Annotated in this window: 49 protein-coding genes (2 of these 49 cut by a window edge); 21 read left to right on the top strand and 28 right to left on the bottom strand. The window is 70.2% G+C overall.

What is annotated here, in order from left to right; translation table 11 throughout:
* From AB0395_RS14085 to AB0395_RS14060, 6 genes are all read right to left on the bottom strand, one after another.
* Positions 1-143: the start of an SDR family NAD(P)-dependent oxidoreductase gene (locus AB0395_RS14085; protein ID WP_366280561.1), read on the bottom strand. Its footprint begins 652 nt before the window's first position; 143 of the gene's 795 nt are visible here — the first part of the coding sequence; it begins with the start codon at positions 141-143; the stop codon falls past the left edge of the window.
* Complete coding sequence (locus AB0395_RS14080) at positions 140-1,324, bottom strand: glycine C-acetyltransferase (protein ID WP_366280559.1); 1,185 nt, start codon at positions 1,322-1,324, stop codon at positions 140-142. Before AB0395_RS14080 ends, AB0395_RS14085 begins: the two co-directional genes overlap by 4 nt.
* Positions 1,321-1,875, bottom strand: a complete 555-nt coding sequence (locus AB0395_RS14075) for an isochorismatase family cysteine hydrolase (protein WP_366280558.1) — start codon at positions 1,873-1,875, stop codon at positions 1,321-1,323. Before AB0395_RS14075 ends, AB0395_RS14080 begins: the two co-directional genes overlap by 4 nt.
* A complete protein-coding gene (locus AB0395_RS14070; RefSeq protein WP_366280556.1) occupies positions 1,872-3,200 on the bottom strand; it encodes an MFS transporter in 1,329 nt (442 codons plus the stop codon). Before AB0395_RS14070 ends, AB0395_RS14075 begins: the two co-directional genes overlap by 4 nt.
* A 98-nt stretch (positions 3,201-3,298) precedes the next feature.
* Positions 3,299-5,014 carry a hydantoinase B/oxoprolinase family protein gene (locus tag AB0395_RS14065; RefSeq protein WP_366280554.1) on the bottom strand — a complete coding sequence of 572 codons (1,716 nt, stop codon included), beginning with the start codon at positions 5,012-5,014 and terminating at the stop codon, positions 3,299-3,301.
* The gene (locus tag AB0395_RS14060; RefSeq protein ID WP_366280552.1) at positions 5,011-7,089 is read right to left on the bottom strand and encodes a hydantoinase/oxoprolinase family protein; all 2,079 of its coding nucleotides are present in this window, start codon (positions 7,087-7,089) and stop codon (positions 5,011-5,013) included. Before AB0395_RS14060 ends, AB0395_RS14065 begins: the two co-directional genes overlap by 4 nt.
* A 621-nt stretch (positions 7,090-7,710) precedes the next feature.
* Here AB0395_RS14060 and AB0395_RS14055 point away from each other — a divergent pair.
* Genes AB0395_RS14055 through pcp form a run of 3 tightly spaced genes read left to right on the top strand, consistent with a single transcriptional unit; the run spans position 7,711 to position 9,569 of the window.
* On the top strand, positions 7,711-8,547 hold the full coding sequence (locus AB0395_RS14055) for a hypothetical protein (RefSeq protein WP_366280551.1): 837 nt from the start codon (positions 7,711-7,713) through the stop codon (positions 8,545-8,547).
* 27 nt (positions 8,548-8,574) lie between these two features.
* Positions 8,575-8,952: a DUF393 domain-containing protein gene (locus tag AB0395_RS14050; protein ID WP_366280550.1), complete on the top strand. Its 378-nt coding sequence runs from the start codon at positions 8,575-8,577 to the stop codon at positions 8,950-8,952.
* Entirely contained in the window at positions 8,949-9,569 is a 621-nt protein-coding gene (gene pcp / locus AB0395_RS14045; RefSeq protein WP_366280549.1) for a pyroglutamyl-peptidase I, read from the top strand. Before AB0395_RS14050 ends, pcp begins: the two co-directional genes overlap by 4 nt.
* Before the next feature lie 29 nt (positions 9,570-9,598).
* On the opposite strand, the gene AB0395_RS14040 is transcribed toward pcp, so the two are convergent.
* The 4 genes from AB0395_RS14040 to AB0395_RS14025 form a co-directional block, all read right to left on the bottom strand.
* On the bottom strand, positions 9,599-10,645 hold the full coding sequence (locus AB0395_RS14040) for a hypothetical protein (RefSeq protein WP_366280547.1): 1,047 nt from the start codon (positions 10,643-10,645) through the stop codon (positions 9,599-9,601).
* Positions 10,646-10,807: 162 nt separating this feature from the next.
* Positions 10,808-12,241, bottom strand: coding sequence for a glutamate--cysteine ligase (locus AB0395_RS14035; RefSeq protein ID WP_366280545.1), 1,434 nt, complete (start codon positions 12,239-12,241; stop codon positions 10,808-10,810).
* 151 nt (positions 12,242-12,392) lie between these two features.
* Complete coding sequence (locus tag AB0395_RS14030; protein WP_366280543.1) at positions 12,393-13,331, bottom strand: MBL fold metallo-hydrolase; 939 nt, start codon at positions 13,329-13,331, stop codon at positions 12,393-12,395.
* Between the two features lie 237 nt (positions 13,332-13,568).
* Entirely contained in the window at positions 13,569-14,246 is a 678-nt protein-coding gene (locus tag AB0395_RS14025; RefSeq protein WP_366280542.1) for an MOSC domain-containing protein, read from the bottom strand.
* Between the two features lie 136 nt (positions 14,247-14,382).
* On the opposite strand from AB0395_RS14025, the gene AB0395_RS14020 reads away from it, so the two are divergent.
* From AB0395_RS14020 to AB0395_RS13985, 8 genes are all read left to right on the top strand, one after another.
* Positions 14,383-15,360 (top strand): aldo/keto reductase, encoded by a 978-nt coding sequence (locus AB0395_RS14020; protein WP_366280540.1) that lies wholly within the window; start codon positions 14,383-14,385, stop codon positions 15,358-15,360.
* Between the two features lie 260 nt (positions 15,361-15,620).
* Complete coding sequence (locus AB0395_RS14015) at positions 15,621-16,205, top strand: DUF4142 domain-containing protein (protein ID WP_366280538.1); 585 nt, start codon at positions 15,621-15,623, stop codon at positions 16,203-16,205.
* A gap of 164 nt (positions 16,206-16,369) precedes the next feature.
* Positions 16,370-16,813 (top strand): pyridoxamine 5'-phosphate oxidase family protein, encoded by a 444-nt coding sequence (locus AB0395_RS14010; RefSeq protein ID WP_366280537.1) that lies wholly within the window; start codon positions 16,370-16,372, stop codon positions 16,811-16,813.
* A gap of 97 nt (positions 16,814-16,910) precedes the next feature.
* Entirely contained in the window at positions 16,911-18,296 is a 1,386-nt protein-coding gene (locus AB0395_RS14005; protein ID WP_366280535.1) for a phenylacetate--CoA ligase family protein, read from the top strand.
* Positions 18,297-18,829: 533 nt separating this feature from the next.
* Complete coding sequence (locus AB0395_RS14000) at positions 18,830-19,258, top strand: hypothetical protein (RefSeq protein WP_366280533.1); 429 nt, start codon at positions 18,830-18,832, stop codon at positions 19,256-19,258.
* A 65-nt stretch (positions 19,259-19,323) separates the two neighbouring features.
* On the top strand, positions 19,324-21,006 hold the full coding sequence (polX, locus tag AB0395_RS13995) for a DNA polymerase/3'-5' exonuclease PolX (RefSeq protein ID WP_366280532.1): 1,683 nt from the start codon (positions 19,324-19,326) through the stop codon (positions 21,004-21,006).
* Positions 21,007-21,088: 82 nt separating this feature from the next.
* Positions 21,089-22,288: a sulfite oxidase gene (locus tag AB0395_RS13990; RefSeq protein WP_366280530.1), complete on the top strand. Its 1,200-nt coding sequence runs from the start codon at positions 21,089-21,091 to the stop codon at positions 22,286-22,288.
* A 290-nt stretch (positions 22,289-22,578) separates the two neighbouring features.
* Complete coding sequence (locus tag AB0395_RS13985) at positions 22,579-24,186, top strand: wax ester/triacylglycerol synthase family O-acyltransferase (RefSeq protein ID WP_366280529.1); 1,608 nt, start codon at positions 22,579-22,581, stop codon at positions 24,184-24,186.
* Between the two features lie 37 nt (positions 24,187-24,223).
* Here AB0395_RS13985 and AB0395_RS13980 read toward each other — a convergent pair whose 3' ends face one another.
* A complete protein-coding gene (locus tag AB0395_RS13980; protein ID WP_366280527.1) occupies positions 24,224-24,817 on the bottom strand; it encodes a TetR/AcrR family transcriptional regulator in 594 nt (197 codons plus the stop codon).
* A gap of 229 nt (positions 24,818-25,046) precedes the next feature.
* Here AB0395_RS13980 and AB0395_RS13975 point away from each other — a divergent pair, with 229 nt between their 5' ends.
* Positions 25,047-25,970 (top strand): aldo/keto reductase, encoded by a 924-nt coding sequence (locus tag AB0395_RS13975; RefSeq protein ID WP_366280526.1) that lies wholly within the window; start codon positions 25,047-25,049, stop codon positions 25,968-25,970.
* Between the two features lie 281 nt (positions 25,971-26,251).
* Here the strand turns inward: AB0395_RS13975 and AB0395_RS13970 are convergent, their stop codons facing one another.
* From AB0395_RS13970 to AB0395_RS13915, 12 genes are all read right to left on the bottom strand, one after another.
* Positions 26,252-27,862, bottom strand: a complete 1,611-nt coding sequence (locus tag AB0395_RS13970; RefSeq protein ID WP_366280525.1) for a cation acetate symporter — start codon at positions 27,860-27,862, stop codon at positions 26,252-26,254.
* Positions 27,859-28,200: a DUF485 domain-containing protein gene (locus tag AB0395_RS13965; RefSeq protein ID WP_366280524.1), complete on the bottom strand. Its 342-nt coding sequence runs from the start codon at positions 28,198-28,200 to the stop codon at positions 27,859-27,861. Before AB0395_RS13965 ends, AB0395_RS13970 begins: the two co-directional genes overlap by 4 nt.
* 191 nt (positions 28,201-28,391) lie before the next feature.
* Complete coding sequence (locus tag AB0395_RS13960) at positions 28,392-29,648, bottom strand: YcaO-like family protein (RefSeq protein ID WP_366280522.1); 1,257 nt, start codon at positions 29,646-29,648, stop codon at positions 28,392-28,394.
* Positions 29,636-29,776: a hypothetical protein gene (locus AB0395_RS13955; protein ID WP_366280520.1), complete on the bottom strand. Its 141-nt coding sequence runs from the start codon at positions 29,774-29,776 to the stop codon at positions 29,636-29,638. Before AB0395_RS13955 ends, AB0395_RS13960 begins: the two co-directional genes overlap by 13 nt.
* A gap of 78 nt (positions 29,777-29,854) precedes the next feature.
* Positions 29,855-31,354 (bottom strand): cation acetate symporter, encoded by a 1,500-nt coding sequence (locus AB0395_RS13950; RefSeq protein WP_366280518.1) that lies wholly within the window; start codon positions 31,352-31,354, stop codon positions 29,855-29,857.
* Positions 31,351-31,758 (bottom strand): hypothetical protein, encoded by a 408-nt coding sequence (locus AB0395_RS13945; protein WP_366280516.1) that lies wholly within the window; start codon positions 31,756-31,758, stop codon positions 31,351-31,353. The genes AB0395_RS13950 and AB0395_RS13945 overlap by 4 nt, the downstream gene beginning before the upstream one ends.
* On the bottom strand, positions 31,755-32,516 hold the full coding sequence (locus AB0395_RS13940; RefSeq protein WP_366280514.1) for a LytTR family DNA-binding domain-containing protein: 762 nt from the start codon (positions 32,514-32,516) through the stop codon (positions 31,755-31,757). The genes AB0395_RS13945 and AB0395_RS13940 overlap by 4 nt, the downstream gene beginning before the upstream one ends.
* A 246-nt stretch (positions 32,517-32,762) precedes the next feature.
* The gene (locus AB0395_RS13935; RefSeq protein ID WP_366280512.1) at positions 32,763-33,959 is read right to left on the bottom strand and encodes a histidine kinase; all 1,197 of its coding nucleotides are present in this window, start codon (positions 33,957-33,959) and stop codon (positions 32,763-32,765) included.
* 115 nt (positions 33,960-34,074) lie between these two features.
* Complete coding sequence (locus tag AB0395_RS13930; RefSeq protein WP_366280511.1) at positions 34,075-34,503, bottom strand: HIT family protein; 429 nt, start codon at positions 34,501-34,503, stop codon at positions 34,075-34,077.
* Positions 34,504-34,561: 58 nt separating this feature from the next.
* Complete coding sequence (locus tag AB0395_RS13925; RefSeq protein ID WP_366280509.1) at positions 34,562-35,722, bottom strand: acyl-CoA dehydrogenase family protein; 1,161 nt, start codon at positions 35,720-35,722, stop codon at positions 34,562-34,564.
* Between the two features lie 321 nt (positions 35,723-36,043).
* A complete protein-coding gene (locus AB0395_RS13920) occupies positions 36,044-36,619 on the bottom strand; it encodes a hypothetical protein (protein WP_366280508.1) in 576 nt (191 codons plus the stop codon).
* Between the two features lie 424 nt (positions 36,620-37,043).
* The gene (locus AB0395_RS13915; protein WP_366280506.1) at positions 37,044-37,724 is read right to left on the bottom strand and encodes a hypothetical protein; all 681 of its coding nucleotides are present in this window, start codon (positions 37,722-37,724) and stop codon (positions 37,044-37,046) included.
* Positions 37,725-38,257: 533 nt separating this feature from the next.
* On the opposite strand from AB0395_RS13915, the gene AB0395_RS13910 reads away from it, so the two are divergent.
* Together AB0395_RS13910 and AB0395_RS13905 are read left to right on the top strand one after the other, a co-directional pair.
* The gene (locus tag AB0395_RS13910; protein WP_366280504.1) at positions 38,258-39,457 is read left to right on the top strand and encodes a sensor histidine kinase; all 1,200 of its coding nucleotides are present in this window, start codon (positions 38,258-38,260) and stop codon (positions 39,455-39,457) included.
* Positions 39,454-40,122 carry a response regulator transcription factor gene (locus AB0395_RS13905; protein ID WP_366280503.1) on the top strand — a complete coding sequence of 223 codons (669 nt, stop codon included), beginning with the start codon at positions 39,454-39,456 and terminating at the stop codon, positions 40,120-40,122. Before AB0395_RS13910 ends, AB0395_RS13905 begins: the two co-directional genes overlap by 4 nt.
* Before the next feature lie 93 nt (positions 40,123-40,215).
* On the opposite strand, the gene AB0395_RS13900 is transcribed toward AB0395_RS13905, so the two are convergent.
* The gene (locus AB0395_RS13900) at positions 40,216-40,737 is read right to left on the bottom strand and encodes a helix-turn-helix domain-containing protein (protein ID WP_366280502.1); all 522 of its coding nucleotides are present in this window, start codon (positions 40,735-40,737) and stop codon (positions 40,216-40,218) included.
* A 60-nt stretch (positions 40,738-40,797) separates the two neighbouring features.
* Between AB0395_RS13900 and AB0395_RS13895 the strand changes: the two genes are divergently transcribed.
* Positions 40,798-42,225 (top strand): MFS transporter, encoded by a 1,428-nt coding sequence (locus tag AB0395_RS13895; RefSeq protein ID WP_366280501.1) that lies wholly within the window; start codon positions 40,798-40,800, stop codon positions 42,223-42,225.
* 9 nt (positions 42,226-42,234) lie between these two features.
* Here the strand turns inward: AB0395_RS13895 and AB0395_RS13890 are convergent, their stop codons facing one another.
* Positions 42,235-42,747, bottom strand: a complete 513-nt coding sequence (locus AB0395_RS13890) for a GNAT family N-acetyltransferase (protein WP_366280599.1) — start codon at positions 42,745-42,747, stop codon at positions 42,235-42,237.
* A gap of 112 nt (positions 42,748-42,859) precedes the next feature.
* On the opposite strand from AB0395_RS13890, the gene AB0395_RS13885 reads away from it, so the two are divergent.
* Together AB0395_RS13885 and AB0395_RS13880 are read left to right on the top strand one after the other, a co-directional pair.
* Positions 42,860-44,284 (top strand): NERD domain-containing protein kinase family protein, encoded by a 1,425-nt coding sequence (locus AB0395_RS13885; RefSeq protein WP_366280499.1) that lies wholly within the window; start codon positions 42,860-42,862, stop codon positions 44,282-44,284.
* Positions 44,285-44,406: 122 nt separating this feature from the next.
* A complete protein-coding gene (locus AB0395_RS13880; RefSeq protein ID WP_366280497.1) occupies positions 44,407-45,381 on the top strand; it encodes an LLM class flavin-dependent oxidoreductase in 975 nt (324 codons plus the stop codon).
* 50 nt (positions 45,382-45,431) lie between these two features.
* Here the strand turns inward: AB0395_RS13880 and AB0395_RS13875 are convergent, their stop codons facing one another.
* The 3 genes from AB0395_RS13875 to ctaD all read right to left on the bottom strand — a co-directional run bounded on the left by AB0395_RS13875 (position 45,432) and on the right by ctaD (position 51,286).
* Positions 45,432-46,370, bottom strand: a complete 939-nt coding sequence (locus AB0395_RS13875; RefSeq protein ID WP_366280495.1) for a diacylglycerol kinase family protein — start codon at positions 46,368-46,370, stop codon at positions 45,432-45,434.
* A 152-nt stretch (positions 46,371-46,522) separates the two neighbouring features.
* Positions 46,523-49,297, bottom strand: coding sequence for an immune inhibitor A domain-containing protein (locus AB0395_RS13870; protein ID WP_366280493.1), 2,775 nt, complete (start codon positions 49,295-49,297; stop codon positions 46,523-46,525).
* 327 nt (positions 49,298-49,624) lie between these two features.
* Positions 49,625-51,286, bottom strand: coding sequence for a cytochrome c oxidase subunit I (ctaD, locus tag AB0395_RS13865; RefSeq protein ID WP_366280491.1), 1,662 nt, complete (start codon positions 51,284-51,286; stop codon positions 49,625-49,627).
* Between the two features lie 289 nt (positions 51,287-51,575).
* Between ctaD and AB0395_RS13860 the strand changes: the two genes are divergently transcribed.
* The 4 genes from AB0395_RS13860 to AB0395_RS13845 form a co-directional block, all read left to right on the top strand.
* Entirely contained in the window at positions 51,576-52,937 is a 1,362-nt protein-coding gene (locus AB0395_RS13860) for an FAD-linked oxidase C-terminal domain-containing protein (protein ID WP_366280490.1), read from the top strand.
* A 156-nt stretch (positions 52,938-53,093) separates the two neighbouring features.
* Complete coding sequence (locus AB0395_RS13855) at positions 53,094-54,884, top strand: protein kinase (RefSeq protein ID WP_366280489.1); 1,791 nt, start codon at positions 53,094-53,096, stop codon at positions 54,882-54,884.
* A gap of 320 nt (positions 54,885-55,204) precedes the next feature.
* Entirely contained in the window at positions 55,205-56,737 is a 1,533-nt protein-coding gene (locus AB0395_RS13850; protein WP_366280598.1) for a carboxyl transferase domain-containing protein, read from the top strand.
* Between the two features lie 47 nt (positions 56,738-56,784).
* On the top strand, positions 56,785-57,671 hold the beginning of the coding sequence (locus tag AB0395_RS13845; protein WP_366280596.1) for a biotin carboxylase N-terminal domain-containing protein. Its footprint extends 1,150 nt past the window's final position; the window shows 887 of its 2,037 coding nt (coding positions 1-887); it begins with the start codon at positions 56,785-56,787; its stop codon lies off the right edge, out of view.

Genomic DNA, 57,671 nt, shown 5'->3' with positions numbered 1-57,671 from the left:
GCGACGGTCGCTCCGCGACGGGCCAGGGCGTGCGTGGCCGCAAGACCCATGCCGCTCGCGCCGCCGGTCACGATCGCGACCCGGCCCTCGAGCTCGCGACTGTCTGCGCTGGTGGGCGCCCGGAGCCCCTCGGCGGCGGTCATGAGCCGGCTAGGACGGCACGCGCGCGACCGAAGGCGGCTGCCGCGAGTTCGAGCTGATCGGCCGTGTGCGACGCCGAGACCTGTACCCGGATCCGCTCCTCGCCGGCCGGGACGACCGGATGGGAAAGCGGGAAGACGAGGACGCCTTCGCGACGAAGCGCCGCCGCCACGTCACGGGCCAGCGAGCCGCCGCGCAGCATCACGGGAATGATCGGGTGCTCCCCCGGCAGCACCTCGTAGCCGAGGTCGAACAACGCCCCACGGAGCCAGGCGGTGTTGGCAGCCAGGCGCTCCCGCAGCTCGGGGCGCTCCCGCGCGATGCGGATCGCCGCCAGCGCCGCCACGGCCAGCGGGGGAGCCATCGCGTTGGTGAAGATGTAGGGACGCGAGACCTGGCGCAACGTCTCCACGACCGCACGGGCGCCGGCGACGAAGCCCCCGGCCCCGCCGCCCAGCGCCTTGCCAAGTGTCCCCGTCAGCACATCGACGCGGCCCTCCAGCCCGAAGTGCTCGGCGGTGCCCGCGCCGCTCGTGCCCAGTACACCCGTGGCGTGCGAGTCGTCGACCATGAGCACCGCGTCGTAGCGCTGCGCCAGTTCGGAGAGCTGGGGCAGCGCTACGATGTCGCCGTCCATGCTGAAGACGCCGTCGGTGACGATGAGCCGGTGGCGTGCGTCCGCGCACTCGGCGAGGTGGCGCTCGAGCTCGTCGAGGTCGGCGTGAGCGAAGACGCGCCGCCGGGCCCGCGTCAGGCGGATGCCGTCGATCAGGCTGGCGTGATTGAGCGCGTCGCTGAGGACTACGTCGTCCGGGCCGAGCAGGGCGGCGAAGACACCGAGGTTCGCATCGAAACACGAGCTGTAGAGCACGGCGTCCTCGGCTCCGACCAGCTCGGCGATGCCTGCCTCGAGCTCGCCGTGGATCGCCCGCGTGCCGCAGAGCACGCGTCCCGCCGCCACCCCGAGCCCCATGTCGCGCAGCGCCCGCCACGCCGAATCGAGGACCTCCGGATCACCGGCGAGCCCGAGGTAGTCGTTGGAGGCGAAGTTCACAAGCGTCTCGCCGTCCACGCCGAGCGTCGTCCCCTGGGGGCCCGAGACCACGAGGTCACGGCGCAGCCCAGTGGTCACCCGGCGTTCGTCGAGCTCCGTCCTGAGCCGGTCCAGCAACGTGGTGTTCACGCTTTCTCTCCAGGCCAGCCGGCGCAGGGCACGACCTCGAATCCCCGGCTGGGGAAGACGGTGTCCATGAAGAAGTCGTTGATCGCCGGATCGCCGTCGGCGCAACCGTCACGCAGCACGGTCACGTGGTAGCCACGGTCCGCCGCGTCGTAGCACGTCGCAGCCACCATCGCGCTGGTCGCGACTCCGGCGATCACGAGAGTGTCGACGCCGCGGGCGCGGAGCACAAGGTCGAGATCCGTACCGGCGAACGCGCTGGCGCGGCGTTTCAGCACGACGACGTCCTCGTCGGCGACCGGCAGATCGATCTCGGTTCCGGCCGTTCCTTCATGGAAGGCGTCCCCGGCTTCATAGAACGACCGGTACAGCGCGTTGTCCGGCGGCAAATCGGCTCCGTTGCCCCGGAAGGCGAAGTGCACGAACACAACGAGGGCACCGGCCGCGCGAGCGCGCGGGAGCAGTTCGGTGAGCGACGGCAAGACTTGCCTGGCGAACGGGTAGCTGCCCGTGATGCCCCGTTGAAGGTCGCCGATGATCAGTGCGGTGGTCATGAAAGGCTCCCGTCCAGCCGCTCCATCCGGCGTCCCGCGGTGAGCAGGACGGCCAGTCCGGCGGCCATGATGATTGCGATGGCCAGCAGCGCGTAGGTGAAGCTGCCGGTTGCGGACGCGATGGTCCCGGTGAAGTAGGGACCGATGAATCCGCTGATATTGCTGACAGAGTTGATCAGAGCGATTCCGGAGGCGGCGGCCGCTTCGGTCAGGCCGATCGCCGGTATCCGCCAGAACTGGGGCATCGCGGTGATGATTCCGGAGACGCTCAGGCAGACCGCGACGACGAACAGGAGGCCGCTGCTGGTGAAGGTCGCCAGGAGCAGCCCCACCGCACCGAGGGCCATCGGCACGGCCGTAGCCGTGACCGCCGTCAGGCGCGCGGCGAAGCGGGCCCAGGTGAGCAGGACGACCGCAGCCACCGCGTAGGGGATCGCGGACAGCAGCACACTGCTGACATCGGCGGCGCTACCGACGCTGTGCGTGATGGACCTGATCATCGTGGGCAGGAAGAACTGCAGCGGATAGAGCCCGAACGCGATCGCGAACCACGTCACGGCCATCGCCCAGACCCGGCCGCTGGTCAGCGCCTGGCGCAGCCCGGTGAGTGCCCCGTTGGCGCGCTGTTCGGCGGCCTCTGCGGCAAGGATGTTCTCAATGGCGGCCTTCTCCTCGTCGTCGAGCCAGCGCGCGTTTCCTGGGCGGTCGGGCAGGAAGAGGAAGATCAGAACGCTGACGATGACCGTCAAGACGCCCTCGACGAGGAACAGCGCCCGCCAGCCTGCGATACCGAACAGTCTCTGGCCCCATTCGAGCAGCGCGGCGGCCAGAGGAGAGCCGATGATCGAGGACAGTGGGATCATCAGAATGAAGGTCGACAGTGCCCAGGAACGCTGGCGGCGCGGGAACCAGAACGTCAGGTAGAGCAGGATCCCGGCGGCCAGACCGGCTTCGGCGAACCCGAGCAGGAGCCGCGCGATGAACAGTGTGGTCGGGGAGTTCACGGCCGCGGTCGCCGCCGTGACCAGTCCCCACGTGATCATGATCCGGGCGATCCATTTCCGTGCACCGAACCGACTCAACATCATGTTGCTTAGCACTTCGAACAGGACGTAGCCGATGAAGAACAGTCCGGCGGCGAGACCGATCTGGCTGCTGCTGAGGTGCATGTCACGCGACATGGGGGCAGCGATGTAGCCGACGTTAGCGCGGTCGATGTAGCTCGCCACGTAGGCGAGGCCGACCAGCGGCATGATCCGGGTGCCCACCTTGCGCCAGGTGCGGGGCGTGACGATGCTCTGGGGGGTTGCAGCGTTTGAACTCATGGGGGGGTCCAATCGGTCAGTGAAGATGGGATCACCGCGCGATGCCCGAGCTTGACCGGATGCCGGGCGCGCATGTTTTTCTGGACCGAAAGTAACTTTCAGTGCGCCTGGCCTCGCGACCTGGCGGTGGCGTTCGCGTCGATCACACCGTCTTCGGTGATCACGACGCCATAGTCCCGTTCGGCTCCCTCGTGGGTCACCTTGCCGTCGAGGACGTCTTCGAGGACCCGTTCCGGGGCGCGCTCGAAGGGGATGCCGTGCCCGCCCCCGCCGGCGGTCACATGCCGGTGACGGGTTCCCGCGGTCATCACGAAGTGCGGTTTGGACTCCAGCACGCGTTCACCGGGCCCGCCGCGGTCGAGCACGTTGAGCGAGGGAGTCCCCTGGGCGCCGCCTGCCAGCCCGTAGGGCAGGAACTTCCGCCGGTCGGACCTGATCTGCACCCTGGCCTCGGGCGCCAGAAGCGTCATGTCCCGGAAGGTCGCCAGGCCACCGCGCCAGCGGCCCGCTCCACCGCTGTCGGGGAGGTAGCCGTAACCGTCGATGCGGATGTGACCGGAGCGTTCCAGCTCCTCGACCGGCGTATTGGTCAGGTTCGCACCCAGCGAGCTGATCCCGTCGACGCCATCGCGGTCGGGACGGGCACCCCACGCTCCGGCCAGGGGGTCCCACAGCACCATGGACTCCCCGTCCGGCCCGACCAGGCCGATCGCGATCCCGTCGGGTCCGCCTTCTCCGGCGGCGGGCACCCGGGCAGGGAACACCGGGGCGAGCGCCCCGAGCACCGCGTCGATGATCCGGAAGCCGACGAGCCCGCGGGCGCCGCGCGCGGAAGGCCGCTGCCCGTTGAGGATGGAAGCTTCCGGGATGACGAAACTGAACGGCCGGTAGAAGCCGCTGTTGGCCGGGATGTCCGAGGCGAGGACACCCTGCAGGGCGGCGTAGGCGGCGGAGCGGGTGAACGAGGCCGTCGCGTTGAGCGCGGAGTCGACCTGCGGCGAGGAGCCGGTGAAGTCGATCTCTATCCCGGACTCGGACAGCGTGGCCTTCACCTGGATCGGGATCGGCCCGGAGCCGAGGCCGTCGTCGTCGATGTGGTCGAGGAACTCGTAGGTGCCGGGGGTGGCCTCGGCGAGCGCGGCGCGCAGCAGGGTTTCTGAGTAGTCGAGCAGCTCGTCGATGAGGCCGGCGAGGCGTTCGACACCGTGCCGCGCCGCGAGGGCACGCAGGCCTTCGGCCCCGGTGTGGCAGGCCGCCAGTTGGGATTCGAGGTCGCCGCGCAGCAACTCGGGTTCGCGGACGTTGCGCAGGATCAGCCGCAGGAACGTCTCGTTCATGGTGCCGGCCTCGACCAGGCACGACGGCGGGATCTGCACCCCTTCGGCGAAGATGCTCGTCGACTGCACGGCCATCGAACCGGCCGCCCAGCCGCCGACGTCGGTGTGGTTGACGACCGTGACCGTGAATCCCAGGAGGACTTCTTCGGCGAACACCGGGGCGACCGCGAAGATGTCGGGCAGGTGCATGCCGCCCAGGGACGGGTCATTGAGCAGGTAGACGTCTCCTGGCCGGAACCGGTCGCCGAATTCGTCGAAGATCGCCTCCATCGCGTCCGGAATGGACCCCAGGTGCACCGGCAGGGTGTTGGCCTGGGCGATTATCCTGCCCTGGGCGTCGCACAGAGCGGCGGAGAAGTCCATGCTGGACGCGACGAGCTGCGAGTGCGCCGTGCGCAGGATCGTGATCGCCATCTCGTCGGCAAGCCCGGTGACGGCATTGCGGAAGACCTCGAAGGTCACGGCGTCACGGATCATGAGGCGCTCCAGGTGATGACGATGTTGTTGAACCGGTCGCGGTGTACCCGGGCACCGGGGGGAACGAGGGTGGTGGCGTCCATGTCCTCGATGATCATCGGTCCCTCGACGGGCTCAGTGCCGAGGTCGGAGCGTCCCACGACGGGCGTGGGCATGGTCTCGGCGAACCGGCATTCGCGGGTGGTGGGCTCGCCGCCGGCGACGACGGGAAGGCTCAGCACGTCCTCGATGGACACCGGGTTGGGTAGCCGACCGCGTACCCGGAGGTTGACCAGCTCTACCAGTTCGTCCGTGCCTGCCCGACCGTAGGTGCGCTTGTGCTCGGCGTGAAAGCGCGCCCACGTCTCGGCGAGCAGGTCCTCGGTGAGGTTGCCGTCGGGCACCCGGATCCGCAGTTCGAATCGCTGGCCGCGGTAGCGCATGTCCAGGAGCCGATCCACGACGGCGTCCGCTCCCAGTTCCTCGCGCACCTTGGCGGACAGCCGCGCGAACTCCGCGGCAAGCGCGCTCACCTCGGCGAACTCGGACCGGTGTGGGGTGAGCTCGTGGCGTTCGGTGTCGGCCACGAGCAGGCCCAGGCTGCTGAACAGGCCCGGATACACCGGCACTATCACGGTCGAGATACCCAGTTCGCGGGCCAGCGCGGCGGCGTAGAGAGGACCCGCGCCACCGAAAGCGACCATGGTGGCCTCCCGCGGGTCACGGCCCCGTTCGCTGGTCACCGCCTTGACCGCGGTCGTCATGCTCGACACCGCCACCTGGTACGCGCCGCGCGCGGTACCCAGCACGTCGTCACCAAGCTGCTCGGCCACCGGTGACAGCGCCTTCGCGGCCAGATTCGGGTGAATCGCCACGCGGCCGCCGGCGAGCGCCTGCGGGCTGAGGTATCCGAGCGTCACATTGGCGTCGGTCAGGGTCGGCAGCTCACCGCCCTGGCCATAGCAGGCAGGGCCAGGGCGCGAACCCGCGCTGACCGGCCCCACATGGAGCGCTCCCGCCGCGTCGACGGAGATGATGCTGCCGCCTCCGGAACCGACCTCGGCGATGTCGATCGACGGCGCCCGCACCGGATACCCGGCGCCGGAGCTGAGGCCACGGGCACCGTTCATGCCGCCCCCGACCTCGTAGTCGGCCGAGACGAACGGTTCGCCGTGCTCGATCAGGGACGCCTTCGCCGTGGTCCCTCCCATGTCGAACGCGACCACTGTGGACAAGCCGATCAGCTGAGCGAGCTTCTGCACGGCGGTGACACCGGCCGCGGGACCGGACTCGATGATCTGCACCGGCCGCTGCGCGACGGAGGCCGCATCGAGCAGCCCCCCGCTGGACTGCATGACCAGCAGCGGAGCGCTCACCTTCTCTGCCCGCAACCCTGCCTCCAGACGGGTGAGGTAACCGTGTACGGCGGGACCGACATAGGCGTTGACCGTCGCCGTGCTGGTGCGCTCGTACTCGTGCGGCTGCGGGGAGACATCGACCGACGCCGTGACGTACACACCCGGCAGTTCGGCTCGCAACAGCTCGGCGACTCGCCGCTCCTCATCAGGGCGGACATAGGAGTTGAGCAGGCACACGGCCACCGCTTCGATTCCGTCCGCACGCAGCCGCGTGGCCAGCGTGCGAACCTCGTCTTCACTGGCCGGTGGCTCAAGACCTCCGTCGGCCATGATCCGCTGGTCGAGTTCGTACCGATGCCGCCGACGGGCGAGGGGCTCGGGCTTGGACCACGCCAGGTCGTAGAGCACCGGCCGGCGCAGGCGCCCGATTTCCAACACGTCGCGGAAACCGCGGGTGGTGACCACCGCTGTGCGGACGCCGTTCATCGACAGGATCGCATTGGTGGCCACGGTCGTGCCGTGCAGCATCGCGACCACGGCCTCCGGCTGGGCCCCGGCCGAGGAAAGCACGCCGGTGGTCGCCGCCACCACGCCGGCACCGTAGTCGGGCGGGGTGGAGAGAACTTTCATCGGGACGACCTCTCCGGCCGGACCCAGTGCGATGACATCGGTGAACGTGCCGCCGATGTCGGCGCCGACTCGCCAGCCGGCCGGTCGAGGATCGTGACTGGGGGGCACTGAGATCTCCTTCGTTCGACAAGCGACTGGGATTACAGTAAGTGTGAGTTGAGATATCAGCAACCCTACTTTGCCGTTTTTTATGAGCCGTGTGATAGGGCAACGTGTGTGCGACTCGGGCAGGGCACTGACCGGCACGGGACCGCCGGACGGGCACACGAGCACGCCTGCATCCGCCTTGGTTCCGCTGATCGCTACCTAGTTCCTCGACTGGACATGCATGATCACGCCAACATGCGAACGCCGGACCCGAAGGTCATCCCGCTTGGTCTTGTGCGTGATCGTCTGGGAGTCCCAGGACGTGCGGAGGCAGACACCGACCTTGGCATCCCGCCGGGCAATGGGCCTCTTGTGTTCCCGATCGTTTCGAGGTGTCGCCGACACCGGTGCGGGAGCGCGGCCGTCCAAAGCGCGCAGATGATCGCTGCAGCACGGGGCCTTCCGGGAGGGCCGGATGTCACGTTCCGGTTTTCACACGCGGCTCTTACCACCGAAGAGGCAACATGGAGGGACGCATAACGTAAAACGGTTAACGCTACGCTTGTCAGCCGTGGCGGAGGGGGCGAGCCTGTGCACCGCGTAGTGGTCGATCCGGAGGTACCGGCGGACGTTGCCAGCCTCATGCGCCGGAACGGGCCGCTACTCTCCCGCTTCAGATCCGGCTGGAACCCGGAGCCCGACGGCACGCCGCGGGTCCCTGCCGGGCTCGTGGCCGCCTTCGGCGGCACCGTGCTGCTGGGTCTGGGCGGCACAGCGCTCGCCGGGGTGCCGGTGGTCTTCTCCATCACCGCGGCCGTCATCTGCCTGATCGTCCTCGCCTGCGTCTATCTCGCGACGAAACCCGCTCCGGCCGACTCCGTCGAGCGCGTCCTGTATCGGCACTCGCGGCACTACCACGGGCGTTATCTGATCCTGGAGGACTTCGACTACGCCGCCAGGGAGCTGCTCGGCCGGGCGCAACGGGCGATCGACCACATCCTGCGCTCCCGGGTCAACGTCATAGGCATGCTCGACAGTGTGCGGAACGCGGTGATGCTCCCCGCTGAGGAGTGGGAGATAGCCCGGCTGCTGACCAAGCTGTCCGAGCTGCGGGCCAGGCACCGTCACCTGGCCCGCGGCGGCAGGAGTCCCGAGGTCGCCGCCGCGATGGCGCCGATGGAGCGGGCGCTCGCCGCGAGCGAGGCCGCCGTCGTCGCGCGGGTCAAGGCACTGGAACGCTACGCGGCCCACGTGACGCAGGCCGACCGCGTCCTCGTCTCCCAGGGCCAGATCGAGGTGCTGCGCGCGCACCTGCCGGACTATGAGCAGTTGGTCGCCGAGACGGGCGCCGCCCGCTTCCTCGCCCCGGAGATCGGCCACCTGAGCGAGGACGCCGACCACCTTCGGCGCGCTCTGCGAGACAGCCTCCACTCCGCCCACGAGGCGTTCCGCCATCTCGACGGGCCCGGCTCCAGCTGATCGAATCGCCTGGGTAGTGTCTGTTCCATGACGGGACAACCGGTGCTGTTGTACGACGGCGACTGCGGCTTCTGCACCACCAGCGTCCGGTTCGCCGAACGCAGGATCGGTCTCGGGGCCCGCGCGGTGCCCTGGCAGTTCGCGGACCTGGCGGCGCTCGGCACCACGCGGGAGCGCGCGGATCACGAAGTCCTGTGGATCGAGCGCGACCGGGTGTACGGCGGGGCGCAGGCGGTCGCCAGGCTGCTGATCGCCGCCGGAGCGCCGTGGAACCTGGCCGGGTTCGCGCTGCGAGTACCGCCGCTGCGCTGGGTGGCGCACTGGGTCTACCGGCTGGTCTCCGCCAACCGCCACCGCCTCCCCGGCGGCACCCCGGCCTGCGCCCTGCCCGCGGACCGGCGATGAACGTCCTGCTCACCGGCTTCGAGCCGTTCGACGGCGCCTCGGTCAACCCGTCCTGGGAGGCGGTCAGGCTCGTGCAGGGGGTGCGGGCCGTACAGCTGCCGTGCGTGTTCGGCGAGACGCTGGAACGACTGCGGGCGGCGGTGCTCGAGCACGATCCCGCGGTGATCGTCTGTGTCGGGCAGGCGGGGGGCAGGCCAGATGTGACGGTCGAGCGGGTGGCCGTCAACCTCGACGACGCCCGCATCCCGGACAATGCGGGACGGCAACCGATCGACGAGCCCGTGGTGCGAGGCGGTCCCGCCGCCTACTTCGCCACGCTGCCGGTCAAGGCCTGCGTCGCGGCGGCCAGGGCGGCCTCGGTGCCCGCGAGCGTGTCGCAGAGCGCGGGGACGTTCGTCTGCAACCACCTCTTCTACGGCCTCATGCACCTGATCGCCACCGAGCGCCCCGGAGTCCGCGGCGGTTTCGTGCACGTGCCGTTCACCCCAGAACAGACCCTCGGCACCGCCCGGCCCTCCATGCCCGTCACGATGGCGGCCGCCGCGCTGACCGCGATCGTGACCGCCGCCGTCTCCATGGGGAACGACCTGCGCCTAGTCGGCGGCTCCCTGCACTGACCCCGCCCGCGGGCGCGTGAGCCGCGAGGCTAAAGGGGGACGCCGTAGACCACGCGGCGTCCCGCGAACTCGGTGACGCTCCACACCGTGTTCCTGTCACGGACGCAGGTGAGGTCCTCCGACCCGATCGGGTAGGGGCGCCTGGCCACCGTCTCACCGACCACGAGCAGGGTGCCATTCCTGGTGGAGCCCGCGGCCTGGCTGAGGTACCAGGTGCCGTCGTGGGAGAGCGCTCCCTGGATCCTGGCCTCGGGCAGGCGGTAGGCGTCCACGGCTCGAGCGACACCCGCGGCGTCGGCCCGCAGGGAGCCGTCGGGGTTCAGCGGCCAGCGGACGACCCTGCCCACCTCCTGCGGGGTCTCCACGTACTCGCCGGAGATCAGCGTGTCGGGCTCCGTACTCCGGTCGACGGCCGCGAAAGAGAACCGGGCCGCGCCGCCGGTCGAGGTCCAGGCACCGGTCTGCGGCATCACGTAGCGGTAGCCGAAGGCGTCGTACACCCCGCCCCTCCTGCCGATCGTGGTCTTGCCCTCCCCGTTCACCTCGAAGATCTGCCGGGTGTCGAACACCCGCAGACCGTGCTCGGTGTCGGCGACGTACAGCAGGCCGCCGTACCAGGCGACACCGCCCGCGTGGATGTCGATCGGGGAGATGTCTCCGCCCGGTCCCGCGACCACCAGCAGGACGTGCCGGTAACGGAGCGTCGCCGTGTCGAGGAAGGACAGTCGCACGCCCCGCTCCGGCACGGACTCCGGCTTGAAGTACCAGCTCACCACGAAGACGTTCCCGGCGATGCCCGCGTCGGAGGCGCAGGTCAGCCCCTGGGGGTACCAGTCTGTGACGTCGTTGTCGTCGGCGTCGAAGCAGTACCAGTCAACCGGTTTCGGGCGCATCGTCCCGAACGCCCCCGCCCCGGTCGCCCCCTTCCTGGCCGCCACGCGGTTCGCCTTGGCCAGCACGGTTTCGAGGGGAACCCGTCTGAGCTGTTTTCCCAGTGCCCTGACCCCGGCCGCGAGGTCGCCGTCGTTGCGCCTCAGCTCGAACGGTTCCACCGCTGTGGCCGTCATCGCGCTCATGGGGGGACTCTCCTTCTCCGGTCACCGCCCCGACTGGCGGATCAAGATGTGGAGTTCATGAGTATGCCTGGAGTTAGGTCCCCTTTGTGATCGCGATGTGGTGGCGGGGCTCCGCCGCCCGCGGTCCGGTGGGCGCACCCGTGGTGCGCCGCACCCCGGCTGTCACAGCGGCCAGGTGTGCACGGGCTCGCCGGTCAGCGCCAGCTCGCGGTAGCGGGTGACCATGCGGGCCCGCGCCACCGGATCCTCGGCGAGATCGCCGAGCGCCTCCCGCTGCCAGACCGCCCCGGTACGGCGCAGCCTGACGCGCTCCCGGATGATGTCCAGCGCCCATCCCGCCTCTTCGGGGTGCACACCGACCCGTTCGAGCCCGGCCGCGGCGACGGGTAGCAGTTCGAGGGCGAGCCGCGCCGCCGGAACCTCCTCCCGCCTGCCCGGCCAGGCGAGCGGCGCGTCCAGGCCGTGGATCGCGGCCCGGTAGAAGTTGCGGTAGGCCGCGGCGAAGGGGAACTCCTCCACCGGTTCGACCGCCATGGCCGCGGTGAGCCCGAGCAGGAACGCGCTGTTGGCCGCCATGTCCAGCGGCGTCGGCCCGGCGGGCAGCGAGCGCATCTCCACCCGCAGGTGACCGCCGGCCGCCGGATCGTAGACCGGCCGGTTCCACTGCCACACCGTGCCCTGGTGCAGCCGCAGTTCGGCGAGCCGGGGGGCTTCCCCGGCCGGGGACTTCTCCTTCGAGGTCATCGGCAGCACCGGCTCGTAGTCGCGGACGCACGCCTCGAAGATCTCCTCAGGCCCGGTCACCCAGCCCGAGCCGAAGGCGACCCGCCTGTCCCTGCGGTCGCGCCGCTCCACGTCGCGGTCGTCGGCCGCCTCCTCGAACAGCGCGATCCTGGTTTCCTCCCACAGCCGCTTCCCCAGGAATCCCGGCGAGTTGCCGCTCACCGCGAGGACCGGCCCCGTAGCGAGCTGGGAGGCGTTGTAGACGCGCGCGAAGTCGGCGGGAGCCGTACGGAGGTGGACCTGCCACGAGGTGTTCGCGCTCTCCAGGATCACCCCCTCGACCTCCAGCTCCAGCTGCTCGACCCCTTCGATGCTCACCCGGAACGGCTCGGCGCGCAGCCGCCGCATGCCCCGGCTCAGCGCCCGGTAGCGGCTCTCGTCGCTCAGCGCCTCGTGGGTGAAGTCGAACTCACTGAGGGAGGGCAGGATCCCGATCGCCACGACCTGCCCGCCCTGGGTGGCCGCCGCCGCGTCCACCATGGCCATCGCCTCGCGCAGCTCGCGCACCAGCTCGGTGAAGGGCCGCCCGGCGATCGGCAGCGGGGTCAGGTTGACCTCCAGGTTGAACCTGCCGAGCTCGGGCACGAGCCGGTCGTCTCCGGCCGCCTCGCGCACCTCGTGGTTGCGAGGGAGCGGCCTGCCGTCCGGGGTGATGAGGAACAGCTCCAGCTCGGCCCCGATCGTCGCCGGTCCCGCGCCGAAGCCGGGCCTGGCGAGCAGCTCATGGAGTTGGACGAGCTGCTCCGCCAGCCGTTTCCCGAAGCGGACGAACTCCGCCTCGGAGAATCGGTCCTTGTCGAGTTGCTGGCCCATCGGCACCATCCGATCAGTCGGTCCTCCTGTCCCCTCCCCCTGTCCCAGACGGGCGGTTCTAATCAGCCCGCGACGTAAGTGACGGCCCGCCGGGGATCCCGGCCCTCACGATGATCGTTCCCCAAGGCGGGCGTCCCCGCCTCGGGAGCGGTCAGGCCAGACAGGTCAGGAGCTTGCCCCCGTTGAATTCGATCATTTCGAGGATCGCGGCGGTCAGGTCGATCGGCACTCCCAGGGGGAGTCCGTCCAGCTCGGCGTAGGCCCGGTGCAGGTTGCCGACGATGCGCTCCGGGTCAAGCAGCCCGCCGTACTCGCCGAGATCGGTCTCGCGGGCGGTCTCCAGCGCGGACAGCCCGGCCGCCCGGCCGCGTTCCGCGGTGGCCATCACGAACCTCAGATATCCTCGCACCCGGTCGATGACCTCGGGTCCGCAGACCCCGCCGTGGCCCGGGACGATCGTCTCGGCGCCCAGTTCCGCGAGCCGGTCGAGCACCTCGAGCGAGCCGCGAACCGACCCCATCATCACGAACGGCGTGCCGCCGTTGAACAGCAGGTCTCCGGCGAACAGCAGCGACCGCTCGGGGATCCACACGACGGAGTCGTTGGTCGTGTGCGCGGGGACGCCGAAGTGCCGGACCTCGCAGCGCAGCTCGTCGGAGTACACGGTCACGCCGTCGGTGTAGGTGAGGAACGGCGGGCACGCCTGGAGGTCACCCCACTCGACCTCGGTCCAGGCCATCGTGCGGTAGGCGGGGATCCCCTCGGCGAGGATCGCCTCACGGGTCCGCTCGTGGCCGACGATCGTCGCCTCGGGGAAGACGAAGTTGCCGAAGGTGTGGTCGCCGTGGTGATGGGTGTTGATCAGCGTCGTGATCGGCCTGTCGGTGACCGACCTGATCGCCTCGCGATAGGCCAGGGTGCGGCGCTCGGTCGAGCAGGAGTCGACGCTGACCACCCCGCGCCCGCCGACGAGGAAACCGGTGTTGTTGATCCACCAGCTCCCGTCAGGCTGAATGTAGGCGTAGACGCCGTCCGCGACCTCTTCGATCCGGGCGGGCGGTAGGGGATGATCGTGCAGCGATGAACTCATGGGGGAATTGTCGAGCCTGGACGGGCTCTCGGTCACCTGGACGCGCCACCTCCCGGGACCGCGCGAGCCAGGACCATGCGACCCGAGACCGCGCGAACCAGGAATGAGCACGCGGGCCGGAAACGTACGGGCCGGGGATGAGCGCACGGACCGGGAGGTACCGGCCGGGGATGAGCATGCGGGCCGGGAGGTACCGGCCGGGGATGAGCATGCGGGCCGGAAACCGCGGGCTCGGGGTCAGGACGCCTTGCCGGGCTGCCTCGCCAGACGCCTACGTATCCTCTCGGCGAATGCCGGGTTGAGCGCGTCACCCGCGGTGAGGGCCCGGGGCAACAGCTCCGCCTCGGTCGTCAGGGCGCGGAACAGAATCTCGACCGTCACATCGTGGCCGGGGCGAAACACGACCTCGATGCCGTCGCCCGCCTCGATCTCCCCGGGCTCGACGACCCTGAGGTAGGCGCCGGGCCGCGCGGCCTGGGTGAACCTCCTCACCCACCCCTTCTCGCCGAGCCAGCCCGCGAAGGTGCGGCACGGAATGCGCGCGGAGGTGACCTCGAGCACCAGGTCGGCTCCGACCCGCCAGCGCTCGCCGATCAGGGCGCCGCTGACATCGAGGCCGGAGGTGGTGAGGTTCTCCCCGAAGACACCGTTCGGCAACGCACGCCCAAGCTTTTCCTCCCAGGAGTCGAGGTCCTCACGCGTGAACGCGTAGACCGCCTGGTCATCACCGCCGTGGTCGCGCAGGTCGCCGATCGCGTCCCCGACGACGCCGCTGCCGACCGTGCCCGTCGGGCCACCCGGCGCGGCCACGGCCACCCGCCCCTCCGCGGGGCGCTTGTCGATTCCGGTGAAGGCCGCGTCGGTGTAGTCGGCGGAGCGAGGATGCCCAAGATTGACGGAAAGGAGCTGAGCCATGACAAACAGCCTATAAAAGGTCGACCGGCCGCCGCGGGCAGGCCGGAGAGCGGCCGAACCCGTTCGACCCGGCGGTCCCGTCCCGCTCCGCCCCTGGAAACAAGCGCTGGAAGTCCGTCCTAATAGGGTGCTTCATGTGGAGTACGTACGGCTGGGCAGTACCGGGATGAAGGTGTCGAGGATCTGCCTGGGCATGATGAGCTACGGCGACCCGACGCGGTGGGGCGAGTGGGTGCTCGACGAGGCGGGGGCGGAACCGATCGCGCGCCACGCCGCCGAGGCGGGGGTGACGTTCTTCGACACCGCCGACGGCTACTCGGGCGGCAGGAGCGAGGAGATCACCGGGCGCCTGCTGCGCGCGATCTTCCCGAGCCGGGATGACTACGTGCTGGCCACCAAGGTCTTCCTGCCCACGGGGGAGGGGGTCAACGACCGCGGCCTGTCACGCAAGCACATCACCTCCGCGATCGACGGCTCGCTGCGACGCCTGGGCGTCGACCACGTCGACCTCTACCAGATCCACCGATGGGACCCGGAGACCCCGATCGAGGAGACCATGCTGGCCCTGCACGACGCGGTCCGCGCGGGCAAGGCCCTCTACATCGGCGCCTCCAGCATGAACGCCTGGCAGTTCGCCAAGGCCCAGCACGTGGCCGAGGTCAACGGCTGGACCAGGTTCGTAACCATGCAAAATCATTACAATCTCCTCTACAGGGAGGATGAGCGGGAGATGATCCCGCTCTGCGCCGACCAGGGGGTCGGGCTGATCCCGTGGAGTCCGCTGGCCAGGGGCCTGCTCGCCCGCGCGGGTTCGGACGAGGCCAGCGTCCGCGCCGAGAGCGACAGCCAGCGCATAGAGGCCCTCTACAGCGACGTGGAGAACAACCGGCTGATCCTCGACCGCGTCGCGCAGGTGGCCAGGGAGCGGGAGGTGACCGCCGCCCAGGTCGCCCTGTCCTGGGTGCTGCGACAGCCGGGTGTGTCCGCCCCGATCGTCGGCGCGACCAAGGCCGGGCACGTGGACGACGCCGTCGCGGCCGCCGACCTGGCCTTGACGGACAAGGAACTCGCCTTCCTCGCCGAGCCGTACCGCCCCAGGGTCGTCATCCACTGACGGCGGACGGTCGTCGCGCCATCCGGCACGGCCCGGCGCCGCAGCGACCGCCGTACCGGAGCAAGGACGGGGCCTCCACGCTGCAGGCACTTGGTGACCTCCTGCGTGAGGCCGTGCCCGCGACGTACGGCGACGCCCCACGGCTCGCCTTTCCCAGGATTTACCGTGCACGTTCCGGTCCCTCGATCAAGATCCGCGTATAGCAGGGAGGTGATGTCTCCACCACGGACTACCGGCGGAAGGCCCGAATGATTCACAAGATGATCACCCTGTCAGTCGTCGCCGTCGCGGCGTTGAGCGGGACGGCCGCGGGCGCCGCCCCATCGGACGCCAACGAGCAGGACAGGAGGTTCCTGGTCCAGATGCACCAGGACAACCTCGCCGAGATCGCGACGGGCAGGACCGCCGCGAAGAAGGGGCACAGCCGGAGCGTGCGGGCCATGGGCAGGAGGCTGGCCGCCGACCGCACACGGCTGGACGCGGACCTCCGGCAGGTGGCGCAGCGACTCGCGGTGCCCCTTCCCGAACAGCCGAGCATGGAGCAGCGCATCCAGCGCTCGCGGATCTCGGCCAGGGAAGGAGAGGAATTCGACTGGGCGTGGTCGTCCGCGACGTCCGCCGACCACCGCACCACGCTCGCCAGGACAGCCAGGGAACTGGAGGAGGGCTCCTCTCCCCCGGTGCGGAAACTCGCGGCGGACGCCGAGCCGGTCGTGCGCAGGCAGCTGAACATGCTGCGGCGCCACGTCGGCGACGACGCCGACGGCGACGTGGCGGACGAGACCGGCGGCGGAGACGATGACGGCTCGCGCCGCACCGAGCACGGCGGGGTGTCCGGCTACTGAGCCCCGACGCGTGAGGTCGCCGCGGACGGCGGTTCAAAACCGGGAGAACAACGGGTTCTCCGACGACGTCACGCGTGGATCATCGGTAGCCGGGGGCCGCGGGGTCTCCTGCCGGAGACCCCGCGGTGCTGCGCGGCGGACGGCGGCTGGGTTAGGGTCGGGCGGTGACCGATCTCACGGACTTCACCCAGCTGATCGCCGGGGACCACGGCCTGTCCGTCGTCTCCACCCTGCGCCCCGACGGGACGATTCGCTCCTCCGTGGTCAACGCGGGCGTGCTGGACCACCCCGTCACCGCTCGGCCGGTGGTCGGCTTCGTCGTCAGGGGCGACGCGCGCAAGCTCTCCGATCTGCGGGCGAGGCCGTACGTCAGCGTCGTCCTGCGGGCGGGCTGGCGATGGGCCTCGGCGGAGGGGCCGGTCGAGCTCGCCGGTCCGGGCGACTCGTTGCCCGGCGTCGACGCGGAAGGCCTGCGGCTGTTGCTGCGCGGCGTCTTCAGCGCGGCGGGCGGGACCCACGACGACTGGGCGACCTACGACCGCGTCATGGCGGAGGAAAGACGCACGGTCGTCCTGCTGACGCCGGAACGGCTGGCCGGAAACCCCTGAGCGGAAGGTAAGGCCGTCGTCCGGAAACCCCCGCCCCGGCCGTGGTGCGGCACAGGAGAAGATCCCGTTCCGGGGCGCGAAGCCGTACAGTCGGCTGATGGATCCTCGTGACCGCGTGGTCGAGCTGTTTCATCGGGTGGCGGCGTCCGTGCCCGCCTATGGCGCGTTCCTCAGGAGCCAGGGCGTGGAACCCACCCAGGTCCGGACATTTGATGACTTCGTGCAACTACCGCTGACCAGCAAGGACACCTACACCCGCCGCTATCCCCTGCCCGACCTGTGCCGGGACGGCGTGATCGGGGACATGATCTCGGTCTCCTCCGGGTCGACCGGGACACCGTCGTTCTGGCCGCGCTCCGCGGCGGACGAACGGGTGATCTCGGAACGGTTCGAGGAGGTCTTCCGGGATGCCTTCAAGGCGGCTGAGCGCCGGACGCTGGCCGTCGTCTGCTTCGCGCTCGGCACCTGGGTCGGCGGCCTGTTCACTCTGGCCTGCTGCCGCCACCTCGCCGCCAAGGGATACCCGATCACCTGCGTCGCCCCCGGCAGCGACAGACGCGAGATCCTCCGCGTGATCCCCGAGCTGGCCCCGCACTTCGACCAGGTCGTGCTGCTCGGCTACCCGCCCTTCCTCAAGGACGTCATCGACGCGGGAACCGCGGAGGGCCTCCCCTGGGCCGACTACTCGATCAAGCTGGTCACCGCGGGAGAGGTGTTCAGCGAGCAGTGGCGCACCCTGGTCGCGGAGCGCGCGGGGATGACCGACCCCGCGCTCGACACCGCCTCCCTGTACGGCACCGCCGACGCCGGAGTGCTCGGAAACGAGACTCCGCTGTCCATCCGCATCCGCCGCTTCCTGGCCGGGCGGCCGGAGACCGCCAAGGAGCTGTTCGGTGAGTCACGGCTGCCGACCCTCGTCCAGTACGACCCGGACGTGCGGTTCTTCGAGGAACACGAGGGCACCCTGCTGTTCTCCGGCGACAACGGCGTCCCGCTCGTCCGCTACCACATCGCCGACGAGGGCGGCCTGATCCCCCACGACCGGATGCTCGCCTTCCTCGCCGAGCACGGCTTCCACCCCGCCGAGGAGGGCCCGGACCTGCCGTTCGCCTACGTCTTCGGCCGCAGCCACTTCACGGTCTCCTACTACGGTGCCAACGTCTACCCGGAGAACGTCTCGGTCGGCCTCGAGCAGCTCGAGGTCAGCGCCCTGGTGACGGGCAAGTTCGTGCTGGAGGTGACCGAGGACGACCTGCACGACCGGCGGCTGACGGTGACGGTCGAGCTCGCGGCGGGACTGCGCGGATCGGAGGAGACGGCGCGGATCGTGGGCGAGTCGATCCTGGCCCAGTTGCTCCGCCTCAACAGCGAGTTCGCCGCGTACGTGCCCCCGGCCCGGCAGCTCCCGATCGTCCGCCTCCGCGAGACCGGCGACCCGGAGTACTTCCCGCCCGGCGCCAAGCACCGTTACACCCGGGGTTGACCCGCCCCCGCCGACCGGCGCTCCCGGCGACCAGATGCCGGCCGGCCCCCTTCGCGATCGTTTTCGAGGGTCGGCCGACCCAAAAGAATCCCCCAAGGCCGGGCAAAAACCACACCGGACAGGCATCCGCCACGAAGAACGACTCCGCAGAATCGAGAACCGCGTACCTTCCGGAGAAGCGTCAAGCGGTCGGCAAACAAAATTGGGATCGTTAGCACATTAATATTTTGGCAAAATCATTGCCAAGAACTCCTTCGCCTCGCCAGAACGCGAGCCGATCGACCGGAAGCGTCCTCCGCACCAGGTCCGCGGCCTGATGAGCCGGATCCGGCCGCAGCAGGGGACTTTCACACCCGCGCTGCCGCCGCCCCGCCGACGACTACCCCGGCACCACCCCATTCAGGCGTCGGCACACACTCAAGAACACGCAAAAATACAGTTATGCTGCTATGTAGTCGAAAAGTCTGACGCGTCTACCGAGCCGAGGCAACTCCAGAACGGGATGAGCGCCTGCCACTTCGAGAGGTTGATCTATGAACAACGACGCCGTCTGGGTACGAGGCGTGACAGGCATCCAGATGCACCACACCACGGACCTCCAGGACGCCAGCCGCTTCCTGGGCAACGCGGTGATGGCACTGCAGGCCGCGCACGTGCGGACCGGCGACGACCGCTACTCCAGCCTCGCCGCTCAGCTCAAGACCGTGGTGGCCGAGGCCCGAGGACTGGAGACCCAGGCCCGGGCGAACATGCACGGGTTGCACTCGACGGACCCCGAGCAGTTCGTCCGCTGCCGCAACGGCGAGGAGCCGTGGCCCGACGAGATCCAGGCGGGGTTCATCCCGCGCCACACCTGCAAGGATCAGTGCCTCTACCACGACCACAACGTCCTCGAGGCCATCATGCAGTGCACCTGCGGGCAGCCCCCGTGCCGGGCGTGCGCCATCGGCGGCACCTTGTGAGGTGAGCCGGGCGGACCACGCCAGGCGCGGAGGAAGTGTCGGTGTGATCTCCTAGGCTTTGGTCCATGGCACGAGCTAACGACGCTGTGGCGGCCGCGCTTGAGGAATACGCCGAGCTGTTCGCGATGACGGGCGGCGACGCCTTCCGGGTGCGCAGCTACCAGAAGGCGGCCAAGGCGATCGCCGGGTTTCCCGAGGACATCGCGGCCACACCGGTCAGGAGCGTGCCCGGGGTCGGCGAGGCGATCGCCAAGAAGGTCGAGGAGTATCTCGGGAGGGGCAGCTTCCGGCAGCTCGACGACCTGCGTGGACAGGTTCCCGAGGGGGTGCGGAGACTGACCAGGATCGCCTCCCTCGGACCGAAGAAGGCGATCTTCCTCTTCCAGGAGCTCGGCATCGACTCCCCGGAAGCCCTGGCTGAGGCCATCGGCGGCGGGCGGCTGCGAGGAGTCAAGGGCTTCGGCAAGAAGACCGAGGAGAACCTGCTCAAGGGGATCGAGCAGCTGGAGCAGGCCGGTGCCAGGGTGCACGTCGGTGTGGCCATGGAGCTGGCCGAGCGGATCATCGCCTCCCTGCCCGCGGAGCGGATCGCCTACGCCGGGTCGCTGCGCCGGATGAGGGACACCGTCGGCGACGTCGACATCCTGGCGGTCGGCCAGGAAAGCCTGATGGACGACTTCAAGGCCAAGCCGTATGTCGCGGAGGTCATCGCCTCCGGTGAGAAGAAGACCTCGGTGCGCACGCACGAGGGGCTGCAGGTGGACCTGCGCGTGGTCCCCGCCGGGTCGTGGGGCGCGGCGATGCAGTACTTCACCGGTTCCAAGGAGCACAACGTCCATCTACGCGAGATCGTGGTGAAGAAGGGCTGGAAGCTCTCCGAGTACGGCCTGTTCGACGGTGACCGGGTGATCGCGGCCGAGCATGAGGAGGACATCTACCGAGCGCTCGGCATGCAGTGGATCCCCCCGACGCTGCGAGAGGACGGCGGGGAGATCGCCGCCGCGCTCAGGGGCGAGCTACCCGTCCTGGTCACCGAGGAGGATCTGCGGGGTGACCTGCACACCCACACCGACCTGACCGACGGCATCGCCTCACTGGAGGACATGGTCGCCGCGGCCGCCGCGCGCGGCTACTCCTACTACGCGGTGACCGACCACGCGCCCGACCTGGCGATGCAGCGGATGACTCTGGACAAGGCCCTGGAGCAGCGTGAGCGGCTACGGCGCCTCCAGGAGAGCTATCCGGGCATGCGGCTGCTGCACGGCACCGAGCTCAACATCGCCCCCGACGGCTCGGTCGACTGGCCTGCCGAGGTGCTGGCGGGCTTCGACGTGTGCGTGGCGAGTGTGCACTCCCATTTCACCCAGTCACGACAGGAGATGACCAGGAGGTTCGTCGCCGCGTGCGAGAACCCGCACGTCCACGTCATCGGCCATCCGACCACCCGCAAGATCGGCAGGCGGCCGCCGGTCGACGCCGACTGGGACGAGGTCTTCCGCGCCGCCGCCCGCACCGGCACCGCGATGGAGATCGACTCCTTCCCCGACCGCTCCGACCTCCCTTCCGACCTGGTACGGCTGGCGCGCCACCACGGTGTGCGGTTCTCCATCGACAGTGACGCCCACGCGGTGCCCCATCTGGCCAACCAGCGCTTCGGGGTCGGCATCGCGCAACGCGCCTGGCTGACCACCGACGACGTCATCAACACCTGGCCGGCCGAGCGGCTGCTAACCTTCCTGGGTCGCTGAGGGTCACGGAGCCGTCACCCTCCTTCGCAAATTACATGCTTTCCTAGTAGGGAATAGCTGTAAAGGAAGCAGGAGGTGCCGCATGCCGTACCAGGACCTGGACGGCGGGACCGCTCCCGCCGGGCGTCTCGCCAGGGAAAACCGCGACCGGCTCCGGCTGGCCACGATCGACGGAGAGACGGTGAACGAGGAGGTGACCGGCGTGACGATCATCAAGCCGCTGCCGCCCGAGTTGTTCATACACCACGGCACCAACGCCGAGATGCGCTGGGAGGCGATGCGCGACGTCGGCTACCACGTGCCCAACGAGCGCTTCTTCGTGCGCAGCCACACCTCGACCCCGATCATCGACGCGGCGACATGGCGCCTCGAACTGCACGGCTCTGGGTTGAGCGCCCCCAGGAGCTTCGGCTACGAGGAGTTGCTCGCGCTGCCCTCCGTGACCATCGACGCGGCGATCGAGTGCGCGGGCAACGGCCGGAGCTTCTTCGCCACCCAACAGGGTAGAAAGACCCCCGGCACCCCGTGGCGACTCGGCGGCATCGGGGTGGCCCGCTGGCGGGGAGTTCCGCTGGCCACGGTGCTCGAACGGGCGGGACTGACCCCGGACGCCGTCGACGTCATGCCCCGCGGACTCGATCCCCGCTACGTGGCCGACGGGGTCGACTACGGCCGGGTGCGCCGCCCAATCCCGGTGTCCAAAGCGCTCGAGGACGTGATCCTGGCCTACGGGATGAACGACCGGCCGCTGCCCCCCGACCACGGCTACCCGATGCGGCTGGTGGTCCCCTCGTGGATCGGCCTGGCCTCGATCAAATGGGTAGGGGACATCGAGGTCTCCGCCTCTCCGCTGACCTCCCCCTGGAACACCGAGTTCTACCGGATGTTCGGCGAGGCCTACCCGCTGGAAGGCGGCGCCCCGCTGAGCACCCGGGGCATCAGGAGCGCCTTCGAGCTCGCCTGGGAGGCCACGCTCTCCGCCGGACGGCCGCATGTTCTGCACGGGCGGTCGTGGTCGGGCAACGGCCGGATCACCGGAGTCGAAGTGAGCTTCGACGACGGAGCCACCTGGCGGCGTGCCCAGCTGCGCGGCTCGCATATCGCATCCGCCTGGGCCCGCTGGCACATCACCTGGAACCCCGCCCTGCCCGGACCGCACACCCTGCTCGCCCGGGCCACCGACGAAACGGGCGCGGTCCAGCCGCCGCGCACCCCGCACAACGAGTACGGCTATCTCTTCGACGGCGTCGTGCGCCACCCCGTGACGATCGTGAACCACTGAGGCCATGGCGGTACGACGAACCGGGTTCTTTCATGATCTGCAGCACTTCATGGCATTCGAATACATAACTCTTACCTCGCCGGATCGGCGTGGGACGCCCTCCCTGTACGACATGCGTATTGAGTGGTCACCGGGAGCGTGACGCCGGAGAACGAAGACCGGACCACGACGGGACCACCCGGCGCCGTCTGGAAGACTCCGGGGGTCATCCAGCCGAAACGGAGTGGAAACAGGGCAGAGTGATGATGACCGTAACCAGCTTTTCAGCTTTCCGTTAGAAGGTTCGACCGATGCGCCAGCTGACCGCCCTCGACGCGCAGTTCCTCAACGCCGAGTCGGCGACCACCACGACCCACGTCGCCGGGGTGGCGATCCTCGACCCCGCGCGCAGTCCCGGGGGAGTCGTGACACGCGAGGCGTTGATCAGCCTGCTCAACGAACGGTTGCACCTTGCCCCCGCGCTGAGCCTGCGTCTGGTCGGCGTGCCGTTCGGCCTCGACCATCCGTACTGGGAGAAGGTCACCGGCCTCGACGTCGCCGACCACGTCCACGAGGTGACCCTGCCGCTGCCCGGAGACGAGGCGCAGCTCGCCCAGCAGGTCGCCCGCCTCCACGAACGGCACCTGGATCGAAGCCGCCCGCTGTGGGAGATGCATCTCATCCAGGGACTGACCGGCGGCCGGGTCGCGCTATACGCCAAGGTCCACCACTGCGTCGTCGACGGGGTCACCGGCGCGGAGACCATGGCCGCCCTGCTGGACCTCACCCCTGAGCCTCGCGCCGCCGAGCCGCCCGCGCCCGCCCTCCCGGCCGTGACACCGGCCGTGACACTGCCGGCGCCCTCGTCCCCCGCGTCCACAAGCCCGTCAGCGCCGGCCGGGGGCGCGTCCGCGAGCCCGGCCGGGGGCGGGGCCCCGGGGCCGCTCGCCATGCTCGCCGTCGCGGCGGCACGGTCCGTGACACACCCGGCCAGGGCGCTGCGCGCGCTGGGCCGGATGGTGGCCCACCTCGACGCGATCCCGGTGGCCTCGGCGCTGCCGGGCGCGCGACTGGTGGCCGAGACCGCCAGGACGATCGCGGGCGGGCCCGTCGAGTTGCCGGAGCTGCCCCCGCTGTCCGCCCCCCGTACACCGTTCAACGGCCCGATCAGCGCCGGACGGCGCTTCTCCTACGGCTCGATCCCGCTCGCGGACGTCAGACACGTCGCCAGGACCTTCGGAATCAGCCTCAACGACGTGGTGATGACGTTGTGCGCCTCGGCGCTGCGCGCCTGGCTACGTGAGCGCGACGCGCTGCCGGGCCGGCCGCTGGTCGCCGCCGTCCCGGTCGCGGTCCGCGCGGCGAGCACAGGAAACACGGGGAACACGGGGAGCACAGCGGAAACGGAGAGGAACGCGATCGGCAACCGGCTCTCCGTCATGGTCACCCCCATGCCGACGAACGTCGCCGCCCCCCTGGATCGCCTGCGGGTCATGGGGCGGACGATGCGCGCGGCCAAACGCCGCTTCGCCGGTTCACCGGCCACCTGGCTCGGCGAGCTGTCCTCGCTGCTGCCCGCGCCCCTGACCTCCCTCGCGACCCCCGCGCTCTTCCGGCTGGCCTCGATCACGATGCCACCGATCAACCTGATCGTGTCGAACGTGCCGGGGCCGCAGCTGCCGCTATACCTGTGCGGGGCCCGGCTGCTCGCCTACCATCCGGTTTCGGCGCTGAGCGATGTGAGCGGCGGGCTCAACATCACCTGCTTCTCCTACGATGGCTCGCTGGACTTCGGTGTCCTGGCCTGTCCCGGCCGGGTTGATGACGTGTGGCGGCTGATGGGCCACCTGCAGGAGGCGATGGACGAGCTGACCGAGCTGGCGGGCCCGCGCCCCGCCAGGCAGATGGTCAACGCCTGAGCGGATGGTCAACGCCTGGGCAGAAAAGGCCCCGCTCTCACCCCAGGGCGTGGGCGATCAGTTCCGCGACCGCGTCGGGGTCGATGTGGTGGCCGGTGAGCAGGCAGAGGTTCTCCTGGTGGAGCAGCACGGCGGCGAAGGTGACCGCCGCGACCTCGAGCCTGGCCGCGTCACCACGCGGCGTGGGCAGCGCCAGTTCCAGCGCGAACCGGGCGCGCCGGATGATCTCCCCGTTCAGCCTGCCGAGCCGGTCGCGGACCGAGCGGTGGGTGTCGGCCTCGCGGAACAGGATGCGGCGCATCGCCGGGGAGGCTCTGAGCGGCAGGCGCCGGGCCAGCCGGGACAGGTTCCCCGCCGCGTCACCGGGAACGGCCTCGACCTCAGGGGACTCCTCGACGAGGGTGCGCTCGTCGACCAGCGCGACCAGCACGTCGATCTTCTTGGGGAAGTAGTGGAAGACGAGCCCTTTCGGCACGCGGGCCAGGCGGGCGATCTCCGCCGTCGGGGTCGCCTCGTAGCCGCCTCCGGCGAACAGTTTCTCCGCGGCGTCGAGGATGCGCGTGCGCGCGTCCGGGTCGGAGACGGCACGCGTGCGCCTGGACGTACCGGAGCGCTGTCTGAGGCTGCCCACAGCCAGACGATAGCCTCGGGCCACCGTGGATTTCCATGTCGCTGAGGAGAGTTTCGGTGCCGCGCCGGAGAGGTCGCCGTGTATCCGCGTCAGCGTAGGGCGGATACGACGGTGAACCGGGTCCGGCGAAACGCCGGGCGGCTCTCGCCGTCACCCGCGTGGCCGTACTCAGGCGATCATCGAGGAGCCTGATGAACCTCACGATCATCCGGCAAATAGGCTGGTCAACATGACCTTTTCTGAGCTGAACCTTTTTCCCCTCTGCCTGGGCGGCAACGTATTCGGCTGGACCGCGGACCGTGACGCCTCCTTCGCCGTCCTGGACGCCTACGCCGAGGCGGGCGGCAACTTCGTCGACACCGCCGACGTGTACTCCGAATGGATTCCCGGGCACTCCGGCGGAGAGTCGGAGACGATCCTCGGCGAGTGGCTGGCCTCACGCGGTAACCGCGACCAGATCGTGGTGGCGACCAAGGTCGGCTCGTTGAGCAGCCGCCCCGGGATGTCCGCGGCGAACATCCGCCTGGCCGTCGAGGACTCACTGCGGCGGCTGCAGACCGACCACATCGACCTGTACTGGGCGCATATCGACGACAGGGAGACTCCGCTTGAGGAGACCCTCGGCGCGTTCGACGCCCTGGTCCGCGAGGGCAAGGTGCGCAACATCGGCGCCTCGAACTACGAGGCCGACCGGCTCGCGGAGGCACTGGCGATCTCGGACCGGGAGGGCCTGGCCCGCTACGGAGTGCTGCAGCAGCACTACAACCTGCTGGAGCGCGACTACGAGGGGGCGCTGCGCGACGTGGTCGCCGCCGAGGGGCTGACCAGCACGCCGTACTTCGGCCTCGCCCGCGGGTTCCTGACCGGCAAGTACCGTCCCGGGGTCGAGGTGGACAGCCCCCGCGCGGGCTCGGCCTCGGTGTACCTGACGACCGAACGGGGTCCCAGGGTGCTTGAGGCTCTGGACAGGGTGTCCTCCGAACACGGCGTCGCGCAGGCCACGGTCGCCCTCGCCTGGCTGGCCGCCCAGCCGACGGTGGCGACCCCGATCGCCAGTGCGCGCGACGTCGAGCAGCTCAGGCCGCTGCTCGCAGTCGCCGAGCTGAAGCTGAGCGAGGACGACCTGGCCCTGCTGGACGAGGCCTCCCGCTAGGTCGTGTTCGTGGCGGCGTCGCGGGCGTGGGCGCCTTCAGGGTGGGCTCCCTCGTCGCTCATCCGCTTCTCGGTCCGGCCCACCGGCATGCCCATGACGGAAGTGGTCCCGTGACTGTACGGCGAGGGCCCGGCCGCGTCAGGCGGCCGGGTCCTTGAGCCGGCGCGTCGAACCTGGCCCTCGCTCAGGCTCGCCGGACCGGCTCACCGCCCTGCCTCGGTTCCGCCCCGTCCCGGCCGGGCGCCCGCCTGTGGGCCGCCTCTGCCGGTCGGCCCGGGTTCTCAGTGCTGGACGGCCTTCTCCGCGCCGATGCCGGTGAGCGAGCGGACCTCGATCTCGGCGTACTTGGCCGGGTTGTACTCCTTGCTGAGCCGCGCTCCCACATAGCCCGCCAGGAAGCCCAGGGGGATCGAGACGATGCCGGGGTTGCTCAGCGGGAACCAGGCGAAGTGGGCGCCGGGGAACAGCGAGGTCGCGCTGCCGGAGACGACCGGAGAGAAGATCACCAGGATCAGCGCGGAGAGCAGACCTCCGTAGATGGCCGAGACCGCCCCTGCGGTGTTGAAGCGCTTCCAGAACAGGCTGTAGAGGATGGCGGGCAGATTGGCCGAGGCGGCCACCGCGAAGGCCAGCGCGACCAGGAAGGCCACGTTCTGTCCCTGGGCGAGGATGCCGAGCCCGATGGCGACGGCGCCGATGACGAAGGCGGAGATCCGGGCGACCAGGATCTCCTCCCCCTCGGTGACGTTGCCACGCTTGAACACGTGGGCGTACAGGTCGTGGGCGAAGCTCGACGAGGAGGCCAGCGTCAGGCCCGCGACGACCGCCAGGATGGTGGCGAAGGCGACGGCGGCGATGACCGCCAGCAGGATCGTGCCGCCCACGTCGCCGAAGATGATCCTGCCGATCGCCTCGGCGAGCATCGGCGCCGCGGTGTTGCCCGCCTTGTCCTGTGCCGCGATCGCCTTGCCGCCGACCAGTGCCGCCGCGCCGAAGCCGAGCACGAGGGTGAGCAGGTAGAAGACTCCGATGATGCCGATGCCCCACAGGACCGACTTGCGGGCCTCCTTCGCGGTGGGGACGGTGTAGAAGCGGATCAGGATGTGCGGCAGGCCCGCGGTGCCGAGCACCAGCGCCAGCCCCAGGCTGACCAGGTCGATCTTGCCCGCGATGCCCTGCGCGGCGGTGCCGTACTTCAGGCCGGGGATGAGGAACTGCTCGCCCTTGCCGCTCTTCGTCGCGGCCTCGCCGAGAAGTGAGGAGATGTTGAAGCCGTACCTGCCGAGCACCAGCAGGGTGACCAGCGCGGCGCCGCTCATCAGCAGCACGGCCTTGACGATCTGCACCCAGGTGGTGCCCTTCATGCCGCCGACGACCACATAGATGATCATCAGCAGGCCGACGCCGACGATCGTCAGCGCCTTGCCTGTGGGCGAGGTGACGCCCAGCAGCAGGCCGACCAGCGCGCCTGCGCCGACCATCTGGGCCAGCAGGTAGAAGATCGACACGGTGATGGTCGAGACGCCCGCGGCGGTGCGGACCGGGCGCGGGCTCATCCGGAAGGCCAGCACGTCGGCCATGGTGAACTTGCCCGAGTTGCGCATCAGCTCGGCGACCAGCAGCAGCGCGACCAGCCAGGCGACCAGGAATCCGATCGAGTACAGGAAGCCGTCGTATCCCGACAGGGCGATGATCCCCGCGATGCCGAGGAAACTCGCGGCCGACATGTAGTCGCCACCGATCGCCAGGCCGTTCTGCAGACCGCTGAAGGAGCGTCCACCGGCGTAGAAGTCGGTCGCGTCCTTGGTGTTGCGGCTCGCCCAGAAGGTGATGCCGAGCGTCGCCGCGACGAAGATCAGGAAGAGGGCGGTGGACAGTGTCTGGTGGCTCACGCGTTCTCCCTCTCGGCCTCGGCCTCGGCCTCGTGACGGATCTCGTCGGCCAGCGGGTCGAGTCTGCGCCCGGCGTAACGGGAGTAGGCCCAGGCGATCCAGAAGGTGGAGACGAACTGGAGCAGTCCGAGGACCAACGCCACGTTGACGTTGCCGATCAGCTTGATGCCCATGAAGTCGCGTGCCCAGCCGGACAGCACCACGTAGAGCAGGTACCACGCCAGGAACGCGGCGGTCATCGGGAACGCCCACGACCGGAAGCGCCGCCTCAGCTCCTGGAAGCCGTCGTCACCTTCTATCCGTTCGTAAACCGATGAGTCATGGCGCTTGGTGGTCATCGGACCTCCCACAAATGTGATCTGGATCACGGATAACGTAGGAGGGGACGGTACCCCGCGAGGAGACCCGGAGGAGGACTCTTCGCCCAGGTGGCGTCGCGTCGCGGCCAACTGGGGATGACTTGCGGTGAAAGGTCCCTCCGGTGCGCCGAACGGTCGCCGCCCCGTGGCTCAGCGGCCGGGTGCCCGCGTCACCGGCGGCCCGACAGACGCCGTACGGCCCGGCCCGTGGGAAACACCGGGACCGCGCTGTGCACCATGGCGAACATCTCGAGGCCGGGAACGATCACGGTGAGCACCGGGCACCTGTCGTGCTCGGGATTCCAGCGGAAGGAGTAGGCACCGAACCCCGCGCGCTCCAGCGTGTCCAGGATCGCAGTGATCTGCTCGTCGACGCCCTCCGGCCCGGCGGCGGGCAGTCGCGCGTCGAACGCGAGGCGGCCGATCAGCGGGGCTGGGTCGAGGCGCGCGCAGCGTTCGAGCAGCGGCCATCGCCGCAGGCTCTCCAGTCTGCGGTCCAGGGTCAGGTCAACGCCGAGCGACATGTTGAACGACGACTGAATCACCTCGGTGAGGGCCCGCTCGACCGCGTACTCGGGGTCGAGGGAGGCTCCGGAGCCGACGATCCCCGGATAGGGACCGGCACGCGAGGGAAGCGCGCAGTAGGTGGGTATGCCCAGGTCCGAGGTGATGTCAAGAATGATCGGGAGCGCTCCCAGTTGGGCCGCGGCCTCCTCGTGCAGACGGCGCAGGTCCGGCGGGAGAAGCTCGGGGTCGAGCGCGGACAGGCGCGACTCCCCGTCGAGGTACCACTCCAGGAGGGCGTGCGACAGCGCATCCCGCTCGACGACCTCCAGCAGGCCGTGCAGAAGGGCGTCCTGCTCGCTGACCCCGGCGGCGGTGCCGTTGTCGTAGGCGTAGCGGAGGTACGGCTCGTAGCGCAGGTCGTCGCCGGGGATGGGATGGTTGCGGCACGAGGGCGACCTGGAGAAGGCCGGGTACCACAGTGCGGACCGCCCCGGACTCAGCGGCTCGGCGCACAGGCAGGCGAGGTCGGCGTCCGGGTAGTCGCGGGCGAGACGCTGGATCATCTCCTCACCGCGCAGCTCGGGCTGGGACACGACCGTCGTCACCGGCATCGTCCGCACCCGGTGATGGTCCCGGGCGAGCGCCGCCTGCCCCTCCTCATGCTGGAGGTGCTGCCAGGCCTCGAACAGCGCGCTGACCCTGCTCTGGGCGCCCGCCCCCTTGCCGAGGGAGGCGGTGACCGCGCGCCCCTCGGGGTCGCGGACGGTGCATCGGTGCACGGGGAACTCTGCCGGGCCCGCCGAGACCAGCTCGGTCGACAGGCCGCGGTCGGCGAGGACGGATTCGATGACGGCGAGCGCGCCGGCGAGGCCGGTGCCGCGCTCCCGCTGGGCGCGGGCCATCGTGATCAGAGGGTGCAAGGAGCGAAGCGGAGCGTGAAGAACTCGTCGAGGAGCACCCTCTCGGCCAAGGTCACCGAGAAGTTGTCCTCCAGCTGGAAACCGTCCGGCTTGAGAAGCGACTGGCCGTTGGAGTTGCTGTTGCCCATCGCGCGCTCCTTACGTTCACTCGATCAACAGGACCTTCCATGCATTACAGGTCATTTCGACACAAGTAATGGATCAAGTCAAGTAGAACGTGGATGCCAGTCACCGCGATCGAGGTCCAGGGTCTCCGGCGTGTGCAGGCGGACCATGATCCTGGCCACACCGGACGGGACGCGGGACGGGGTCAACAGCGAGACGACGACCATGACGGCGAAGGCGACCGGCACCGACCAGGCCGCGGGCTGGGCCAGCAGGGCTCCGGCCAGGCCCGCGTGCGGCCCCTCTCCGATCGTCAGCAGCACCGCGCCGCAGGCCAGCCCGCCGCCGGCGACCAGTCCCGCCATCGCGCCCGTCGACGTCAGGCGCCGCCACCAGATGCCCAGGACCAGCAGCGGGCAGAAGGAGGAGGCGGAAACCGCGAAGGCCAGCCCGACCACGTCGGCGACCGGCAGGGAGCGGGCGGTCGCGGCCAGGCAGAGCGGGACGGCCACCGCGACCACCGCGGCGGCGCGGAACGAGCGGACCCCGCCCTTGAGGATGTCCTGCCCGATGACCCCCGCGACCGAGACGGTCAGCCCCGAGGAGGTGGACAGGAACGCCGCGAAGGCCCCGGCCGTCACCAGCGCGGTCAGCAGGTCGCCCGCCACGCCCCCGACAAGCCGCCCCGGCAGCGTCAGCACGACCATGTCGCTACCCCGCAGCTCGGGGACGTAGATCCGGCCGAGCGCGCCGTAGACGGCGGGCATCAGGTAGAAGGCGCCGAGCAGCGACAGGACCGCCAGCGTCGTACGGCGCGCGGCCCGCCCGTCGGGGTTGGTGTAGAAGCGGACCAGCACGTGTGGCAGCCCCATGGTGCCCAGGAAGGTCGCCAGGATCAGCGAGTAGGTCGAGTAAAGGCCGTACTCCTTGCCACTGGACAGCGGCAGCGCCCAGGTGGCCGCGTCCCCTGCGTTCAGGCCGGGCGCGCCGTCCGCCCGCCAGGCCAGCACCAGGAAGACCAAAGGCACGGCCAGGGCGGTGAGCTTGAGCCAGTACTGGAAGGCCTGCACGAACGTGATCGACCGCATGCCGCCGGACAGCACGTTCACCGCGACCACGGAGGCGACCAGCAGGCCCCCCGCCCAGTCGGGCGCCCCCGTGACGGCCCGCAGCACCAGACCGGCGCTCTGGAACTGCGGCATCAGGTACAGCCAGCCGATCAGCACGACCAGCACCCCGGCCATCCGCCGCACGGCCATCGACTCCAGGCGCGCCTCGGCGAAGTCGGGGAGCGTGTAGGCGCCCGAGCGGCGCAGCGGCGCGGAGACCAGGACCAGCAGCACCAGGTAGCCGCCGGTCCAGCCGACCGGCAGCCACAGCATGTCCGCGCCGTAGACGAGGATCAGCCCGGCGATGCCCAGGAAGCTCGCCGCGGACAGGTACTCCCCGCCGATGGCCGAGGCGTTCCACAGCGGGGTGACCGTGCGGGAGGCGACGTAGAAGTCGGAGGTCGTGCGGGAGAGCCGGATGCCGAACGCCCCGATCAGGACCGCGGCGAGCATCACCAGCACAACCGCCGTCACGCCGTACGCGGGGCTCACCTGGCCCGGTCCACCAGTTCGGCGAAGTGCCGCTCGTTCCGTTCCGCCTGCCGTACATAGAGCCAGGCCCCGGTGACGAACGCCGGATAGATCAGACCGGCCAGCACGACCCACGGGAGGGGAACCCCCAGCACCAGGACCTCGCGCAGTTCCGGCACGAGCAGGAACAGCAGCGGCAGGCCGCCGACCACGCAGGCGAGCACGGTGCACACGAACAGGGCGAGCCGGAACTGGGTGCGCACCAGCGAGCGCATGTAGACCTCGCCGAGCCGGGTCTGCTCGTCGATCTCCCGGGTCACCGGATAGCGGGGGTGGCGGGCGGCCGTGGTGCGTGGGCTGGTCACGACCTCACGGCGCGGCCGCTCGTACTCCCTGCGCGAGCGTTCCGGCCCTCCCCTGCTCATTCGGGCCTGCCCTTGCGCGCCCTGCGGACCAGCAGGTCGCGCAGCTCCCGGGTGTGACGGCGGCTGACCGGGATCTCTGTCTCGCCGATGCGGACCACGCAGCGCCCGGAGTCGATGTGCAGCTCGTCGATGTGCTTGACGGCGACCAGGTGGCTGCGGTGCACCCGCACGAACCCCGCCGACGACCACCGGTCCTCCAGGGTCGCCAGTGAGATGCGGACCAGGTGGCTGCCGCCCGCGGTGTGCAGGCGCGCGTAGTCGCCCTGCGCCTCGACGTAGCGGACCTCGGTGCTGGTCACGAACCGGGTGACGCCGCCCAGCTCGACCGGGATGGTCCCGGGGTCCGTACGGCCTGCGCCGTCGCCGTCCGGCAGCTCGGCCGAGACGCACACCCGCCGGACGGCCTCGGCGAGCCGCTCCGGCCTGACCGGTTTGAGGAGGTAGTCCTCCGCCTTGATCTCGAAGGCGTCCACCGCGTGTTCCTCGTAGGCGGTCACGAACACCACCCGGGGCGGATTGGCGAACTGCGAGAGCAGCCTGCCGAGCACCACCCCGTCCAGGCCGCGCATCCGGATGTCGAGGAAAACCGCGTCGATCGGCCGCCCGACGGCGATCGCCCGGTCCAGCACACGCAGCGCGGCCGCCCCGTCCCTGGCCTGAGAGACCTCCCCGATTCTCGGATCGTCCCGCAGAAGGTAGGCCAGATCCTCCAGAGCGGGAAGCTCGTCGTCCACCGCCAGGACTCGGAGTCCGGTCACGGGCACTCCTCCGGATCGTCGAGGGGGAATCCCCAGAGGATGATGAATCAGACATCACCTGTCAACAGTTCCTGACCCTCCGAATCTGGGGAAAACATCTCCGCGCTCGGCCCTGGCCGGAGGCGCACTCAGGAAACGCGCGCCACCTGCCCGTTCTCCCTGCCCTGTTCGTCGTCCACGCTTTCCACGTCTCCTTCACCGGACGCCTTCTCCGCCCCGACCGGCCCCTGGACGGACGGCGGGCGGTCAGTGCGCGGAGACGCCCGGGTGGTACTTCGGCAGGCGGACGCTCACCTTGGTGCCCGCGCCCTTGCCGGTCTCCGCGACCAGGCCGTACTCGTCGCCGTAGACCTGGCGCAGCCGCTCGTCGACGTTGGCCAGGCCGACTCCCCCCGTCCCCGAGCGCTCGTCGGCGTCACCTGCCAGGATGCGGCGCAGCCGGTCCGGGTCCATGCCGACGCCGTCGTCCTCGACGCTGATCCGGCACTCGGCCCCCGCGTCCTCGGCGACGATGGAGATGCGGCCGATGCCAGGTTTGCTCTCCAGACCGTGCCTGACCGCGTTCTCGACCAGCGGCTGCAGGCATAGGAACGGCACGGCGACCGCGAGCACCTCGGGGGCGATCCGCAGCGTGACCTGGAGCTGGTCACCGAACCGGGCGCGCTCCAGGGTCAGGTAGCGGTCGATGGAGCGCAGTTCCTCGGCCAGCGTGGTGAACTCGCCGTGCCGCCTGAAGGAGTAGCGGGTGAAGTCGGCGAAGTCCAGCAGCAGCTCACGGGAGCGGTTGGGGTCGGAGCGGACGAAGCTCGCGATGGTCGTCAGCGAGTTGTAGATGAAGTGCGGGGAGATCTGCGCGCGCAGCGCGCGGACCTCGGCCTCCATCAGGCGCGTCCTCGACCGGTCGAGCTCGGCCAGCTCCAGCTGGGAGTCGACCCAGCTCGCCACCTCGTGGGTGGCCCGGACCAGGCCCGCGGAGGCGTGCCCGCCGTAGGCGGCCAGCGAGCCGACGACCCGGCCGTCCGTGGTGAGCGGCACGACGACGGCGTATCTGATGGGGCACTCCGGGATGTCGCACGAGACGATCTCGGGGCCGAGAACCTGCGTACGGCCTCCCGCGAGGGTTTTGGCGGCGTACGCGAACGCCTCGTGGGCGTGGTGGTCACCCTCCCCGTCGTAGACCAGCAGCCGCTGCCCGTCGGTGATCGCCAGTGCCGGGGAGCCGAGCAGCTCACGCAGGTGCCGGGAGGCCTTCTGGGTGCCCGCCTCGGTGAGCCCGGCCCGCAACGGCGGCGCGGCGAGCGAGGCGGTGTGCAGGGTCTCGAAGGTGGCGCGCTCGGCCGGGCTGCTGCCCAGCTCACGCCTGCCGCGCAGCACGCGCCACAGCACCAGGGCCGGGACGCCCACCAGGGCGGCTACGAGCAGCGCTGCGACGAGGGGTTCCACGTCCGGGACCCTATCTTCGCACGTTCGCGGACGCCTCTTCGACGGATATCACACCGGCGGCCCCAGCTTTATATCGTAGATCAAATAATGAGCGATCCCGAACGAGTGCGGCGGCTCAGGGAGCCGGGACGAGGGCCTCGCGAAGGCGCAGAGCGTACGACTCGGCCTCCGCGGGATCGTCGTACCTGGTCCGCGGCCAGAAGAAGCCGCGCAGGCCGTCCTTGCGGTTGCGGGGGACGACGTGGACGTGCAGGTGCGGGACGCTCTGGCTGATCCGGTTGTTCATCGCGACGAACGTGCCGCCCGCCTCCAGGCCGTGTTCGACGGCGGCGGCGACAGCCTGGACCCGTTGGAAGAACGGACCGACCGACAGCGCGGGCAGGTCGGGGAGGGTCTCGGTGTGGGCGACGGGCGCGACCAGGACGTGTCCCTTGAAGACGGGCCGCGTGTCGAGGAAGGCCACGGCCACCTCGTCGGAGAGCACCAGATGGCCCGGCTGCTCCCCCGCCGCGATGGCGCAGAACAAACATCCTCCGGCTGGCATCACATCAGGATAGGGCTGCGGGGCTCCCCGCCGGGTCCTAAAACGGCGTGCGGCGGGGTCACCAACCGACCTTGGCGACGCCGGAGATGAGGGACCTGGCGATGACCATCCGCTGGACGTCGTTCGTGCCCTCGCCGATGGCCATCAGCGGGGCGTCGCGGTAGAGGCGTTCGACCACGAACTCCTGGGAGTACCCATAGCCGCCGTGGATCCGCATCGCCTCCATGGTCACCCGGAGCGCGACCTCCGAGGCGAAGTACTTGGCCATCGCCGCCTCCGAGTTCACCGCGCCGCTCTCCGAACGGGTCGCCGCCCAGTAGGTCAGCAGTCTGGCCGCCTGGATGTCGGTCGCCATGTCGGCGAGCTTGAACTGGATGGCCTGGAAGTCGGCGATGGGCTTGCCGAAGGCGTGGCGCTCGCGCGAGTACTCGAGCGCGGCGTCGTAGGCGCACTGTGAGACGCCGACGGCACGGGCGGCGATGTTGAGCCTGCCGAGCTCCAGGGCGGACAGCGCCTGCTGCATGCCTCTGCCCTCGACGCCGCCGAGCAGCCCGGAGACCGGGACCCTGACGTCCCGCAGCACGATCTCACAGGTCTCGGTGCCCTTGTAGCCGAGCTTGGGCAGGTCGCGGCTGACGGTGTAGCCGGGGGTCCCCGCCTCGACCAGGATCAGTGACATGCCGCGGTGCGCGGGCTCCGTGACGGAGGTCTTGACCAGGACGGGCATCGGGTCCGCGTGGCGGGCGTTGGTGATCCACGTCTTGGTGCCGTTGATCACGTAGTGGTCGCCGTCACGGACCGCCTTGGTCTGGATGCCCTGTAAGTCGGTGCCCGCGGCGGGCTCGGTCAGCGCGATACCGGTACGGCGGGCACCGCAGGCCAGGTCCGGCAGGTAGGTGTCCCGCTGCTCCCGCGTGCCGTACCTGGCGATCATCCAGGAGGCCAGCGAGTGCGAGCCGAGCACCCCGGCCACGCCCATCCACCCGCGTGCGATCTCCTCGAAGACCAATGCGAACGACACCCGGTCCAGCGCGAGCCCGCCGTACTCCTGCGGGATCGTCATCCCGAACAGCCCCAGTTCCCTGAAGCGTTCGACGACCTCGGCGGGGTAGCGGCCCGCGCGCTCCCACTCGGAGGCGACCGGCACGATCTCCCTGTCGACGAACTCCCTCAAGGTCCGGCGCAACAGCTGCTGCTCGTCGTTCAGCTCGAAGTCCATGGCGGTGTCCTAACGAGTGATATGGAACGTTCCCGGCCTTTCCCGAACGGACTCCCCCGGGCCCGCAAAGACTCGTCAAGCAGGCGATCCGGCACCGTGACGACCCGGCCTCGACCGCGTTCCCCGGCCGGGAGAGAAAACCGAGTGTGCCCCGTCTCCCGTGACGCCCCTCGGCACGACCGAGGCCGGCCTGGCCTCCCCCGCGCTTGAGCCGGTGACGGCCGACTTCAGCGCGCCGATGGGAGGCCAGGACGAGCCTGAACCGTCCGGTCATCCTCGCGGTGCTGTGCGTCGCGGAGCTGGGCTACCTCGGCGCCCCCCTCAGTGGCGCACCTTCGTGGTGACGGTCTTGGTGAAGCGGTAGTTGCAGAACAGCTCGCGGGACCTCGCACGGCTGTCGTGCCGCTCGGAGTCCTGCTGGTTGAGGCCGTCGAAGCTGTCGAAGCCGAGCCTGGCGACCGCGGTCGCCCCGCCGTGGCGGGCGAGGCGGGCGCTGAGAACGACCCTGCCCTCGTGCGGGATGTCTCCCGGGGCCGCGCACCAGACGCCGTCGGTGTACTCGCGGCAGGGGAAGGTCGCGATCCGCTTGCCCGCGGTGTCGAAGATCGTGGCCTTCTCCGGGCCCTTCGCGCCCCTGGGGAAGCTGCCGCCGACCCAGAAGGAGCCCCAGTAGGGGGCGAAAGACTCCATCCAGGTCATCGAGTAATCCAGCGTGTAGGTGACGCGCCCGCCCTGGGGCACGCGAGGCGTGCCCTTGGCCGTCACCTTGATGGTGATCAAGGGGTCCCGCTGGCACTTCTTCGCGGCGCTGAGGCAGGCCGCCTGGGCCGGCGCGACAGGGGAAAGGGCGACTGCGATAAGGGCAAGACCTGCGGTGAGACCGAGAGCACGGCGCATGAGACCTCCTGGGTTTCTGCCGGAGGAGGCCGTCCGTGCCGCGATGGCCCCGCTCCGGACTCGGACAGCCGCGGCCGGGGGACCGCGGGCCGCGTCGCAGCGGCTGCGGGAACCGGCGGACCGGGAGAGCCGGTCGTCCGACCGCCCGCCCGGCGAGATCCGCGGATCCCGACACCGATCACTACGTACGGGCGGCCGGAACGGTTCAGCGGGCGCAGGCGGGATCCACGGAAAGACACGGAAAGAGACGGCGCGGACGGGCCCGGCGGAGATCCCGGGCGGGCGGAAAGGAGGGGGTCCGCCGCCCACCCGGAAACGGTCAGATTACCCCGGCGCCTGCGGATCTGGTTACCCCGGCGGGGTCGTATCGCCCTACCCTCCGGGGGTGGCCTTCCTCGCCCGCGCCTGCCTCTTCTTTCCGCGCCTACTTCTTCTTTCCGCGCCTCAGCAGGCGGACCACGACCATGGCCAGGACGGCCAGCGCGGCGACGGCCGTGACGGGACGCTTGCCCACCTCCGTCGTGACCTTCCCCGCCGCGTCCTTGACGTCGGCGGGAGTCACGTCCTTGACCCGCCCGACCACCTCGGGGGCGGCCTCCCTCACCTTCCCGACCACCCCGGGGGCGGCCTCCTTGACCCGTCCGACCATCCCGGTCGCGGTGGTTGCGGTCGCCGTCCCCATCCGGCGCAACTCGCCGCCGACCTGGGTGGCCGTCTCGTGGACGCGGCCTTTCACATCGGTCTTGTGCATCAGAGCCTCCACTGTCTCGCCCGGTTCGCGACGGTCGTTGTCGATGTCGCGTCCTGCGGATCGCCCGCTCGTCCCGCCGTCGTGCGCGCTTGTGCCACCGGCCGCTCCCGCGGTCCCGGCGTCACCGGGGCCCGCGACGCGGCCCGTCTCCACGGTGCCCGCCATACGGCCGGCCTCCTCAACGCCGGTGCTCTCCCCCGTGGGCACGGGCGGGCCGTCGGGCACCGTGGGCGGAAGGTTCAGCGACATCTTCTCGCCGGGAGCCACGGGTTCGCTGACCCTCTGCCTGCGTGCCCCGACGGTCCCGGCGTCCTCGATCTCGTCCTCGAGCCTTTCCGGATCGCGCTCGGTCATCGTTCCTCCTCCCTACAGGAGAAGGCGCCTACCCTGTCCTGCCACGGCAAACCCTTCCGCCACCGACGATCGATCAAGGCGTTGCCCGTCTTTTCCTCCCCGGTGAGGCCACGGGACGGGCGGGGCACGGACATTCGCGGGAGGGGCACCGCCCGCTCCATGGAAAGGGGGCGGCCGTCAGGACCCACCGACTCCGCCGGCCCGCACCACGCCCGGTGGCCTCGAAGGTCGCCCCCGCAAGCACACCTTCGAGAGCCCTCCGCGGCCGGCACCTCGGGTGGAGAGCTCCGAGGCACCGGCCGCGGGCGCCGGAGCCGCGGCGGAACCCACAGACGAACCCCGAGAAAGCGGGGGGCCGTCATCCCAGAACGGACATCACCGTAAAACGCGCGAGGCCCCGGCCACATCGGTCCGCGGTCTGATCCGGCCGTGACCTGGGCGGTAGGCGGCGCCTCGCCGTACAACTTCCGCGGTACGGACGCTCATCCGCCCGCTCGATGAGGCGGCCGTCCGCACCTGGCTACCATGCGCGCATGCGGGCAACAGTGACGGCGCTGGCGCGGCGGGCGGGCGAGATCGATCCCCGGATCGTCGACGCGCTGCTGGCCGTCGCGCTCACCGGGATGACCCTGGTGTGGGCCATGAAGGACCAGAGTGGCCCGTGGCGACGCCCCGACACGGTCGCGGTCATGCTGACCTGCGCGGCCAACCTCCCCGTCGCCGTGCGGCGGCGGTTTCCCGTCGCCGTGCTCGCCGTCTGCTCCGCCGCCTCCTTCTGGCACCACTCACTGGGTTACCAGCCGAACGTGAACAACTTCTCCGTCCTGCTGGCGCTCTACACCGTCACCGTCCAGTGGTCGCTCCTGGCCGGGGTCGCCGGGATCGTGGCGGCGTCCGCGGTCTGGTGGTGGGCCTCGCTCATGGCGGACAAGGACATGGCGGTGCTGAACCAGGCGCAGAGCGTGCTGGTGGTCCTGACGGCCTGGGCGCTCGGCCTGGGCACCCGCAGGCTCGCCGACCGGAACAAGCGGCTGGCCGACCTCACCGAACGGCTCAGGCGCGAGCAGGAGGCCCAGGCCAAGCGGGCCGTCACCGAGGAACGGGTGCGCATCGCCAGGGAGCTGCACGACATCGTCGCCCATCACATGTCGGTGATCTCGGTGCAGGCCGGGCTGGCCCGCTACGTGTTCACCAGCGATCCCGGCACCGCCAGGACCGCGCTGGCCACGGTCGCCGACACCAGCCACGAGGCTCTGGAGGAGATGCGGCGGCTGCTCGCGGTGCTCCGCGTCGACCGGCGGCCCGGCGGTGACGGCGTCTACGACCCCACCCCGGGGCTGACCGAGCTGGGCCAGCTCGTCGAGCGCGTCCGCGCCGCCGGCGTCGACGTCGACCTGGAGGTGACGGGCCGCGCCAGGCGGCTGAACCCCGGAGTCGAGCTGTGCGCGTACCGGGTGGTCCAGGAGAGCCTGACCAACGTGATCAAACACGCGCTCTCCGCCCGCGCGAGGGTGCGGCTGCACTACGGCGGCGAGGAACTGTCCATCGCGGTCACCGACGACGGCCTGCCGTCGGAGGGCGACAGCGGGGGCGGCCTCGGGTTGATCGGGATGCGCGAACGCGTCAGGCTCTACGGAGGCAGGGTGGCCTCGGGGCCGCTGCAGAAGGGCGGGTTCGAGGTCTCGGTGACGCTGCCGCTTTCGCCCCCGCAGGGTGAACGAGGAGACGAATGATCAAGGTGCTGGTCGTCGACGACCAGATCCTGGTGCGGGCCGGGTTCGCGGCCCTGATCCGGGCCACCCCCGACCTGGAGGTCGCAGGTGAGGCCTCGGGCGGGGAGGAGGCCGTCGCCCTGGCCGCCGCGACCCGTCCCGACGTGATCCTGATGGATGTGCGGATGCCGGGTCTGAACGGCATCGCCGCGACCGGGCGCATCCTCGCCGCCGCGGGCCCCACTCCTCCGAAAGTGCTGATCCTGACGACCTTCGACCTCGACGAGTACGTCTACGACGCGCTGCGGGCCGGAGCCTCGGGGTTCCTGCTCAAGGACACCCCACCGGAGCGGCTGATCGCGGCGGTCCGCACGATCGCCGCGGGTGACATGCTGTTCGCGCCGACCGTGACCCGCCGCCTGGTCGAGGCCTACACCAGGGGGAAGGACACGACGCTCGTCGCCGAGGCGGGGCTCGACACGCTCACCGCGCGGGAGATGGAGGTGTTGCGCATGGTCGGCCGGGCGCTGTCCAACGGGGAGATCGCCGACGAGCTGTGCGTGAGCGAGGCGACGGTCAAGACCCATCTGAACCGGGCCATGGCCAAGCTCGGCCTGTCCAGCCGCGCGCAGGCCGTGGCCCTCGCCTACGAGGCGGGCCTGGTCAGCCCGCGCCACAACCACTGACACCGGCGGGCACGCGCACCGCCCACCCCGGCGTCACCGCTCGCCGTACCGGTGCCGCGGCGACCCGGAACACCGGCGGGGACAGGGGCCCGCTCACCCGGGGAGTGGCTGGAGCATCCGGTGGGGGTGGCGCAGAGCCAGGCTGACCGGGTCCTGGCGGGCGTGGTCCGCACCCGGGCCCGGCCTCACCTCGATCTCCTCCAGCGGGGCGCGCGCGCCGCACGACGGGCAGACGCCCTCGCTGTCGAGCCGTACCGCGCAGGGCTGGTGGTGGAAGGTACGGTGCGGGCCGTTCGCCGACAGGTGGCGTTCCCCCCACCGGGCGAGCAGGTGGACGGGGGCCCACAGCTCGCGGCCCATCTCGGTGAGGACGTACTCATCGCGCGGCGGTGATTCCTGGTAGCGGCGCCGCTCCATGGCGCCCGCCTCGACCAGGGCCTGGAGCCGCTGGGAGAGCACCGCGCGGGGGATGTCGAGGTGGGCGAGGAAGTCACCGTAGCGGCGCACGCCGTACAGCGCGTCGCGGACCACCAGCAGCGTCCACCGCTCCCCGATCAGCTCCAGAGCGCGGGCGAGCGAGCAGTCCTGACCTTCGTAGTTCTTACCGAGCGCCATCTCCCCATGTTAGTTCATTCACCGAACTCTCCCGTGCTACCGTCGAGTTAAGTTCAATGAATGAACCATGAAAGGCCTCCCATGACGTTCGCCACGGCTCACCGGCAGCCGGACGCCCGCTCCGGCACCACCCCCGCGATCACCCTCGTGCTCGCCTGCGCCGCGCCGCTGCTGGTCCTGGTCGACTACACCGCCCCGATGGTCACGCTGCCGCAGATGACGCGCGCGCTCGGCTCCGGCCCCTCAGGGCCCGCCTGGCTGCTGAACGCGATCGCGCTCGGCCTGGCGGCCCTGCTGCTGATCGCGGGAGACCTGGCGGACAACTACGGACGGCGGCGCGTCTACCTGACGGGCATGTGGGCACTGGCCGCCGCGAGCGTCATGGCCGCGCTGTCGGTGAACACCGCGATGTTCGTCGCGGCCAGGCTGGCCCAGGGGGCGGCGAGCGCGGGGCTGCTCACCGCCGGTCTGGGCACTCTCGGGCACGCCTTTCCCGACGGGCGCGAGCGCCTGCGCGCGACCGGCCGCTACGGCGCCATGCTCGGCCTGGGCATCGCGACGGGCCCGCTGATCTCCGGCGCGCTGGCCACGGTGACGAACTGGCGGGCGATCTACTGGCTGATAGCCGCGGCGGCGGCGCTGCTGGCCGTGCTCGCGACCGGACGGCTGCCCGAGTCGAGGGCGGCTCGGCCCCGGCGGCTCGACCTGTCCGGTGCCCTCCTGCTGGCCTTGGGGCTCGCCGCGTTGGTCACCGCGGTGACCGAGGGCCGCAGCGGCTGGTCCCGTCCTGTCGTCACCGCCGCGTTCGCCGCCACCGCGCTGCTGCTGGGCGCCTTCGTGGTGGTCGAACGGCGCCGCCGTGCCCCGTTGCTCGACCTGGGGCTGTTCCTGCGCCCGCTCTTCTTCCTCGCCACCGGCGGGGCCCTCGTCGTCGGAATCGTGGTGGTCGGGCTGATGAGCTTCCTGCCCACCGTGCTTCAGCTCTCCCGCGGCCTGTCGCCGATGGGCGGCGCCGCCCTGCTCGCCGTGTGGTCAGGGGTTTCGTTCCTGACCGCCCTGCAGGCCCGCCGCCTGCCGCTGACGGCGCGCGGCGGCCTCGGGCTCGGACTGCTGCTGGCCGCCGCGGGCACGCTTCCCCTGGTGGGCGCCGCGAGCCACACCGGCTGGAGCAGGATCGTGCTCGGCCTGGCCGTCGCGGGCGCGGGCAGCGGCCTGATCAACGCCTCCCTCACCCACCTGGCGATCGAGAGCGTGCCGCCGCACCGGGCCGGGATGGGGGCGGGCGCGGGCAACACCGCCCGCTACGTCGGCTCACCGCTCGGCGTCGCCCTGATGGCCGCGATCGTGGGCGGAGCGGGCCTGTCCGCGGGAACGGACGGCACGCTGCTGGGCTGCGCGGCCGTCGCGGCCGTCACCGGGGGTGGGATCGTGCTCACCGGTTTCACCGGAAGAAGGCGGCGGGCATCCGCGACGCCGGGGCCGCGCTGACGGCGCACGTCAGGGCGAGAGCGTGTGCAGGTGGAACTCGACGGTCCCCTCCTCCTCGTCCCACGAGGGCTCGGACAGGAGCCTGGTCAGGGCGAACCCGTTCTTGGCCGCGACCCTGCACGAGGCGGCGTTGCCCGTCGCGTGCCGCAGGTCAAGACGGGACAGTCCGAGGAAGGCGAACGCCCACCGGCCGACCGCGCCCAACGCCCGGGTGGCGACGCCGCGGCCCCTGACCGCGGGCAGGACCCAGTAACCGACCTCTCCGCGTCCGCCCAGGATCCTGACCCTGATGTGACCGAGAACCTCCCCGGTCGTCGCGTCGGCGATGGCGAAGGAGGCCGAGGAGCCGTCGGTCCAGTCCTGGACGCGCTGGGCGAGCCACGCCCTCTCGTCGGCGCCCGCGGGCAGGGCGGTGGACCAGCGGCGGACCTCCGGATCGCGCAGCGCCAGCGCCGCCGCCCGGGCATCGGTCTCGGTCAGGTTCCACGGCCGCAGGTGCAGCGTCCCCGCGGTGATCTCCATGGGTTCCACGCCAGCCGAGCCTACTCCGCGGAGTGGCGAAAAGTAGGGACAGGCGAGATCATGAGACCCTTGCCCTACTTCAGGTGCAGCGAAGAAGGGCGGAACGCTAGAGATGGCACAGATCGTCGGCGGCGGACGCCCGGTCAACGACGCTGAGCGGCGGGTCATCGCGCATCTGCGGGACAACGCGCCGGACGACTGGCTGCTGCTGCACAACATCGAGGTGCCGCGAGGCGACGACGGTTTCGAGGTCGACGTGATCGTGGTGACCCGTCACTCCCTCTGCCTCATCGACGTCAAGGGCACCAGGGGCAGGATCGAGGTCGCGGGGACGCGCTGGTTCCCCGCCCGGCGGGACGCCTTCGGCTCCCCCGTGGTCAAGCTGCGCGGCAACGGGCGGGCACTCAAGGGCCTGCTCACCCACAGCCACAGGGAGCTGGAGCGGGTGTACGTCGACAGTGTCGTCGTACTGACCGGCGCCGACGCGGAGCTCGTCGACCCGGCGGGCCGTGACTCCCGGCACGTTACCAACCTGCCGGGCCTGGTCCGCACGCTGAGCGACGTCTCCCGGGTCAGGCGCGGTTACACGCCGGACGCGACGCCGTACCGCACCGCGATCATCGAGGCGCTGAACGGCAGCGTGCGGCGGTCGACCTCGCCTCCGCGCTTCGGCAACTGGGAGGTCGAGGAACAGCTCGGCGGGGACAACCGGATCACCGAGTACCGGGCGATCAACGCGACGCTCCCGGGGAGTGAGACGGTACTGCTGCGGGTCTACCGCGCCGACCCGCTGGCCGAGGAGGAGCCCAGGGCGGCCGAGCGGCGGCTGATCGCCAACGCCTACCAGTCGCTCACCCGGATCCCCCCGCACCCGTGCGTCGTGCGTTCCCGCGACTTCTTCGCGATCGACGACGAGAGCCGGTTCGTGCTGGTCCTCGACGACGTGCACGGCCGGTCGCTGCACCTGCACCTGTCGGACACCAGGCGGACGCCGTCCACGGGCGCCGGGCTCGACGTGATCGAGGACATGCTGCTCGGGCTGGCCCATGTCCACGCGAACAACGTCATCCACCGGGCGCTCAGCCCCGCCTGCGTGCTCGTCACCGAGGACGGCCGGGCGATGCTGACCGGGTTCGACTACGCCAAGCCCGGGCCTCGCCCGCACACCGTGGCCAACGAGCTTCCCAACGTCCTGGACACCCACTACGTCGCCCCCGAGTGCCAGGCCAGGCCGGAGCGGATGACGGCCGCCGCCGACGTGTACGCCGCGGGAGTGATCGCCTTCCAGTTGCTGACCGGTGAGCTGCCGCCGCCGGATCCGGACGCGGAGCCCCCCTTCGACGGCGGCCGCGCGGGCGTCCCCGCCGAGGTGATGGACCTGCTGCGGCGGATGCGCGACCGCTCACCGGCCAAGCGGCCCTCGGCCGCCGAGGCCCTCGAAACCCTGCGGCGGGCGCGCGAGGGGATCGCCCCCGAGCGGGAGCCGATGCTGCTCGACAGGATCCGCAACCGCTTCCTGCGCGCCGCGCGGCGGTAGGACCGCCGCCGCGGGCCGTCGAAGGATCACAAGGCCGCGCCTTCTACAAGGACGTCAAGGGACGGCTGGCCAAGTACGGCCGCCGCCACGAGGATCTGAAGATCCTCCCCTCCGTCACCTACGTGCTGGGCGACACCCCGCAGGAGGCCGCCGAACGAGCCGCCGAGATCCGCAGGGCCCAGGTCAGCCCGCAGAACGCGATACTGCACATCGAGGCGATCTGGGGCCGCGATCTGTCGGCGTACGACCCGGACGGCCCGTTGCCCGCCGTCGACCCCGAGCCCGACAACCTGATCTCCAAAGGCAACACGCTGTTCCGCGGCGACCGGGCCGCGAAAGCCCGCCGATGGCGGGAGATCGCCGAGGCGCGCGGGCTGAGCATCCGCGAGCTGTTCGACGAGGCGGCCGACGCGGTCGAGGTCACGCGGCGGCTCTGGGACAGCTGGGAGGACGACGCGGAGATCCGCGACGCCGCGACCGGCCGGTTCGTCGACCGCGACAAGCTGCACCACATCGACTTCGAGGGGGCGCACTTCAGCGTCCGCGGACCCTCGATCACGCCGCGCCCGCCGCAGGGACAGCCGTTGGTCACCGCGCTCGCGCACGCCACCGTGCCGTACGAGTTCGCGGCGCGCGGGGCCGATGTTGTCTTCGTCACCCCGCACTCGCGCGCCGAGACCGTGACGATCCTCGCCGAGGTCCGCACGGCGGAGGCGGCCGTCCAGCGCGAGGGAGCGCCGCTCAAGACGTTCGCCGACCTGGTTGTCTTCCTGGACGAAACCCCCGGTGAGGCCGCCGTCGGCAAGGCGCGGCTGGACGAGCTGGACGGGGCGCCGCTCACCTCCGACGCCGAGATCTTCACCGGTACTCCGGAGGAGCTCGCCGACCTGCTGCTCGATTGGCGGAACGCCGGGCTCGACGGCTTCCGGCTCCGCCCCGGCAGGCTGCCGCACGACCTGACTGCGATCACCACGGGACTCGTGCCGGAGCTGCGACGGCGCGGCGCCTTCCGGGCCGAGTACGAGGCGGACACCCTGCGCGGCCTGCTCGGACTCCCCCGCCCCGAGAACCGGTATGCGGAAACGACGGCGCCGTGAGGCTCACCGTGATCGCGTGATCGTCCGCGGGCCTGCGCCCGTGACCGGTGTCAGGAGTCGACGAAGTCGTCCGGGACCATCACGCGCAGGCCGTTGGGGACGGTCCTGATCGTGATGGGGGTCATCAGGCGAACCTCGCCGTCGACGTCGGCCGCCATCGGGGGGTCGGTCTCCAGGTACATCTCCTGGCCGACGACGAAGGGGCCGCCCGCGAGGCTGCGCCAGCGGCCCGTGGTCGCGCGCACCAGGGTCTCGACCAGCAGCCTCAGGCGCTTGCCTGAACCGAGCTGGTAGGCGACGAGCCTGCCGTTGTCGATGCTGATGTCCCTGGCCACCTGCCAGCCGCCGTGGAAGCGGCCGTTGGCGATGTTGAGCTGGTGGGTGAGCAGCTCGTGACGGCGCCCGTCGGCCGTGATGAAGGCGCGGAAGGGCCGGTGGCGGGGCAGGATCGTCAGAGCGGTCAGCGGGTAGGCCGCGCGCCCGAGAAGGCGCTTCAGCCAGGGACGGACCGTGCCCGCGACCTCGACGGAGACACCGAAGCTGGCCAGGTTGGCGAACTCCCTGTCGCCCGCGACGCCCAGGTCGATGTCGGCGACCTTGCCGGTGCTGAACACCCGGATCGCGCCCGGCAGGTCCAGCGGGAGGCCAAGGCTGCGGGCGAAGTTGTTGGTCGTGCCCAGGGGCAGCACCCCGAGGGCGACATCGCGGCGGGCGACGTGCTTGACGGCGGCGCTGAGCGTGCCGTCGCCGCCACCGACGACGAGCAGGTCAGGGCCCTCGGCCAGGGCCGCGTCCAGCGTGGCGCGCAGGCGTTTGGGGTCGACCACGGCGAAGGCCCGGATCGGCTCGAAGCCCTCGGCACGGAGCGTGCCGATCACCCGGGGGTAGAGGCGGCGGCCACGGCGCGAGTGCGTGTTGACCACCACGCAGATCCGGCGCCCGGTCCGGACGGCCTCGGTGTGCTCGGCCTTGCTTCGAAGCTCTCCCACACTGCCCCTTTTCGATCGGATACTTCCCCGTCAGATCGTAGGGCCCCGCCGTCGATGACGGCGGGGCCCTACTGGCCGGTCAACCGGCGCTTTCTCCCCGACGGGGTCGCCTCCCGCCCACGATCACCGGACGGGGGCGTGTCCCCCTTGGGTCACTTCTTCGGCGGGGTCACCTGGAGCAGAACGCCGAGGTCGCCGGGCAGCGGGCTGAGCAGCTTGAACTTGACGCCCAGTGCCTTGCCCTCGTCACCGGGGTTGCCGGTGCCCAGGACGTTGCCGTTGCCCAGGTCGGTGCCGTACAGCTCCTTCGCCGGGCTGCCGTCCGCGTTGACGACCCGGGTGCTGTACTGCTGGTCGCCCTTGGACGGGACGACCACGGAGGCGTCGAAGTCCCGGTAGTACAGGCCGCCGTCACGGGACTCGAAGCCCGGGTACCAGGTCTTCGCGTCGGTGAACTCCGGTACGGCCGGCAGCTTGCCGATGTTGGTGCAGTACTCGCTGAAGGGCTCGCCCTGCCCCTCGATGCACTCCTTGAAGGGGTAGGTCTTGCCGAAGGAGAAGGCCGCGTTCGAGGTCTGCACGCGTCCCTGCATGTTCTTCAGGCGGGTGGTGTCCTTGTCGGCGGCCACGCCGGTCCGCCGCAGCGGGTCGAAGTGGGAGTCGACCAGGATCAGGCTGCCCTTGGAACCGATGCTCGGCGGCAGTTCGAGGTTGTTGGACAGGCTGTTGTTGGTGAAGGTCGAGTCGCGGTACCAGACCAGCAGGCCCGGGGCGTTGTACTTGACCTTCTCCACCTTCCACGCGCCCTCACGTGAGTAGTCGGTGGTGTAGGTGTACTGCAGGCCCTTGTCGAAGCCGTCGAAGTTGCGCCACTCGGCGAGGTAGAACCGGGAGATCTCGCGGAAGCCGTCGTTGATGCCCCAGCCCTGGCCGTGGCTGTTGGTGTAGGTGCCGCCACTGGCCGTCCAGCCCTTGTTGCCGCCCTCGACGTCGTCGCTCCAGACGGTCTGGGTGCCGCTGGTGAGCGCGAAGTCGTCGGCGTGCCAGCTGCGCGGGGTGAAGGCCGCGTCGGTGTTGTAGGTCAGCCGCAGCTTGACGGTCTTGCCGGCGAACGGAGCGAGGTCGACGTAGTCGTGCCGCCAGCCGTCGGTGTTACCGGTGAGGCCGTACTTCCTGTTGCCGAACTTGGAGAGGTTCTTGTTCGGGTCGGGGTAGTCGTCGCCGGTGGAGACCAGGGCGCCGCCCTCGGTGTAGACCTTCTGCGGGGCCCAGGTGGCGCCGCCGTCGGTGGAGACCTCGATGAAGCCGAAGTCCCAGTCCTGCTCGATCTCGTAGTTGTTCCAGAGCCAGAACTTCACGTCGGTGCCCGCGGGCACCTGGACCTCGCGGGTCAACTTGACGTCGGCCCACTCCTGGTCGAGGTTGGACCACCACGCCTTGGTGCCGCTGTGCGGCTCGATCATCTTCAGCGGCGCGCTGGCCAGGTTCACCCGGACGCCGTCCTCGGTGAACTTGGGCGTGCGCGAGGACTGACCGACGGTCACCACGCGGGAGCTGTCACCGGGGTTGAAGACCTTGGGGTTGGCCCAGCCGAGGACCCACTTGTCCCACAGGCCCATGTGGGCCGGCATCGACTGGAAGATCGGGCCGCTGTGGGAGCCGCTGGACATCAGGTCCCAGAAGTCGACGGCCGAGGAGGCGTTGCCCGTGGTGTCGTAGAGGTCGGGCAGGCCGAGGTCGTGGCCGTACTCGTGGGCGAAGACGCCGACGCCCGAGTCCTCCGGCTGCACGATGTAGTTGGAGATCTTCACGTTCTTGCCGGGGACCTTGTAGCCGCCCGCGACCGCACTGGAGTGCGCCCAGATCGCGTAGGTGCCCTCCGCGCCGCCGTCCGAGGACTTGTCCTTGCCCGCGTGGACCAGCACCAGGTGGTCGACCACACCGTCGGGCTCGGCGAAGTTGCCGTCACCGTCGGAGTCCGCGACGTCCTCGACGTCGTAGTCGGCCCAGGGGAAGTTCGGGTCGGCGGCGGCCAGGGTGTCGACCGCGTCGATGGCGAGCTGGCCGGGGCCGAGCGCGTTGCTCGGGTGGCCGGTCATGTCCTGCGCTTCCTTGCCGCAGGCACGCGCGCCGTAGTAGGCCTCCGAGTGCGGGACCTTGATCCACGGGCTGGCCTGGCCGGTGACCGTGTAGGCACCCTTGGACAACTCCTCATACATGTTCTTCATCGTGTATTTGGAGATGTCGATGCCCTTACGACCGTCCCGCGGATCGATCAGGTCAGGGCGGACGCGCTGGGTGATGCCGTCCTTGCTGTAAAGCATCTTGTTGAAATGGTCGGGGCTGAAGTCAGGCACCCAGAAACTGTTGTTGTCCTTGTGTGCCAAGGACGCCGGGTTCGGGATCTTGTTGTGCAGCGGGCCGTTGAGCAGGGTGCCCGCCGGCTCGGTGACACAGTGGGCCGGGTCGTCGTCGTTCACGTTCGGCGGGCGCTTGAAGCCGGAGAAGTCGTCGTTGGCCTTGTCGTTGAACTCCACCAAGAGGGTGAGGAGTTTGGCCTGCTTGGCGACCTTCGCCTTCTTGAACAGCAGATCCGCCGGGTTGAGGCCGGTCCTGATCGCCTCCGCCTCACGGGCGGCGAGAACCCGCGCGGCGGCGGGGTTTCCCTCGGAGTACTTCTGGGCGATCTGCCTGGACGGGCTGATCCGCCGCTCCCTCGAGTTGGGCGCGGCCGGGTCCTGCACGTCGGGCTCGTCCCTGGGCGGAGCGTAGTTGATGTAGTAGTCGGCTGCGGTCGGCTGGTACCGCGCGGCTGAGCTGTCTGCTTGCGCCGACGCACCGCCCACCGCCAGCCCCGCGGCGGCCAGGCCGATGACGGGCACTATCGCGAGCAGGCGCTTTCGGGCGCCCCTGCCTTTGCTGGACAACGCTTACCCTCCCTGCCCGGGTTCGCCGGGCGCGGACGTCCCCGATGCGCCTTATGTACGCACCGAGCGGGACGTTAGACGAGAAGGTAAAGCAGGAGTAAAGACGCTGAATGATGTTGTAAAACTGTAATGAATCGCCAATTGTCATGAAATGGTGATGGTTTCCAATGCATTTGTGACATTGGCGGTTTCACAGCAGGTCAGCACGGTGAAAGCCGGGACGCGGCATGCGAAAGACCGCCCTCCGGGCGAGACATGGCCCCTGGGGCGGTGAGCGGGGGAGGCGCGGCGGACCGCGGGACGGCCCCGGCGGCGGGCCGGTCAGGGTTATTCCGGTGAGGCGGCCTGGTCGAGCTCGCGCGGCTCCTCGATCCGGGGGTGGTGCAGGTCGAACGCGGGGCGCTCGGACCGGATACGCGGCAGCGAGGTGAAGTTGTGCCGCGGCGGCGGACAGGAGGTCGCCCACTCCAGCGAGTTGCCAAACCCCCAGGGGTCGTCGACGGTCACCCTCGGCGCGTTACGGAAGGTCCACCAGACGTTGTAGAGGAACGGCAGCGTGGAGACGCCGAGGACGAAGGAGCCGATCGAGGAGAACAGGTTCAGGCCGGTGAAACCGTCCAGCGGGCTGTAGTCGGCGTAGCGGCGCGGGAAGCCCTCCGCGCCCAGCCAGTGGTGCACCAGGAAGGTGGCGTGGAAGCCGATGAACAGCAGCCAGAAGTGCACCTTGCCCAGGGTGTCGTTGAGCATCCTGCCCGTCATCTTGGGCCACCAGAAGTAGAAGCCCGCGAACATCGCGAACACCACGGTGCCGAAGACGACGTAGTGGAAGTGGGCCACCACGAAGTAGGAGTCGGTCACCGGGAAGTCCAGCGGCGGCGAGGCCAGGATGACACCGGTCAGGCCGCCGAACAGGAAGGTGACCAGGAAGCCGATCGAGAACAGCATGGGCGACTCGAAGGACAGGTGTCCCCGCCACATCGTGCCGACCCAGTTGAAGAACTTCACCCCGGTCGGGATCGCGATGAGGAACGTCATGAACGAGAAGAACGGCAGCAGCACCCGGCCGGTCGCGAACATGTGGTGCGCCCACACGGTGACGGAGAGCCCGGCGATGGCGATGGTCGCGCCGACCAGGCCGATGTAGCCGAAGATCGGCTTGCGGCTGAAGACCGGGATCACCTCGGTGATGATGCCGAAGAACGGCAGCGCGATGATGTACACCTCGGGGTGGCCGAAGAACCAGAACAGGTGCTGCCAGAGCAGCGGCCCGCCGGTGGCCGCGTCGTAGACGTGGGCGCCGAGCTTACGGTCGGCCTCCAGCGCCAGCAGCGCGGCGGCCAGCACCGGGAAGGCGATCAGCACGAGCACACCGGTCAGCAGCACGTTCCAGGTGAACAGCGGCATGCGGAACATCGTCATACCGGGGGCGCGCATGCAGATGATCGTGGTGATGAAGTTGACCGAGCCGAGGATCGTGCCGAGGCCCGACATCACCAGGCCGACGATCCACAGGTCACCGCCGGTCTGCGGGGAGAAGGTCGCGACCGAGAGCGGGGCGTACCCCGTCCAGCCGAAGTCGGCCGCGCCCCCGTTGGTGAGGAACCCGCTGAGCGCGATGAGCCCCCCGAACGCGAACAGCCAGAAGCTCACCATGTTGAGCCGGGGGAAGGCCACGTCGGGCGCGCCGATCTGCAACGGCATGACCACGTTGGCGAATCCGGCGAACAGCGGCGTGGCGAAGAACAGCAGCATCAGGGTGCCGTGCATGGTGAACAGCGCGTTGTAGGAGGCCTGGTTGACGAACTGGAGTCCCGGCTGCGCCAGCTCCGCCCGGATGATCAGGGCCATGATCCCGCCGATCAGGAAGTACACGAACGACGTGATCATGTAGAGGTAGCCGATGACCTTGTGGTCCGTCGACGACAGCCATGAGACGATCACCCTTCCCCTGCTGGTGGCGACCGCGGGCCGCTGTTGCACAGTCGTCACAGCCGGCTCCCTTCGGTTGGGCGGCGGCCGTACGAACCGAAACTTCTCCTTCCGGACCGCCGCATCAACACAGTTGGGAGAACCCTCACCGGCCCTCGCTCGCATAATCACGTCATGGGCTTTTCTTGCACGAAATTTCGACTCATACCCCCAAAGACCTGGGCTTTCTTCGCGAAGGCCATAGATTTCGCGGCTCCCTTCGCCGAAAGATCGCTCCCTCCCGCCCTCCGGTGACGTCCGCCCGCCCCGGGGTGTCTCCCTCCTCGGGGACACGTCGTACAGTCCCTTTGTGAGCGCTATTTCCGAACTCGTCGCGGCCCTCTCGCCGGAGAAGGTCCTGACGGATCCCGACGTCACCGACTCATACGCACGGGACAGGACTTTCCTCGTCCCGGGCAAGCCGCTGGCTGTCGTGCTGGCCGAGAGCAGGCAGGACGTGGTCGCCACACTCGGCTGGGCCACGGCGCACCGGGTGCCCGTGGTGCCCAGGGGTGCCGGGACCGGGCTCGCGGGCGGGGCGACGTCGGTCGACGGGGGTGTCGTCCTGGCACTGCACAGGATGACGGCGATCAGAGAGCTCTCCCCCGCCGACGAGATCGCCGTGGTCGAGCCCGGCGTGATCACCGCCGACCTGGACAGGGCCGCCCGCCAGCACGGGCTGATGTACGCGCCCGACCCCTCCTCCTACGAGATCTCCACGATCGGCGGCAACCTGGCGACCAACGCGGGCGGGCTGCGGTGCGTGAAGTACGGCGTGACCCGCGACTCCGTGCTGGGTCTCGAGGTCGTCCTGGCGGACGGGCGGATCCTGAACACCGGCAGGCGCACGGTGAAGGGCGTGACGGGCTACGACCTGACCGGGCTGTTCGTCGGCTCGGAGGGAACGCTCGGGGTGATCACCGCCGCCACCGTACGGCTGCGCAGGGCCCCCTCGGTCTACCCCGCGACGATCGCGGCCGAGTTCACCTCCCTCAGGGACGCGGCCTCCGCGGTGGCGGCGATCATCGCGGCGGGATGCCAGCCCTCGCTGCTCGAGATGCTCGACCGCACCACGCTCAAGGCCATCGACGACTGGCGGAACATCGGGCTCGAGGCCTCGACCCAGGCGATGCTGATCGCACAGTCGGACGCGGCCGACGGCCCCTCCGTCGCCGAGCGCATGGCGGAGCTGTGCACCGCGAACGGCTCGCCCTTCGTCGCCGTCTCCTCCTCCCCGCAGGAGGCCGAGGAGTTGGTCGGGGTTAGAAGGATGGCCTACCAGGCCAAGGAACGGCTCGGTAAGTGCCTGGTCGAGGACGTGTGCGTGCCGCGTTCCGCGCTGCCGTACATGATCGAGAAGATCGAGGCCATCGCGGCGAGGCACGATGTGCTGATCGCCACGGTCGCGCACGCGGGTGACGGCAACCTGCACCCCGTCTTCATCTTCGACCACGGCCTGGCGGAGCCGCCGCCGAACGTGTGGGCGGCGGCCGACGAGGTCTTCAGGGAGGCCCTGGAGATGGGCGGCACGCTGACCGGCGAGCACGGGGTCGGGCTGCTGAAGCGGCGCTGGCTCTCGCTGGAGGCCGGGCCTGTCACCCAGGAGATCCATCACGGGATCAAGCAGGTGTTCGACCCGCTCGGCATCCTCAATCCCGGCAAGGCCATCTGAGCGGCGCTCTCCCCGACCCGGTCCGCCGGCGACGGATCGGGAGATCGTCAAGGTCACCGCACATGGCGGTTGTGCGGAGATCGTCCGGACCAGCGTTCACACTGGTAGCGTTCTGCACCACATAACCCAATTCGCAGGTTTTGTCGGGGGGTCATCGTGGTACAGCCGCTCGCGGCGGAGGATCCTCCGCGGCTCGGGCCGTTCGAGCTGACCGGCAGGCTCGGCGAGGGAGGCCAGGGCGTCGTCTATCTGGGCAGGGGGCCCGAGGGCGAGCAGGTGGCCGTCAAGCTTCTCCACCACGGGCTCGCGATCGACCCCGAGGCCAGGACGCGGTTCCTGCGAGAGGTCTCCGTCGCCCAGCGGGTGGCCAGGTTCTGCACCGCCCCCGTGCTCCACGCCGACCTCGTGGGCAGTCAGCCGTACATCGTCAGCGAGTACGTGCCCGGCCCGTCCCTGCGCCAGATGGTCGACCGGGAGGGCCCGCGGCGCGGCGCCGCGCTCGAGCGCCTGGCCATCAGCACCGCGACCGCCTTGGCGGCCATCCACCGCGCGGGGATCCTGCACAGGGACTTCAAGCCCGCCAACGTGCTGATGGGGCCGGAGGGGCCCGTGGTCATCGACTTCGGCATCGCCAGGGCGCTGGACTCCCCGGGGATGACCGCGACCGGGATGGCGATGGGGACGCCGTCCTACCTCTCCCCCGAGCAGCTCGGCGACGGCGAGGTGACGTCGGCCGCCGACGTGTTCGCCTGGGGCGTCACGATGGTCTTCGCCGCGACCGGGAGACCGGCGTTCGGCTCGGACTCCATCGCCGTGGTGATGAACCGGATCCTGACCGTCGAACCGGACCTGAGCGGCATCGAGGGACAGCTCCGCGAGCTGGTCGCCGCCTCCCTGTCGAAGGATCCGTCACTGCGCCCGACCGCGGAGGAACTGGTCGGCCACCTGATGGGGGCGACGGTCCCCTCGCCGATCCGGCGGCAGGCAGCCGCGACCGCCGCCGCGCCGCCCATGGCCCAGCCCGCCGCCCAGCCTGCTGCCCCGCCCCCGGTACCGCCCGCCCCGCCCCAGGAACCGCCGCGGCGCGAGCGGAAGACGCGGCGCCCCGGCGGCCTGCTGCTCGCCGGAGTCGCCGGGATCGCCGCGCTCGGCGTGACCGCGGGCGCCGTCGTGCTCCTTCAAAGCGGCCAGAAGGCCTCCAGCGCGCAGGCCGCGGTCTCCGCGGCTCCGCCGCAGGGGGCCGGGGAACCCGATCCCGCGCTCACCCCCGACACCCCGCCCTCCACGTGGAAGTCTCCCAAGCCCAGCCCGACACGGAAGAGGACGGCCGAGCCCGTCGCCCGCGTCACCGCGAAGCCGGTGCCGGAGCAGACGGCCAAGCCGTCCCCCAAGCCAAGCCACGAGCCGACGAAGAAGGCGGGCGGGGACGACCCGGGGGGTGGATCGTCCGAGCCCGGTGAGCCCTCGGCCACCGCGAAACCGACCGTGCAGCCGACCGTGCAGCCCACGGTCAAGCCGACCGTGAAACCGACGGCGACACCCACCGTGAAACCCACGATCAAACCGACCGTGAAACCGACGGCGACACCCACCGTGAAACCCACCACGCCCCCGCCGCAGAAGCCGAACATCTACACCGCGACCGGTGTCTGCGGCTCGGGCTACAAGGTGATCGACTCCAGGGGCCTGGGCGCCGCGACCGTCTACCTGCTCTACAGCTCCGCCGCGGGCAAGAACTGCGTCGTCACCATGTCGAAGTACATGGTTCCAGGAAAGATCAAGATGAACGCCACGCTCCAGGTGCAGGGCGGCGCGTCCGCCGCGAACCCGGGCAGTTTCACGGCCTACGCGGGCCCGGTACGGCTCGCCGCCGTCAAAAAGTGCGTCATGTGGGGCGGCATGTACGGCACGGCCGTCTGGAAGAGCGGCTGGAGCCACTGCACCTGACAGAGCCCGCACAGAAACCCACACAGAAACCCGCGCAGGAGTCCTCGCGGGAGCCCGTGCGGAACCTCGTACGGGATCTCCGCGAGGGGCCGTGCGGTTGCCCGCCCGGTCCCGATGCGCCGTCACCGGCTCCGGCGCGGGAGCCGTCACGCCCTCTGGCAGAGGCGTGGGTTCTGGGCTACGTTGACTGACGTGATCGTCGAGGCCGAGGCGCCGACCAGCCGGGACGGACGGGCACGGCCCGCTCCCACCGGGGCGGCAGGCCGCGCGTGACCCCGCTGGACACCTCGGGGGCCGATTACCTGGCACGGCGCGAGGCGATGCTCGCCAAGCTCGCCGCGCTCGAGACCGAGCACGCCAGGGCGGTCGCGGGCGGCGGAGCCAGGCACCTGGAGCGGCATCGCGCACGGGGCAAACTGCCGGCCAGGGAGCGGATCGAGCTGCTGGTCGACCCCGACTCGGCCTTCCTGGAGCTCTCGCCGCTGGCAGGCTGGGGCAGTGAGTTCCCCGTCGGGGCGAGCGTGGTCACCGGCGTCGGGGTGGTCGAGGGGGTCGAGTGCGTGATCGTCGCCAACGACCCGACGGTTCGGGGCGGCTCGACGAACCCGTGGACCCTGCGCAAAACGCTCAGGGCCGCCGACATCGCCTTCCAGAACAGGCTGCCGCTGGTCAACCTGGTCGAGTCCGGCGGGGCCGACCTGCCGACTCAGAAGGAGATCTTCATTCCGGGCGGCCGGGTCTTCCGCGACCTGACCCGCCTGTCCGCGGCCGGGATCCCAACGATCGCCCTGGTGTTCGGCAGCTCGACGGCGGGCGGGGCCTACGTCCCCGGGATGAGTGACCACGTGGTCATGGTCAGGGAACGGGCCAAGGTCTTTCTCGGCGGGCCTCCGCTGGTCAGGATGGCCACCGGGGAGGAGTCGGACGACGAGTCGCTCGGGGGCGCCGAGATGCACGCCCGCGTCAGTGGCCTGGCCGACCATCTGGCCGCCGACGAGCACGACGCCCTACGGATCGGGCGGCGGATCGTCAAGGGCCTGAACCTACGCAGGCTCGGGGCCGTCGCGCACGCCGTACGGGAGCCGCTGTACGACGAGGACGAACTCCTGGGGATCGTGCCCGAGGACCTGCGGATCCCGTTCGACCCGCGCCAGGTGATCGTGCGGATCGTGGACGGCAGTGACTTCGACGAGTTCAAGCCCCTGTACGGCACGAGCCTGGTGACGGGATGGGCACGGCTGCACGGCTACCCGATCGGCGTCCTCGCCAACGCCCGCGGCGTGCTGTTCAGCGAGGAGGCGCAGAAGGCGGCGCAGTTCGTCCAGCTCGCCTGCCGGTCGCGCACCCCGCTGGTCTTCCTGCAGAACACGACCGGCTACATGGTCGGCAGGGACTACGAGCGGGGCGGCATCATCAAGCACGGCGCCATGATGATCAACGCGGTCTCCAACTCGACGGTCCCGCACCTCACGGTCGTCATGGGCGCCTCGTACGGCGCGGGCAACTACGGCATGTGCGGCCGAGCCTACGATCCCCGATTCCTGTTCGCGTGGCCGAGCGCGAAGTCGGCCGTCATGGGGCCCGCCCAGCTCGCGGGAGTGCTGTCCATCGTGGGCAGGGCCGCCGCTGAGGCCAGGGGGCAGGTCTACGACGAGGAGGGTGACGCGGCGATGCGGGCGCTGGTCGAGGCGCAGATCGAGGCCGAGTCGCTGCCGTTCTTCCTCTCCGGACGGCTCTACGACGACGGCGTCATCGACCCCCGCGACACCAGGACCGTTCTCGGCCTGTGCCTGTCCGCCGTCAACAACGCGCCCGTCCCCGAGCCCTCCGGCTTCGGGGTCTTCCGGATGTGACCGTGACCATGAACGCACCACCGGCGCCCGGTGCCGCGGGCCGGGCCGTGATCGGCCGCCTGCTCGTCGCCAACCGGGGCGAGATCGCCCGCCGTGTCTTCCGCACCTGCCGTGACCTCGGCATCGAGACCGTCGCGGTCTTCTCCGACGCCGACGCGGACGCGCCGCACGCCGCAGAGGCCGACCACGCCGTGCGGCTGCCCGGGGCCAGGCCCGCGGAGACCTACCTGTCCGCCGAGACGATCATCGACGCGGCCCGCAGGACAGGGGCGGACGCGCTCCACCCCGGCTACGGCTTCCTGTCGGAGAACGCGGCGTTCGCACTGGCCGTGCTGGAGGCCGGGCTGACCTGGGTCGGGCCGTCCCCCGAGGCCATCGCCGCGATGGGTTCCAAGATCGAGGCCAAGGCCCTGATGGCGGGGGCGGGGGTGCCGGTGCTGCCCGGTCTCACCGCGAAGCCTGACCGGTCGGCGGACGACCTGGCGCGGGACCTCCGCGAGCTCGGCGCTGTCTTCGCCGAGGCGTGCGGGTCCGTGACACAGGGGCCCGTCCCGCTGCTGGTCAAGGCGTCCGCGGGCGGCGGTGGGCGCGGGATGCGGATCGTGCGCGCCGGGGACGACCTGGCGGGCGCGGTCGAGTCCGCGCGGCGCGAGGCGTCCGCGGCCTTCGGCGACGGGACGGTCTTCGTCGAGCCCCTGCTGGAGAACGCCAGGCACATCGAGGTCCAGATCCTGGCCGACCGGCACGGGACGGTGTGGACGCTGGGCGAGCGGGAGTGCTCGATCCAGCGACGGCACCAGAAACTTCTCGAGGAGACCCCCTCCCCCGGGGCGTCCCCGGCGTTGCGGGCCCGGCTGTGCGACGCGGCGGCCAGGGCGGCGAGGGCGGTCGGATACGTCGGCGCCGGGACCGTCGAGTTCCTCGTCAGGGACGG

The sequence above is a fragment of the Streptosporangium sp. NPDC051023 genome (genome assembly GCF_040689595.1).
Classification (GTDB): Bacteria; Actinomycetota; Actinomycetes; order Streptosporangiales; family Streptosporangiaceae; genus Streptosporangium.
This window is presented reverse-complemented; position numbering and strand designations above follow the sequence as displayed.

Coding starts and splice junctions, on each gene's coding strand:
- AB0395_RS14075 (WP_366280558.1), bottom strand. CDS start 1,875: ATGACCACCGCACTGATCATCGGCGACCTTCAACGGGGCATCACGGGC.
- AB0395_RS14070 (WP_366280556.1), bottom strand. CDS start 3,200: ATGAGTTCAAACGCTGCAACCCCCCAGAGCATCGTCACGCCCCGCACC.
- AB0395_RS14065 (WP_366280554.1), bottom strand. CDS start 5,014: ATGATCCGTGACGCCGTGACCTTCGAGGTCTTCCGCAATGCCGTCACC.
- AB0395_RS14055 (WP_366280551.1), top strand. CDS start 7,711: ATGCGCCGGAACGGGCCGCTACTCTCCCGCTTCAGATCCGGCTGGAAC.
- AB0395_RS14050 (WP_366280550.1), top strand. CDS start 8,575: ATGACGGGACAACCGGTGCTGTTGTACGACGGCGACTGCGGCTTCTGC.
- pcp (WP_366280549.1), top strand. CDS start 8,949: ATGAACGTCCTGCTCACCGGCTTCGAGCCGTTCGACGGCGCCTCGGTC.
- AB0395_RS14040 (WP_366280547.1), bottom strand. CDS start 10,645: ATGAGCGCGATGACGGCCACAGCGGTGGAACCGTTCGAGCTGAGGCGC.
- AB0395_RS14035 (WP_366280545.1), bottom strand. CDS start 12,241: ATGGGCCAGCAACTCGACAAGGACCGATTCTCCGAGGCGGAGTTCGTC.
- AB0395_RS14030 (WP_366280543.1), bottom strand. CDS start 13,331: ATGAGTTCATCGCTGCACGATCATCCCCTACCGCCCGCCCGGATCGAA.
- AB0395_RS14025 (WP_366280542.1), bottom strand. CDS start 14,246: ATGGCTCAGCTCCTTTCCGTCAATCTTGGGCATCCTCGCTCCGCCGAC.
- AB0395_RS14015 (WP_366280538.1), top strand. CDS start 15,621: ATGATCACCCTGTCAGTCGTCGCCGTCGCGGCGTTGAGCGGGACGGCC.
- AB0395_RS14005 (WP_366280535.1), top strand. CDS start 16,911: ATGGATCCTCGTGACCGCGTGGTCGAGCTGTTTCATCGGGTGGCGGCG.
- AB0395_RS14000 (WP_366280533.1), top strand. CDS start 18,830: ATGAACAACGACGCCGTCTGGGTACGAGGCGTGACAGGCATCCAGATG.
- polX (WP_366280532.1), top strand. CDS start 19,324: ATGGCACGAGCTAACGACGCTGTGGCGGCCGCGCTTGAGGAATACGCC.
- AB0395_RS13990 (WP_366280530.1), top strand. CDS start 21,089: ATGCCGTACCAGGACCTGGACGGCGGGACCGCTCCCGCCGGGCGTCTC.
- AB0395_RS13985 (WP_366280529.1), top strand. CDS start 22,579: ATGCGCCAGCTGACCGCCCTCGACGCGCAGTTCCTCAACGCCGAGTCG.
- AB0395_RS13975 (WP_366280526.1), top strand. CDS start 25,047: ATGACCTTTTCTGAGCTGAACCTTTTTCCCCTCTGCCTGGGCGGCAAC.
- AB0395_RS13965 (WP_366280524.1), bottom strand. CDS start 28,200: ATGACCACCAAGCGCCATGACTCATCGGTTTACGAACGGATAGAAGGT.
- AB0395_RS13955 (WP_366280520.1), bottom strand. CDS start 29,776: ATGGGCAACAGCAACTCCAACGGCCAGTCGCTTCTCAAGCCGGACGGT.
- AB0395_RS13945 (WP_366280516.1), bottom strand. CDS start 31,758: ATGAGCAGGGGAGGGCCGGAACGCTCGCGCAGGGAGTACGAGCGGCCG.
- AB0395_RS13930 (WP_366280511.1), bottom strand. CDS start 34,503: ATGCCAGCCGGAGGATGTTTGTTCTGCGCCATCGCGGCGGGGGAGCAG.
- AB0395_RS13925 (WP_366280509.1), bottom strand. CDS start 35,722: ATGGACTTCGAGCTGAACGACGAGCAGCAGCTGTTGCGCCGGACCTTG.
- AB0395_RS13920 (WP_366280508.1), bottom strand. CDS start 36,619: ATGCGCCGTGCTCTCGGTCTCACCGCAGGTCTTGCCCTTATCGCAGTC.
- AB0395_RS13915 (WP_366280506.1), bottom strand. CDS start 37,724: ATGACCGAGCGCGATCCGGAAAGGCTCGAGGACGAGATCGAGGACGCC.
- AB0395_RS13910 (WP_366280504.1), top strand. CDS start 38,258: ATGCGGGCAACAGTGACGGCGCTGGCGCGGCGGGCGGGCGAGATCGAT.
- AB0395_RS13905 (WP_366280503.1), top strand. CDS start 39,454: ATGATCAAGGTGCTGGTCGTCGACGACCAGATCCTGGTGCGGGCCGGG.
- AB0395_RS13900 (WP_366280502.1), bottom strand. CDS start 40,737: ATGGCGCTCGGTAAGAACTACGAAGGTCAGGACTGCTCGCTCGCCCGC.
- AB0395_RS13895 (WP_366280501.1), top strand. CDS start 40,798: ATGAACCATGAAAGGCCTCCCATGACGTTCGCCACGGCTCACCGGCAG.
- AB0395_RS13890 (WP_366280599.1), bottom strand. CDS start 42,747: ATGGAGATCACCGCGGGGACGCTGCACCTGCGGCCGTGGAACCTGACC.
- AB0395_RS13885 (WP_366280499.1), top strand. CDS start 42,860: ATGGCACAGATCGTCGGCGGCGGACGCCCGGTCAACGACGCTGAGCGG.
- AB0395_RS13850 (WP_366280598.1), top strand. CDS start 55,205: ATGCTCGCCAAGCTCGCCGCGCTCGAGACCGAGCACGCCAGGGCGGTC.